This window comes from Aquibacillus salsiterrae (genome assembly GCF_028416595.1).
Taxonomy (GTDB): Bacteria; Bacillota; Bacilli; order Bacillales; family Amphibacillaceae; genus Aquibacillus_A; species Aquibacillus_A salsiterrae.
Genome location: NZ_JAMQKC010000004.1, coordinates 150,738 through 208,408, shown reverse-complemented (window position 1 = coordinate 208,408; position 57,671 = coordinate 150,738). Strand labels below are relative to the sequence as shown.

47 protein-coding genes (1 of these 47 only partly in view) are annotated in these 57,671 nt (G+C 40.6%); 39 read left to right on the top strand and 8 right to left on the bottom strand.

Annotation, left to right across the window (positions count from 1 at the left end; all coding sequences use genetic code 11):
- The 6 genes from NC799_RS07560 to lacZ form a co-directional block, all read left to right on the top strand.
- Window positions 1-736: the 3' portion of a Gfo/Idh/MocA family protein gene (locus NC799_RS07560; RefSeq protein ID WP_272445794.1), read on the top strand. It extends 425 nt beyond the left edge of the window; 736 of the gene's 1,161 nt are visible here — the last part of the coding sequence; its start codon lies off the left edge, out of view; the stop codon is at window positions 734-736.
- Window positions 737-799: 63 nt separating this feature from the next.
- The gene (locus NC799_RS07555; RefSeq protein ID WP_272445793.1) at window positions 800-1,675 is read left to right on the top strand and encodes a sugar phosphate isomerase/epimerase family protein; all 876 of its coding nucleotides are present in this window, start codon (window positions 800-802) and stop codon (window positions 1,673-1,675) included.
- A 43-nt stretch (window positions 1,676-1,718) separates the two neighbouring features.
- A complete protein-coding gene (locus NC799_RS07550) occupies window positions 1,719-2,864 on the top strand; it encodes a DUF2264 domain-containing protein (protein ID WP_272445792.1) in 1,146 nt (381 codons plus the stop codon).
- A 43-nt stretch (window positions 2,865-2,907) separates the two neighbouring features.
- Window positions 2,908-3,903 (top strand): hydroxyacid dehydrogenase, encoded by a 996-nt coding sequence (locus tag NC799_RS07545; RefSeq protein ID WP_272445791.1) that lies wholly within the window; start codon window positions 2,908-2,910, stop codon window positions 3,901-3,903.
- A gap of 398 nt (window positions 3,904-4,301) precedes the next feature.
- Complete coding sequence (locus tag NC799_RS07540; protein ID WP_272445790.1) at window positions 4,302-7,922, top strand: glycoside hydrolase family 30 protein; 3,621 nt, start codon at window positions 4,302-4,304, stop codon at window positions 7,920-7,922.
- A 932-nt stretch (window positions 7,923-8,854) separates the two neighbouring features.
- Window positions 8,855-11,983, top strand: a complete 3,129-nt coding sequence (gene lacZ, locus NC799_RS07535) for a beta-galactosidase, LacZ type (RefSeq protein WP_272445789.1) — start codon at window positions 8,855-8,857, stop codon at window positions 11,981-11,983.
- A gap of 319 nt (window positions 11,984-12,302) precedes the next feature.
- Here the strand turns inward: lacZ and NC799_RS07530 are convergent, their stop codons facing one another.
- Window positions 12,303-12,800, bottom strand: coding sequence for a hypothetical protein (locus NC799_RS07530; protein ID WP_272445788.1), 498 nt, complete (start codon window positions 12,798-12,800; stop codon window positions 12,303-12,305).
- A gap of 203 nt (window positions 12,801-13,003) precedes the next feature.
- Between NC799_RS07530 and NC799_RS07525 the strand changes: the two genes are divergently transcribed.
- The 3 genes from NC799_RS07525 to NC799_RS07515 all read left to right on the top strand — a co-directional run bounded on the left by NC799_RS07525 (window position 13,004) and on the right by NC799_RS07515 (window position 15,771).
- Entirely contained in the window at window positions 13,004-13,909 is a 906-nt protein-coding gene (locus NC799_RS07525; protein ID WP_272445787.1) for a COX15/CtaA family protein, read from the top strand.
- 125 nt (window positions 13,910-14,034) lie between these two features.
- Window positions 14,035-15,375 carry a peptidoglycan DD-metalloendopeptidase family protein gene (locus NC799_RS07520; RefSeq protein WP_272445786.1) on the top strand — a complete coding sequence of 447 codons (1,341 nt, stop codon included), beginning with the start codon at window positions 14,035-14,037 and terminating at the stop codon, window positions 15,373-15,375.
- A gap of 24 nt (window positions 15,376-15,399) precedes the next feature.
- Entirely contained in the window at window positions 15,400-15,771 is a 372-nt protein-coding gene (locus NC799_RS07515; protein ID WP_272445785.1) for a hypothetical protein, read from the top strand.
- A gap of 32 nt (window positions 15,772-15,803) precedes the next feature.
- On the opposite strand, the gene NC799_RS07510 is transcribed toward NC799_RS07515, so the two are convergent.
- Complete coding sequence (locus tag NC799_RS07510; RefSeq protein ID WP_272445784.1) at window positions 15,804-16,160, bottom strand: hypothetical protein; 357 nt, start codon at window positions 16,158-16,160, stop codon at window positions 15,804-15,806.
- A 222-nt stretch (window positions 16,161-16,382) separates the two neighbouring features.
- On the opposite strand from NC799_RS07510, the gene NC799_RS07505 reads away from it, so the two are divergent.
- The 5 genes from NC799_RS07505 (at window position 16,383) to NC799_RS07485 (ending at window position 24,376) form a co-directional block, all read left to right on the top strand.
- Window positions 16,383-18,752, top strand: coding sequence for a heavy metal translocating P-type ATPase (locus tag NC799_RS07505; RefSeq protein WP_272445782.1), 2,370 nt, complete (start codon window positions 16,383-16,385; stop codon window positions 18,750-18,752).
- Window positions 18,753-19,297: 545 nt separating this feature from the next.
- Complete coding sequence (locus NC799_RS07500) at window positions 19,298-19,909, top strand: copper resistance CopC family protein (protein WP_272445781.1); 612 nt, start codon at window positions 19,298-19,300, stop codon at window positions 19,907-19,909.
- A gap of 66 nt (window positions 19,910-19,975) precedes the next feature.
- Window positions 19,976-21,859, top strand: a complete 1,884-nt coding sequence (locus NC799_RS07495; RefSeq protein ID WP_272445780.1) for an LTA synthase family protein — start codon at window positions 19,976-19,978, stop codon at window positions 21,857-21,859.
- A 151-nt stretch (window positions 21,860-22,010) separates the two neighbouring features.
- Window positions 22,011-23,993: a heavy metal translocating P-type ATPase gene (locus tag NC799_RS07490; protein ID WP_272445778.1), complete on the top strand. Its 1,983-nt coding sequence runs from the start codon at window positions 22,011-22,013 to the stop codon at window positions 23,991-23,993.
- Window positions 23,994-24,151: 158 nt separating this feature from the next.
- Window positions 24,152-24,376 carry a hypothetical protein gene (locus NC799_RS07485; protein ID WP_272445777.1) on the top strand — a complete coding sequence of 75 codons (225 nt, stop codon included), beginning with the start codon at window positions 24,152-24,154 and terminating at the stop codon, window positions 24,374-24,376.
- Between the two features lie 668 nt (window positions 24,377-25,044).
- Here NC799_RS07485 and qoxD read toward each other — a convergent pair.
- From qoxD to NC799_RS07460, 5 genes are all read right to left on the bottom strand, one after another.
- On the bottom strand, window positions 25,045-25,326 hold the full coding sequence (gene qoxD, locus NC799_RS07480; protein WP_272445775.1) for a cytochrome aa3 quinol oxidase subunit IV: 282 nt from the start codon (window positions 25,324-25,326) through the stop codon (window positions 25,045-25,047).
- 2 nt (window positions 25,327-25,328) lie between these two features.
- Complete coding sequence (qoxC, locus tag NC799_RS07475) at window positions 25,329-25,925, bottom strand: cytochrome aa3 quinol oxidase subunit III (RefSeq protein WP_272445774.1); 597 nt, start codon at window positions 25,923-25,925, stop codon at window positions 25,329-25,331.
- Window positions 25,922-27,871 carry a cytochrome aa3 quinol oxidase subunit I gene (gene qoxB / locus NC799_RS07470; protein ID WP_272445773.1) on the bottom strand — a complete coding sequence of 650 codons (1,950 nt, stop codon included), beginning with the start codon at window positions 27,869-27,871 and terminating at the stop codon, window positions 25,922-25,924. The genes qoxC and qoxB overlap by 4 nt, the downstream gene beginning before the upstream one ends.
- A gap of 42 nt (window positions 27,872-27,913) precedes the next feature.
- Window positions 27,914-28,819, bottom strand: coding sequence for a cytochrome aa3 quinol oxidase subunit II (gene qoxA / locus NC799_RS07465; RefSeq protein WP_272445772.1), 906 nt, complete (start codon window positions 28,817-28,819; stop codon window positions 27,914-27,916).
- Window positions 28,820-29,203: 384 nt separating this feature from the next.
- Entirely contained in the window at window positions 29,204-29,944 is a 741-nt protein-coding gene (locus NC799_RS07460) for a ZIP family metal transporter (RefSeq protein ID WP_272445771.1), read from the bottom strand.
- Between the two features lie 171 nt (window positions 29,945-30,115).
- On the opposite strand from NC799_RS07460, the gene NC799_RS07455 reads away from it, so the two are divergent.
- The 16 genes from NC799_RS07455 (at window position 30,116) to wecB (ending at window position 45,785) form a co-directional block, all read left to right on the top strand.
- Window positions 30,116-31,078 carry a cation diffusion facilitator family transporter gene (locus NC799_RS07455; protein ID WP_272445770.1) on the top strand — a complete coding sequence of 321 codons (963 nt, stop codon included), beginning with the start codon at window positions 30,116-30,118 and terminating at the stop codon, window positions 31,076-31,078.
- Between the two features lie 939 nt (window positions 31,079-32,017).
- Window positions 32,018-32,887 carry a cation diffusion facilitator family transporter gene (locus NC799_RS07450; RefSeq protein WP_272445769.1) on the top strand — a complete coding sequence of 290 codons (870 nt, stop codon included), beginning with the start codon at window positions 32,018-32,020 and terminating at the stop codon, window positions 32,885-32,887.
- A gap of 90 nt (window positions 32,888-32,977) precedes the next feature.
- Window positions 32,978-34,306, top strand: a complete 1,329-nt coding sequence (locus tag NC799_RS07445) for an MATE family efflux transporter (RefSeq protein ID WP_272445768.1) — start codon at window positions 32,978-32,980, stop codon at window positions 34,304-34,306.
- A 210-nt stretch (window positions 34,307-34,516) separates the two neighbouring features.
- Window positions 34,517-34,918 (top strand): hypothetical protein, encoded by a 402-nt coding sequence (locus NC799_RS07440; RefSeq protein WP_272445767.1) that lies wholly within the window; start codon window positions 34,517-34,519, stop codon window positions 34,916-34,918.
- An 82-nt stretch (window positions 34,919-35,000) separates the two neighbouring features.
- Window positions 35,001-36,071: a peptide chain release factor 1 gene (gene prfA, locus NC799_RS07435; RefSeq protein WP_272445765.1), complete on the top strand. Its 1,071-nt coding sequence runs from the start codon at window positions 35,001-35,003 to the stop codon at window positions 36,069-36,071.
- A gap of 3 nt (window positions 36,072-36,074) precedes the next feature.
- Window positions 36,075-36,956 carry a peptide chain release factor N(5)-glutamine methyltransferase gene (prmC, locus tag NC799_RS07430; RefSeq protein ID WP_272445764.1) on the top strand — a complete coding sequence of 294 codons (882 nt, stop codon included), beginning with the start codon at window positions 36,075-36,077 and terminating at the stop codon, window positions 36,954-36,956.
- A gap of 170 nt (window positions 36,957-37,126) precedes the next feature.
- Window positions 37,127-37,783, top strand: coding sequence for a stage II sporulation protein R (gene spoIIR, locus NC799_RS07425; protein ID WP_272445762.1), 657 nt, complete (start codon window positions 37,127-37,129; stop codon window positions 37,781-37,783).
- Between the two features lie 65 nt (window positions 37,784-37,848).
- Window positions 37,849-38,298, top strand: a complete 450-nt coding sequence (locus NC799_RS07420; RefSeq protein ID WP_272445761.1) for a hypothetical protein — start codon at window positions 37,849-37,851, stop codon at window positions 38,296-38,298.
- Window positions 38,299-38,639: 341 nt separating this feature from the next.
- A complete protein-coding gene (locus NC799_RS07415; RefSeq protein WP_272445759.1) occupies window positions 38,640-39,680 on the top strand; it encodes an L-threonylcarbamoyladenylate synthase in 1,041 nt (346 codons plus the stop codon).
- A gap of 59 nt (window positions 39,681-39,739) precedes the next feature.
- Entirely contained in the window at window positions 39,740-40,294 is a 555-nt protein-coding gene (locus tag NC799_RS07410) for a manganese efflux pump MntP (protein ID WP_272445758.1), read from the top strand.
- A 307-nt stretch (window positions 40,295-40,601) separates the two neighbouring features.
- On the top strand, window positions 40,602-41,210 hold the full coding sequence (locus NC799_RS07405; RefSeq protein ID WP_272445756.1) for a low molecular weight protein arginine phosphatase: 609 nt from the start codon (window positions 40,602-40,604) through the stop codon (window positions 41,208-41,210).
- Window positions 41,211-41,382: 172 nt separating this feature from the next.
- A complete protein-coding gene (gene rpiB, locus NC799_RS07400; RefSeq protein ID WP_272445755.1) occupies window positions 41,383-41,826 on the top strand; it encodes a ribose 5-phosphate isomerase B in 444 nt (147 codons plus the stop codon).
- A gap of 46 nt (window positions 41,827-41,872) precedes the next feature.
- A complete protein-coding gene (locus NC799_RS07395) occupies window positions 41,873-42,415 on the top strand; it encodes a TIGR01440 family protein (RefSeq protein WP_272445874.1) in 543 nt (180 codons plus the stop codon).
- A gap of 36 nt (window positions 42,416-42,451) precedes the next feature.
- On the top strand, window positions 42,452-43,690 hold the full coding sequence (locus tag NC799_RS07390) for a serine hydroxymethyltransferase (RefSeq protein WP_272445754.1): 1,239 nt from the start codon (window positions 42,452-42,454) through the stop codon (window positions 43,688-43,690).
- Between the two features lie 259 nt (window positions 43,691-43,949).
- Window positions 43,950-44,579 (top strand): uracil phosphoribosyltransferase, encoded by a 630-nt coding sequence (upp, locus tag NC799_RS07385; RefSeq protein ID WP_272445753.1) that lies wholly within the window; start codon window positions 43,950-43,952, stop codon window positions 44,577-44,579.
- A gap of 96 nt (window positions 44,580-44,675) precedes the next feature.
- Entirely contained in the window at window positions 44,676-45,785 is a 1,110-nt protein-coding gene (gene wecB / locus NC799_RS07380; RefSeq protein ID WP_272445752.1) for a non-hydrolyzing UDP-N-acetylglucosamine 2-epimerase, read from the top strand.
- 748 nt (window positions 45,786-46,533) lie between these two features.
- On the opposite strand, the gene NC799_RS07375 is transcribed toward wecB, so the two are convergent.
- Window positions 46,534-47,436 (bottom strand): NERD domain-containing protein, encoded by a 903-nt coding sequence (locus NC799_RS07375; protein ID WP_272445751.1) that lies wholly within the window; start codon window positions 47,434-47,436, stop codon window positions 46,534-46,536.
- A 234-nt stretch (window positions 47,437-47,670) separates the two neighbouring features.
- On the opposite strand from NC799_RS07375, the gene NC799_RS07370 reads away from it, so the two are divergent.
- The 9 genes from NC799_RS07370 (at window position 47,671) to atpD (ending at window position 57,169) form a co-directional block, all read left to right on the top strand.
- The gene (locus NC799_RS07370) at window positions 47,671-49,881 is read left to right on the top strand and encodes a S8 family serine peptidase (RefSeq protein ID WP_272445749.1); all 2,211 of its coding nucleotides are present in this window, start codon (window positions 47,671-47,673) and stop codon (window positions 49,879-49,881) included.
- Window positions 49,882-50,418: 537 nt separating this feature from the next.
- On the top strand, window positions 50,419-50,787 hold the full coding sequence (locus NC799_RS07365) for an ATP synthase subunit I (RefSeq protein WP_272445748.1): 369 nt from the start codon (window positions 50,419-50,421) through the stop codon (window positions 50,785-50,787).
- Between the two features lie 24 nt (window positions 50,788-50,811).
- Entirely contained in the window at window positions 50,812-51,540 is a 729-nt protein-coding gene (gene atpB / locus NC799_RS07360) for a F0F1 ATP synthase subunit A (protein WP_272445747.1), read from the top strand.
- Window positions 51,541-51,669: 129 nt separating this feature from the next.
- A complete protein-coding gene (atpE, locus tag NC799_RS07355) occupies window positions 51,670-51,882 on the top strand; it encodes a F0F1 ATP synthase subunit C (protein ID WP_272445746.1) in 213 nt (70 codons plus the stop codon).
- Window positions 51,883-52,089: 207 nt separating this feature from the next.
- The gene (gene atpF, locus NC799_RS07350) at window positions 52,090-52,554 is read left to right on the top strand and encodes a F0F1 ATP synthase subunit B (protein WP_272445873.1); all 465 of its coding nucleotides are present in this window, start codon (window positions 52,090-52,092) and stop codon (window positions 52,552-52,554) included.
- Window positions 52,551-53,096 carry a F0F1 ATP synthase subunit delta gene (locus NC799_RS07345; RefSeq protein WP_272445745.1) on the top strand — a complete coding sequence of 182 codons (546 nt, stop codon included), beginning with the start codon at window positions 52,551-52,553 and terminating at the stop codon, window positions 53,094-53,096. Before atpF ends, NC799_RS07345 begins: the two co-directional genes overlap by 4 nt.
- Window positions 53,097-53,114: 18 nt before the next feature.
- Entirely contained in the window at window positions 53,115-54,623 is a 1,509-nt protein-coding gene (gene atpA / locus NC799_RS07340; RefSeq protein ID WP_272445744.1) for a F0F1 ATP synthase subunit alpha, read from the top strand.
- Between the two features lie 109 nt (window positions 54,624-54,732).
- Entirely contained in the window at window positions 54,733-55,596 is an 864-nt protein-coding gene (gene atpG, locus NC799_RS07335) for an ATP synthase F1 subunit gamma (RefSeq protein ID WP_272445742.1), read from the top strand.
- Window positions 55,597-55,774: 178 nt separating this feature from the next.
- On the top strand, window positions 55,775-57,169 hold the full coding sequence (atpD, locus tag NC799_RS07330; RefSeq protein ID WP_272445741.1) for a F0F1 ATP synthase subunit beta: 1,395 nt from the start codon (window positions 55,775-55,777) through the stop codon (window positions 57,167-57,169).
- The last annotated feature ends 502 nt before the right edge of the window (window positions 57,170-57,671 follow it).

Sequence of the window (57,671 nt, the reverse complement as noted above, 5' to 3'; positions counted from 1 at the left end):
AACTGGGGATCTTGGTGAAATACGGAGAATTAATTGGCTTATTACGAATTGGTACCGCTCTCAAAGTTATTATGATTCAGGTGGTTGGCGTGCAACGTGGGCAGGAGAAGGTGGCGGTGTGCTCATTAATCAAAGTCCACACCAATTAGATCTGTGGCAGTGGTTAACGGGCATGATGCCAACCAGAATGCGTGCCTTCTGTCACTTTGGAAAATATCGAGACATTGAAGTAGAGGATGATGTAACGGCCTATGCGGAGTATGAAAATGGTGCAACAGCTGTGTTTATCACAACTACCGGAGAAGCACCAGGAACAAACCGATTAGAAATATCCGGTGACCGGGGTAAAGTTGTAGTGGAAAATGGGGAATTAAATTTTTGGCGACTTCGTGTTCCGGAACCAGAGTTCAATCGTAATTTTAAAGGTGGCTTCGGAGCACCGGAATGCTGGAAAGTTGAAGTACCAATCGAGGGCAAGGAAACTGCCCATGCTGGAATTACGCAGAACTTTGTTGATGCAATATTGCATGGTACGCGACTATTGACTCCGGGTGAAGAAGGGATTAAAGGACTGACACTATCCAATGCAATGCAGCTTTCTACTTGGCTAGACGATTGGGTCGAGCTCCCGATTGATGAAGAGCTGTATTACAAGTACCTACAAGGAAAAATTGCTAATTCTACAGAAAAAAAAGAAGTGAAGAGCGTCTCATTAGATGTGGATGGAACGTATTGACTTTAGCTCGGAGTCGGAGAAGTTTGAATTTTAAAAACTAGATGTGAAAGGGTGGAAATGAAGATGAAATTTTCCTTATTTACTGTAATGACACCAGATACAACACCAGAACAAATTGTCAGTTATCTAAAAGAAACAGGCTATGATGGTGTAGAGTGGAGATTTAAAGCGACCCCAGATAAGTTAAGAAAAGAAGACCCAAGTTTTTGGGGGAATAACCTGTGCACAATTTCGCCTGATATAACGGACCAAGAAATAGATGATCTACTACTGACTACTAAAAATAACGGAATAGAGGTAGTCAGTGTTACGCCTTATTTAACTGCAGGAGACTTAGAAGCAGCGGAAAGGGTATTAGAAGTTGCTCAAAGATTTGGTGCATCAACTATCCGTGTCGGTGTGCCAAGATATGACCGAACAGAAAATTATAATGATTTATTTAAAGGTGCGGTTACTTATTTGAAAAAAGCGGAGCAATTATGTAAAAAATACAATGTCAAAGGGTTAGTGGAAACCCACCATGTAACAATAGCACCAAGTGCCAGCCTAGCTTATCGGTTAGTTAGTCATTGTAATCCAAACCATATCGGCGTTCTATATGATCCAGGTAATATGGTTCATGAAGGCTATGAAAATTATCGTATGGGATTGGAATTGTTAGGGGATTACCTTGCCCATGTTCATGTCAAAAATGCGTTTTGGCAAAAGAAAGAGGAGCATGCAGATGGAACTGTCGATTGGTCAGTAGAATGGGCACCGGTTGAAAAAGGGATTGTTGACTGGAAGCAAGTTTTTACGGACTTAAAAGCAGTTGGCTATGATGGCTATGTTGGTATGGAAGACTTTAGTCTTGCTTATGGAACAAAAGAGTCTATCAAACATAATATTGATACAGTAAAAGCGATACTAGCTGGACTCGGTGTAGGAGAAGGTGTCTAAATTTTTGGTGAAGTCATTTGAGTAAGAGGGTGGAAAACTAACCATGGCAAATAATAAAGAGCGAGATTATTGGCTTGATTCCATGTTAAAAATAGCGAATCCTATCCTGTTCCATTTAAAGGATAGATCCTTAAAAAAAGAAATGTCCATCGAGATGAGAGAGGGTACTAATCGTGAGCAATTTTCCCATCTGGAAGGATTGGCACGATTACTAGTTGGCGTGGCACCATGGCTTGAACAAGTGTGTGAAACTAGTGAGGAAGAAGCACTCCGAGTTAAGTATGCGGAATTAGCAAGAGAAGCAATCGATGCTGGAACTGACCCACAGTCACCGGATTATATGAACTTCTCCGATGATATTCAACCGATCGTGGATACCGCTTTCCTTGCACACGCGTTGTTAAGAGCCCCGATCGAATTATGGGAAAAGCTTGATGCTAGGGTGAAATGTAATGTGATAGTTGCGTTTAAATCTACGAGGACAAAAAAACCAGTCTTTTCTAATTGGTTGTTGTTCTCTGCAATTATTGAAGCTTTTTTATACAAGGCAGGAGAAGAAGATTGGGATCCGATGCGGATAGATTATGCTTTTAAGCAATTTGAACAATGGTATGTAGGTGATGGTGTTTACAGTGATGGTCCAGAATATCACCATGACTACTACAATAGTTTTGTCATTCATCCGATGCTTGTTGATTTAGTAGAAACTGTTGGACATGAGTACCGTGATTGGGAAGGGATAAAGGGATCGATTGTAAAAAGGTCACAGCGATTTGCGGCGATTCAGGAGCGAACGATTTCACCAGAGGGAACTTTTCCCCCTGTCGGTAGGTCGTTAGCTTATCGTTGTGGTGTATTTCAAAGTCTAGCTCAGCATGCACTTCGTGGAGATTTACCGAGTGGGCTTCCCCCGGCACAAGTGAGAAGTGCTTTAAGTGCTGTCATGAAGCGAACATTAGAAGCTCCTGGAACATTTACCGAATCAGGGTGGTTAACCATTGGATTTTGCGGACATCAGCCAGGAATTGGCGAAGTTTACATATCGACAGGTAGTGTTTATTTATGTGCTGCAGCCTTCCTACCTCTAGGCTTGCCAGCGTCAGACCCATTTTGGACTGATCCCCCAATGGAATGGACCGCAAAACGAGCTTGGTCAGGACAAGAAATCCCACTCGACCATGCGCATTAGTGGACCAGTTTCCTTGTCCCAGATTTAAAGAAAGGGTGAGATGATGGTAAAGGGTTTATATATCATGAATCAAGATCCATTTGAGTTAGTGTACCAAGAAGAAGTAAGAAAAGAGATTGATAGTTTAGTAGATATTTATGCACTACCACTGACGAATCAACAAGTGCTACAAGACTTATCAATCTTGGAAGATGTTGAAGTCATTTTCTCTGGTTGGGGAGGCCCTAGACTAGATGAACAATTCCTTAATGCTGCCCCTAATCTGAAAGCATTTTTTTACGCGGCAGGCTCGGTAAAGAATATTGCCACCGATGCATCTTGGGATAGAGGAATAACGATTACGAATGCGGTGCAAGCAAATGCTGTTCCCGTAGCAGAATTTACATTATCACAAATTTTATTTTGCTTAAAAAACGGCTGGTGCTTCACACGGGACGTTAGAAAAACAAAACAATTCCCCGCTAAGCCGTTTCATGTTCCCGGGGCTTTCGGGAGCACTGTCGGGGTTATTTCTTTAAGTACTGTTGGTCGGTTAGTCTGCGAAATGCTTAAGCCATTTGACATTAATGTTGTGGCTTATGATCCATTTGTTGAAAAAGAGGATGCTCGCAATTTAGGTGTTGAGCTATGTAGCTTAGATAAAATTTTTCAGCGAGCGAATATTGTATCCTTGCATGCACCATTACTGGAAGAGACAAAGGGAATGATTGGAAAAGAGCATCTGACTCAAATGCTGCCTAATGCGAGTTTTATCAATACCGCAAGAGGTGCAATTGTTAGAGAATCAGAGCTGATCGAGGTGTTACAGGAAAGACCAGATATAACGGCAGTTCTAGATGTAACATTCCCAGAACCACCCGAGAGAGGCTCGGCGTTGTACATACTTGATAATGTCGTGTTAACACCGCACTTAGCAGGAAGTGAAGGCAAGGAATGTGGAAGAATGGGTTACTATATGTTAGACGAATTGAAGCGGTACTTGAACGGAGAGCCGTTACAATGGGAAGTAAGTAGGGAAAAGTTTGAGATTTTGGCATAAGGAAAAAAGGGAGTTGTCACGAAGGTGATAGCTTCCTTTTTTACCCCGCATTAACTGTAAGTATCCCCCGCTGATTGAAGTTGCACTTTATGAAAAGTGGTAAGGTGAACCTTAACTCAGTATACAATCAGTTAAAAAAAGTGTAAAAAAAACAACAAATAAGGTAAATAAAAGGGCATAGAAAGATGATACAAATATGAAATAATGTAAGCGTTAACAATTAGTGGTTTAGTAACTACTTACCAGTTTTAAAATAGGAAGGAGTGAAGAAGTATTTATTTTGTGTAAATCATATTAGTAAAACATCAGACTAAAAATTTCAAAGAAAACACACCAGATATTATCACAAAGATACCTGCGCATTAAATAACTAAACATGGAAAGGAAGGTCATATTTCATGGCAAAAGGTAAAATAGGGATTAGGAAAGTTTTCAGTTTCGTTATAATTGTTCTTGCGTTATTTGTCGCAGCGGCTGTCATACAAGTAAACAAATCTAAAGCAGAAGAAATTACTAAGACAATTACCATTGATGGTAATGATGTAGATGAATATAACCGATTTAAAGGCTTTGGAGTTGTATCAGGGAATAACACATCCCGATTATTAATGGATTATAAAGAGGAAAATCCTAAGCAATACTGGAAAATCATGAATCAATTATTCAATAAGGAGACAGGAGCTGGACTAGCTCACGTAAAAGTAGAGTTAGGAGCGGATATTAATTCCTCATCGGGAACGGAGCCGGCAACAAAGCGTTATGCGGACGAACCAGCCAACGTTCTTCGTGGTGCTGGATTTCAATTCGCGGCTGACGCAAAATCAATTAATCCAGATATTACAACTGAAATCCTTCGTTGGGGTGAACCACGTTGGTCGTGGAATGGGGTAGACAATGGCAGTTACGAAAACCGCTATCAATGGTATAAGCAGACGATTGATGCTGTGTATGAAGAGTATGGATTTAAGTTAGATTATGTAGGTATTTCTCAAAATGAACGAGCCATAAATGGTAATGGAAGAGTTGATGTAGAATGGCTAAAATACTTTACTTCAAAAATCAAAGAAGAACCTAATTATGAAGAAGACTATCAACATATTAAAATAGTTGCAGCTGATGGCTATCGTGATACGTCATCAATTAGTCGTGTATTACTTGATAACCCAGATTTACGAGATGAAATTGATGTTATTAGTGCTCACTATGATTTAGATGGCTCCCCAGAGCTCGAAAAATTACAAGAAACATTAATATCAGAAGGTAAACAACCAAAAGAGGTATGGGTATCTGAAGGTATTGCACCAATGATTAATGCTCGTTACCGTGAGAATATGGAACCATCTTATAATGGTATTGGTGGAAATGCAGGGATAGTAGATGTGGTTTCGAGAATCATTTCTGTTTATTCATGGACAGGAACAAGTGAAACTCCTTTAAATGCTGTGTCCTTTGATTTCCAACCTTCTGTTGCAGCATTCTACCAGGGGGCGCAATATAATCCAAAACAATTAATCAGTGCATTTGACCCTTGGTCTGGCTTTTATGAAGTGGATGGTGGATTGCAAGGAGTTCGTCATTTCATGAATTTTGTGGGGCAAGATGATCGTTCTACTCCTGAAAATGAACGTTGGATGTATGTGAAAGGCGCTACTTTTAGTGATGGAAAAGAGGGAGACGGCGGTGTTAGCGTTAACACGGGTACACAAAGTTATATGACACTAAAAGACCCGGAGACAGACGACTATACAACTATTTTTACTAATAATACGAATCAAACACGTAAGTATACGATTAAAGCCCAAAACTTAAGTGGGAAAGAAAATACTGACGTTTTTGTTTGGGAAACTCGAGGCGCTGATGATGGACATAATTACGATGAAAATTGGTTCAAAAATGTTGAAGTTATTATTCCTGATAATGGTGAATATGGAGTCGAAGTCGGTCCTTATTCTATCGTTACGATTTCTACGTTGGATAAGGAATCAGAAGTGGAAGATTTTGAATATGAATCACAACCTGTTAATTTAAACAAAGACACAATTATGGAACTTCCATATACTGATGATTTTGAATACGATGAATATCCTTTAGATGAAAAAGGTAGAGATTATGTGGAACGGCGGGGTGGTACACCACGCTATACGACAGACCAAATCGGTGCTTTTGAAGTTGTAACAGAAGCAACCAAGCAGGCGTCTCCTGGCAGTGCGGATCGTGCTCCTTTAGATATTCCGAATGCAAAAGAACATGGCAACATGCTTCAACAGAAAATCACACCAGATATTATTGGCGCAGATTGGGCTGTTTGGGGTGGAAGTGATGGTTCAACAGCAGACGTAAATCCAAATACCATTCTTGGTGATTTCCGTTGGGTAAACTATAAAGTATCATACGACTTCTTACTTGATACGCATAATGATGAGGCGGAAGGACGAGAAAACTATGCCTTAATCGGGGTACGTCAAGTCAAATCGGCTTGGGCTGATTCTACTGCACCGTACAATGCCAAAATTTTTAAAGATGGCCGCTATGAAATTCTTGAGTTTGACGAAATAAAGCAAAGTGGAACGATTGAAGACTTTGACAACAAAGTTTGGCACAATTTTGCATTTGAAGCAAAAGAAAATGTATTTACGCTTTATATAGATGGAGAAGAAATTGCTTCTTACACAGATGAAAATACGTCTGTGATGGCTGGAAGAGTTGCAATTGGGTCTGGTTATTATGAAACACTTATTGATAACTTACGTGTTGATCCAATCGAAGGTTATTCTTATGAATCTGTTAAGTTTGATAATGCTCAAGGTCGGAAGTATGATTCACAAGAAGAAGCATACAACAATGATGACAAGTGGAATCCAATCGGCTATGTAGGTGAATGGGAATTCTTGCAATCAGGGTATGGACACTATAATCGTACACGTATGATTGCTGAAACAGATTATCCGGTTTGGAATGGGTACACTGTTACTCATAAGGATTCAACAAATGTAAAGGGAACACTAAACAAAGTTTATTATGACGGTGACTGGTCATCTAACAGTAGTAACAGTTGGGGAAATAATGGAGAAGCATTTGAAATTACATTTAAGGGCAATGCCATCAGATTATATGGTGAGGCTAATGCAAATAATGGTACAGCGGATATATATTTAGATGGTGAATTGGTTGGAGAAGCAAACTATCTAAATAATAGTAGTAAGGAACGCATGGTTTGGTCTACTGAAGGGTTAGTGGAAACAGAACATACGTTAAGAGTAGTCTCTAAAGATAGCTGGACTAGTTTCACGAAAGCAGAAATAGAGACGACGGACCCTGTACCTGTTGTCTCAGTTCAACAGTTAGCAGCAAATCAATTTATTAGAATAGCAAATGAGTCAGAAATAGGAACGGAAGAAAACACTGTTTATGCTTATCGAGAAAATGGAAACGTTTGGGGCGCAAATAGTACCAATGCCTGGGCAAGCTTTGATGACAATCCGTATATTTTAGTCAACTTTACTGGTACAGGAATTGATTATCTAGCTGGTACTGGAGAAGAAACAACATATAAAGTTGAACTTGATGGAGAATATGTTGGGGATTATGATGTAAATGATGATGGTATAAGGTATTCTGTTAGAAACCTTGAAGAAGGACCACATACGTTAAAGGTTTCTCTTGGTGACAATGAAAGATTAGAAACCTTTATGGATTACCGGGGAGTCAATATCTACAGTACGCCTGAACCTAGTGACAGCTATTTTATTTTTGATTTCAAAGGTTCCGGGTTTAACCTGTTCGGTGCAACTACCGATGCCTTAATCGACGTTTATATCGATGGTGAATTAGTAGAAGATGATTATCGTATTAATAGTACAGGGGATAGAGAGACGTCCTACTTTATTCGAGGCCTTCATGATAAGAAACATGCAGCAAAAATTTATATTCAAGCAGGAGATTTTGTTTTTGATGGTTTGGATATAATTAACGGTGAAAATAAATTCGAAGCAGGTAAGACTGAACTAAGCAGTCGATAGATGACAACGTGGAAAAGAACGATAAAGGCTACGTGGATAAAGCTAAAGAACGTTCCGTTAAGCACTACGGCATGCCAACCATGTATAAAGTAAAGAACCAGACCATCATGCATCATTGATATTTGTAGGTGTTGCCCGAACTATCATGGGGAAATTTTTAAGGGATTGATTCAAATAACAAACCATAGTAAAAAAGTAAAGTATCTAATTCTAGATACTTTACTTTTTTTTGTGAAAATAAAAAGGGCGAGTACGGACTTCAGATTACACCATTCCATAAAGTGTTGTATTTAAATGGAAGAACTTATGATTGAAGTCTAGAAACCATAGGCTCCCTCTGCATACTTAACACTCCTAACAATACTTGGTCTTAGTGTTGGCTTAATATCATCTAAAATTACTAAATCAACTTGTTTTTGGAAAAGATCTTCTAGATTTATTTTAAGTCCATATAGTTTTCAAACGACAAAGCTTTCTCTTCAAATTCTACGAGGAGATCAATATCGCTTGATTACGTTTGTTCTTCACGGGTATAAGAGCCAAATAATGCAATGCGCTTTACTCCGTATTTACCTCTCCAAACGTCTAAGTTTTTAGATAGTTCATTAAGAATTTTTTTTGCGATAACATATAATCACCGCCATTTTGAATTTATTTTATTGAATTATATAACATATTTGAAATTAAGAGACAAATTCATTGTCCAAGTGGATATGCACAAGATAATGGGGCGAGGGACTTGTGCAATAAATGCTTAACAATCCTTACGACAACCTTGCCATTTTCTTATATCCTCTACTTAAATATTATATTTATAGAACGGTTTCAACATTATAAAATAGAGTTAAATCTTATACGGAGACACATGCAGCTCATGTAAAAAGTCATGGGGTCTGTCTCTATTTATATAGTTTAAGAAAAGAGGGATTATCTTGTTAAAACAGTTAGCTAAATTCAACTACACACCACCAGCAAATGGCTATCCGGAATGGAATAATAATCCGGAAATTTTTCAACTAAATCGACGAGTGGCACATGCAACACTAATGCCTTATCAATCAGTCGAAGAGGCATTAGAAGGTAATCGAACCGCATCCCCCTATTACAAATCTTTAAACGGCCAGTGGAAGTTTGCTTTTGCTGAAAATCCGGACAAACGTATTTCGAATTTTTATCAACAAGCATTTGATACGAGTGGATGGGAGGAAATAAAGGTTCCTGCCCATTGGCAACTGCAAGGCTATGATTATCCTCAGTACACGAACGTTACTTATCCGTGGGAAGGAAATGAAGACATTCAAGCACCGTTTGCGCCAACCAAATACAACCCTGTTGGTCAATACGTAACATCGTTCACTGTACCTGAGGCGTGGAACGGTAATCCGGTCTATCTTCATTTTGAAGGAGTGGAATCGGCATTTTACGTTTGGGTAAATGGTGATTTGGTTGGTTACAGTGAAGATACATTCACACCAGCAGAATTTGATTTAACGCCGTACTTACAAGCGGGCGAAAATAAGCTTGCTGTCGAAGTGTATCGTTGGAGTGATGCAAGTTGGCTAGAGGACCAGGATTTTTGGCGGATGAGTGGTATTTTTAGGTCAGTTTATTTGTATTCCACACCAGAAGTTCATCTTAATGACTTTTTCGTAAAAACAATTCTAGACGAGGAGTACAAAGATGCGAGACTCGAACTAGAGGCTAATCTAACAAACTATTTTGAACAGGAAAAAGCGGTAAAACTCGAGGCGCAGCTTTATGACAAGCAAGGGGAAAAAGTACTTGCACAACCAATTGTTGAGCAAATCAATATAGGTAATAAGCCAGAATTTAAAGTAAGTACTTCGGTGATTGTTGAAAATCCATTGAAGTGGAGCGCTGAAAATCCTCATTTGTACACGTTAGTTCTTGAGTTGCAAGATGAGTTTGGACATACGTTGGAAGTGGAAAGCTGTCGGGTAGGGTTTCGTGCCTTCGAGCTTAAAGATGGCCTAATGAAAATAAATGGGGAGCGCATTGTTTTCAAAGGGGTGAACCGTCATGAGTTTGCCGCAGATAAAGGAAGAGCAGTGACTTACGAAGATATGATTCATGATATCAAGTTGATGAAGCAACATAATATTAATGCGGTTCGGACCTCACATTATCCGAACAATCCTATTTGGTATGACCTTTGTGATGCTTACGGGTTGTACGTGATTGATGAAACAAACTTAGAAACACACGGTTCCTGGCAGTATGGGCAAAAGGGTGAAGGGAATGCACTGCCTGGAAGTAAGCCGGAATGGACCGAAAACGTGCTTGATCGTTGTCATTCGATGTTTCAGCGCGATAAAAACCATCCATCAATTGTGATATGGTCGTTAGGTAATGAATCGTTTGGTGGCGGTAATTTCTTGAAAATGCATGACTTTTTTAAAGAAAATGACCCGACAAGGATTGTCCATTATGAAGGGATTTTCCATTACCGAGAAACCGAAGCAGCGTCTGATATCGAGAGCACGATGTACGTTAGCCCTGATGGGATTGAGCGGTATGCGCGTGAAGCTGAAAAGGTTGAAGGGTATCATAAGCCATACATTCTATGTGAATACAGTCATGCGATGGGCAATTCACTGGGTAACTTTTATAAATACACCGAGCTTTTTGACAAGTATCCCATTTTACAGGGTGGCTTTATTTGGGATTGGAAAGACCAGTCACTATCGACAGAAACCGAGGATGGCACAAAATTTTTGGCGTATGGTGGTGACTTTGGTGAATCACCGCATGATGGTAATTTTTCTGGAAATGGGTTAGTTTTTGGTGACGGGACTATTTCACCTAAAATTCATGAGGTGAAGCGTTGCTATCAAAATGTTGATTTTGTTGCGGTTGATTTACAAGCGAAAAAAATAGAAGTGAAAAATAAGTTTTTGTTTACTAATTTACAAGAATATCAATTAGAGTGGACGGTGACTAAAAATGGTACCCCGGTTCAGTCGGGTTCAAAGTCAATCAGTGTAGACCCCGGTAATTCTGCTCAAGTGAAATTAGATTATCCGTTGCCGACCATTTCGGATGGTGAATATATTCTGACAGTTGGGTTTGTGACAACAGAAGATAGTTTATGGGCAGAAAAAGGGCATGAGGTTGCGTTTGAGCAATTCGTTTTACCAGTAAAAGTAACTTCGCAACAAGTTGCATCAAGTGTTATGCAATTGACGGTGGAAAATAACGAAAATCTCTTAACGGTAGAAGGGGAGAATTTTGCGGTAAGCTTTCAGACCGAAACTGGAGATCTAGCAACCTATCAAATTTCTGGAGTAGAATTGCTCCGTAGTCCACTAGTACCAAACTTTTGGCGGGCAATGACCGATAATGATCGCGGTAACAAGTTAAACGAACGAAGTGCCACTTGGAGGGAAGCTTGTGATAATCGCGTCCTAACATCTTTCTTGTATAAACAATTAGCGGAAAGTGTTGTCGTTACTGTTAGTTACCGGTTGTCGACAACAAATCAGTCACATTGTGCTATTCAATACACAATTACAGGGGATGGCCGGGTTAAAGTTGACCAACAGCTCCTTCCTGGTAGCAACTTACCAGAGATTCCAGAGGTCGGGATGTTATTCACGATGAACCAGGCATTTGATACCGTTACTTGGTACGGAAAAGGACCACACGAGTCATATTGGGATAAACAAAAAGGGGCAAAACTTGGTTTATACGAGGGGAAAGTAGCCGATCAATACGTGCCCTATTTACGACCACAGGAATGCGGCAATAAAGTCGATGTCCGTTTTGCGATGATTACGAACGAGCAGGGCTATGGATTGAAAATTTCTGGACTTCCAACTGTCGAAGTGAATGCGTTGCCGTGGACACCGAAAGAGCTCGAGGCACATGATCATAGTTATAAGCTGCCTGCGCAAGACAAGACTGTCGTGCGCATCAATGAAAAGCAAATGGGCGTTGGTGGTGATGATAGTTGGGGTCAAAAGACGCATCCCGACTTCACCTTGTTTGCAAACAGAAACTATCAGCATTCCTTTATTATCGAAGGATTAAAAGGGAAATAATCAATTAAATCCTCGGCCGATTGTGTGCCGAGGATTTTTCTTATGCCTGCCTTAGTCTGACGAAGGCGCTTTCGCTTTTCTTATGTCTAGCTCCAGCGCCTAGCCCTTCGAGTCGTAAGTCAATCCTCTACATGGCAAAGACCGCCATTACGCGGCTTGTCTTACGTTTTTCAGGGCTAACCAAGGCGCTTTCGCTTTTCTATGTCTAGCTCCAGCGCCTAGCCCTTCGAGTCGTAAGTCAATCCTCTACATGGCAAAGACCGCCATTACGCGGCTTGTCTTACGCTTTTCAGGGCTAACCAAGGCGCTTTCGCTTTTCTTAATTAAACGTGAGGGAGTAGATGATTTCGGATAGGTTTGTTGCGCTTTTGATTAGTTTATCCTGTTCAACGACAGTGCTTGCCTTTACTCCTCCATACCCAACTGTTAGTTCGTACAGATTATCGGGCATTGCAATTACTTTTACAAATCCAGTTGGTTTCTCATTGAATTTTGTTAAAAGTAATGGGTTTTTGTCCTTTTCCTTCGCTTTTTGATAAATTTCATCGGTTTCCTTTAAGTCACGGTCATAAAACAATACAATTGTATTTTCGCCCGTCTTTAAGACGATGTTGTTTTTTGCAGTTTCAACTTCCTCTATGGTTGGTGGTAAATAATAGGATATTTCATCACGCGTAATAGTAGGTTCTATGTCACTGGGTTTTTCTGTTACAATCTGTTCAACTGCTTGGATCGTTTCTTCCTCTGAAGGTGAGGAACACGCCATGATTGTGATGGATGCAGTAATCACTAACACATACATAAGTAACTTGTACATTGTATCCCCCCTGCTCAGTGGAAATGAATTTTTCAAGTCAAATACTACTATCATTTGATAAAAAACTCATTTATTGGTAATGTTATATGGTCATTCATTCATATAATATACCTTTATAGCTATGTTGTAAAATGTCGATTCTTGCTCTATTATACTAGTCATCTAGTAAAAGATCGAACATTATAACAAGTGAGGAGAGACTCATGAGACACTATTTTGCCATAATAACAAGTTATCTGACAGTTCTTGCACTTATCATTGGAAACTTGGTTGTATTGACAAAGGCAGGAGATGCCTGTGGTACGGATTGGCCAACATGCAATGGGCAATTGATCCCTGATTTTAGCAATTACAAAATTGCGATTGAATATTCTCACCGTATCTTTACCGGCTCACTAGGCTTTGTTTTACTAGTTAATGCTGTGATCGCTTGGAAAAGAAAGTACGTTGGTGAAACGGAAGTCAAACTGTTTACGATTCTTTCCCTCCTCCTCCTTCTTGTCCAATCAGGCGTTGGTGGATTAAACGTATTACTCGGGACACCACCAGGGTTTACCACAATTGACGTAACTGTTAGCCTATTATTGCTTTCAAGCACCGTCATTTTGGCCGTTGTATTATCTCGGACAGAGGTAAATCGATTAGGGAATGACGAAAAGAGTAAAGTAGGTAGATATCAACAACTATTCAAGCCGCTGATGTTCGGTTTCTCTCTTTATTTTCTAGAGGTACTAATTGGAGCATTTTTTAAACATAGTGGTGCAAGTAAAATGGTCAACTTTATCACGACAGATGAAACGTTAATCAATTCTTTAACACTATCAGAAACACTATATTCAGTACATGGGATTGCTAACACGATCATTCTTGTTTCATCAGGCTATGGGTTATTTCTAGCATGGAAGCACGAAGTCTTAGTAAAACAAGCAGTTATCTTTTTTCTGTTCATTTTGTTAAATGGTGTCACAGGCTTTATGACGCAATTATCCGGACTGTATGAAATAGTTTCTTCCCTTCACATGATTGTTGTCATCTTAACCGTGTTCCAAGGTTCGTATTTGGTTGCAACCGCCTACTTTAGTCCTTATTTCGTAAAAAAAACAAGGTAAATTTTTACTTAAACATTAAGCTAAATTTACAAAAATGTTACATTAGTCCTAATTACAAGGACAATATGGTAGGATGATTTAGGATGATTAAGTAAAAACAAGCATAAAGTTGGTGATTTTCTAAGATGTATCGAACACAAGTAAAAAGAATACTAGTTAGCATGTTTGTTTTTTTAACCTTTGCAATAGGTGTGCATGCCGAACCCGAATCTGTTAATCTATCAACTATTTACCACGTCACCGTTAATGACAAACATATTGGTACAATAAGTGATAAAAAACTTGTTGAACAAACAATGGATGAGATAATAAGGAAGCAAAAAGAAACAGACCAACAGCTAGTTCCGTTAACAACGGTTGAATGGGAACCGGAAAAAACGTTCCGTGCAGAAACAGACGATAGCAATACATTAGCAATTCTATCTGATAATTTAGAAGTTGGTGTTGAAGCAGTTGAGCTAAGCTTTGGAAATGAACGATTATATGTTAGTTCCAACGATGATGCACAAGAGGTATTGGATTCTCTGAAAAATAAATACCGTCCATCTGAGCAAACATCGAAGGTTGATGTTCAGTTCTCAGTCAAACCTGAACTGACCGAGACAGCTGTGAAACCGTCAGAAGTGTTAACTGCCCAAGAAGCAATCAGGTATCTAACGAAAGGTACGCTAACAGATTCGTTTTATCAAGTAAAGGCTGGTGATGTGTTAGGGGAAATTGCAGCGAGCAACGACCTTTCCATCGATGAGCTTAAGCGAATCAATCCGGACCTTAACGAAGACAAGTTATTACAAGTAGGTCAAAAAATTAATGTGACAAAATACCGTCCATTGGTTGATGTAATCGTCAAAGAAGAAGTAACGGCCAGTGAAAAAATCCCTTTCAAAGTAGAAGTGGAAAAGAATAAAGAAATGTACAAAGGTCAAACCAAAATTAAGCAAAAGGGAATGAATGGAGAGAAGAAGGTAACAACTGTCGTTACTAAGCGAAATAATAACCTAGAAAGTGAAAAGGTTATCGACGAGGAAGTTATTAAAGAGCCGACCAAACAAGTTGTCGTCAAAGGAACAAAAGTAGTGCCGTATAGAGGAACTGGTGATTTCATATGGCCGACTGTTGGTGGTGTTGTCACTAGTCCGATGGGCCAAAGATGGGGTACCATTCACAAAGGTACAGATATTGCAGGCGTGTCCGATCGTACGATAAGAGCGGTTGATAATGGGACAGTTTCCTTTGCCGGATATAGCGGTAGCTACGGTAACAAAGTGGTCATTAATCATAACAATGGTTTCAAAACCGTATATGCCCACATGCAGTCGCTTAATGTCAGTGCTGGACAGACAGTTGCTAAAGGGACTAAAATAGGTGTAATGGGCACTACAGGAGATTCTACTGGCGTTCATTTGCATATTGAGCTTTACAAAAATGGGAAAGTGAAAGATCTGCAAGACTATGCAAGACAATAGTAGAAAAAAGAGGGGAACATACAATTGGTAAGAGAACAACCATTAACGATTAAGTATATAGTGGGCTTGATGTACATTTTGATATTTTTTCTTGCGAGTTTTATAACTAGTATGTGGTCGACAACATCATTCAAAGATATGGTCATTGTCACTGCTACTGTCACCATTTACTGGTATATCTCACTATTGATAACAAAGCCGTTTAAAAGTTTACATGATTTTCGTATTTTAAGTATAAAGACCGTCGTTAGTCTACTCGTTATTTTAGTTGTCATAATCATTCAGCAATTTATTTTCATTAATATTCCGTTTAGCAGTAGTTTCGTTTTTTTCGGAATTAGCTTAGTCCTGCTGCTGCTGTTTCATTGGATTGTGAATGTAGTGGTAACAAAGTGAAAAAAGCGCATCTTTAAAAAGATGCGCTTTTCTTATTTTCTCCTTATGCTTGAGCGTCTTTGGCCAAATGTGCGGTCGATTATGATGGCTAAAACAGCAATGGCAATCAAAATAATCATATCTCTAAGTATGTGTGAGTACGTCATTTGGTTACGAATGATATAAGATTTAATTTCTGGCCATGTATAAGTGTTGTAGTTGATGAAAGAGATGTCACTCTCATTCAATTTTTTGTCATTGGAAACAAGAATGTCATAGTTTACTAAGTAATCGTTATTATAAAAAGGGATATTCCCATAGGTGATACTAATGATTAATGGAATGATCAAAACCAGGATGAAGCAGATAATAAGCGGGTTTAATCTAACCTTTCTTCGCCTTCCCCTCACTACTGTCACCTCCATAGTTAATGTTATTCATATACTTTACTGAAATATTCATAAGAATTTAACGGACTTTAACTGGAAAGAGTTACCACCCAATTGTAGATAATTTTGGAATAGTTATTGCTTTCATTTATATATATGATAATATATTCATATAAACACAAAAGTTATTCTGTTTAATGAATTGTAAAACAATATAAATATTTAAAAGAAGGTGAAATGAACATGGGTGCTGCTCGAAAAATTAAGCAGGAGTATTTATTAGAAGGCCTTGATTGTGCTAATTGTGCCGCTAAAATTGAAAATGGCGTGTCTAAGGTCAAGGGTGTTGACAATTGTTCCGTTAACTTTGCTACTAAAACAATATCGTTTGATGTGGAGGAGCAACAACACAGCGAAGTATCCGGCAATGCGAAGAAAGTAATCACTAAACTTGAACCTGGCATTGATGTCAGGGATAAAAACCAAGCGAGTAAATCAAAGGTTTTTTTATTAGAAGGTTTAGACTGCGCCAATTGTGCAGCTAAGGTTGAGAAGCATGTTGGTAAAATGGATGGTGTAGCTAGTTCAAACGTTGACTTTGTCTCGAAAAAGTTAACAGTCGAATTAAATACTGCGGACGATTTGTCAGAAACGATCAAACAAACGGTCACTCGTCTAGAACCACACATTCATCCAAAAGAAATGGGTGCTAACCAAAGTCGTGGACACGATCATGACGATGGGCACGGACATGATCACAGCCACGAAGGTGGAATTAAGCCACTAATTACGAGATTAGTTATTGGTTCAATTATTTCGATTATTCCATTCTTAGGTGACTTTATACCAGGCGTAGAAATTGCGTTATTTGCCATTGGTTACCTAATTATAGGTGGGGACATCGTTTGGAGAGCTATTAGGAACATCTCAAGAGGCCAAGTGTTCGATGAGCACTTTTTAATGAGTATTGCAACGATTGGTGCCTTTTTGATTGGGGAATATCCTGAAGGTATTGCCGTCATGTTGTTCTTCCAAGTTGGTGAACTATTCCAAAGTATTGCGGTCAATCGTTCTCGTAATTCGATTAGTGAATTGATGGACATCCGACCTGATTATGCAAACTTGCAAGTCGATGGGGAAACGAAGACAGTAAGCCCTGAAGAGGTAAAGGTTGGCGATTATATTGTTGTTAAACCAGGGGAGAAGGTACCGTTAGACGGTAAGGTAGTCAAAGGGAATTCGTTAGTCGATACGTCTGCTCTAACAGGTGAATCACTCCCACGCGATGTCGAAGCGGGTAGTGACGTATTATCAGGCTTTATTAATAAAAATGGTGTGATAACAGTTGAAGTTACAAAGCCTTTCGCTGATTCGACTGTCAGTAAAATATTAGAACTTGTTCAAAATGCAAGTGGACGAAAAGCACCTACTGAAAAATTCATTACTAAGTTCGCTAGATATTATACACCTGTAGTAGTAATCATTGCGGCGTTAGTCGCTCTTATTCCACCACTTGTCGTTCCGGGTGCAACATTTTCTGAATGGATATATCGTGCATTAATCTTCTTAGTTATTTCTTGTCCTTGTGCATTAGTAGTTTCAATTCCACTTGGATTTTTTGGCGGAATTGGTGGTGCAGCGAAGCAAGGGATCCTTGTTAAAGGTGCAAACTATCTAGAAGCGTTGAATAGTGTGAAATACGCTGTTTTTGATAAAACAGGGACACTAACAAAAGGTGTTTTTCAAGTAACACATGTTGAGCCATCTAGTAATGTGACAAAAGACGAACTATTAGAATATGCAGCATATGCTGAAGTCCACTCCAATCACCCGATTGCAACGTCGATTTTAAACGCATATGAAAAACAAGTAAATGAAGCGCACGTTTTAAATTATAATGAGGTTTCTGGTCACGGTATAGAAGTAGAAGTAAATGGGAAACAAATCCTTGCTGGTAATAGTAAGTTAATGGTTAAAGAGAATATCGAGGATGTGACACCTAGTAAAGTAGGTACTGTTGTCCATGTAGCGGTTGACCACGTCTATGCCGGTCATATAATTATTTCCGATGAAATAAAAGACGATGCAATCAAAGCGATTAAGGAATTAAAAGCATTAGGTATTAAGAAAACAGTCATGCTAACGGGAGATTCCAAGGCTGTTGCTACAGAAGTAAGTGAAGCATTACAATTAGATGAATTTTATGCAGAGCTTCTACCACACGAAAAAGTCGAAATGATGGAAAAAATTGATGAACAAAAGTTAGCTGGTGAGAAGTCCATCTTTGTTGGTGATGGAATTAACGATACACCAGTACTTGCCAGAGCAGATATCGGGGTTGCAATGGGTGGATTAGGTTCAGATGCAGCCATTGAAGCCGCTGATGTTGTCATTATGACGGATGAGCCATCTCGTCTAGCTGATGGGATTAGAAAAGCACGATACACAAGAAAGATTGTTTGGCAAAATATATCCCTAGCACTAGGTATTAAAGCTATTGTTCTATTACTAGGTGTACTAGGCTTAGCAACGATGTGGGAAGCAATTATCTCAGATGTTGGGGTAACCTTGTTAGCCGTATTGAACTCAATGAGAGTTTTACGCAATAAATAGTTGTTTTGTTTTGCTAATATGCTAGATAAATAGGAACGAATACAGCCCCCGAATTAATTTTGGGGGCTGTCTCTATTAAAAGTTAACAAATCCTTAAGGTTAAGCAGGGAATCTTTGTGACAAAGATTTTCTGCTTAAGCTTGCCTTAGACTAACGCGCGACTTGCGCTTTTGTTACAAGGTAAGAAAGTGAGATGTCTAGCTCCGGCACAGAATCGAGGTTGAATTCGGACAGAAAAGAGTGAATCCGAGTAGATTGAGTCCGAATTGAGGGTGAATTCGGACAGAAAAGAGTGAATCCGAGTAGGTTGAGTCCGAATTGAGTGTGAATTCGGACAGAAAAGAGTGAATTCCCGCTTCACCAGCCATTACGAGGCTTGTCTTACGCTTTTCAGGGGTGGGCAAGGCGCGCCTTGCGTTTTTCTTATTTCATTAAGCAAAATTTTCCTGATTTAGGTAGATAGTTGAACTAATAATATAAAGGATTTAAAATGTAGAGAGCTAACATAATAGGATAAAACTTAGATACATAGTAGGGGGATAAACATGGTTAACGGAATTAAGCTTGTCGCAATTACTTTCATACTTTTCACCACATTTATGAGTACAGTTAATGCACATTCCGTATTAGAAGAGGCAAATCCAGCTGAAGGTGAAACAATGGAAGGTCCACTTTCAACGATTGAACTATCGTTTAATACGAAGCTTGAAAACGGCAGTACCATCTATTTAGTTAATGACGAATCGGAGGAAATAGAAGCCGCTTCGATAAATTTAGAGGATAACGTGTTAACAGGGGTTTTCGATGATTTAAAGTCGGGTAACTATACTGTTATGTGGAGAATTATCGGAACAGATGGTCATTTAATCGAAAATGATTACTCATTTACGATAAATAATGCTGATGAAGATAGATCTGAATTAGAAGGCGATGATCAAGTAATGCAATCGGATGCCAGTGATTCAACGGATGAAATAGATAACCAAGACCTAAGCCAGGGAGAAACAGAAAAAGAAACCCTGCCCGAACAGAAAACCAGTGCTGAAGAAAAGGACGAAGACACTGTAACCAGTTCCATACCAATTACAACAATTGCTATCGTAATTTTAGTTGGCTTACTGAGTTCATTACTATTCATATTAAAGAAGAAAAAATAAAAAATTTGTAATGAACATTTCGAAATTTTTAGTATAGTATTGCATAATAAGGAGGATTTTTTAAAAATGAATAGAAAACGAGATGGTCAGTCCTTGTTTGTCCTTGCATCCCTATTGTTTGGGATAAAAACATATATGATGTACCGGTTTATGTTTGGTTTACAACTAGATAATGGGTTGGAAGAAATATTATTGTTCATAAATCCACTTGTCTCTGCGTATCTAGTCTTTTCTTTAAGTGTCTTATTTGAAGCTAAAAAGCGTCAAATGGCACTGATTCGATATGCTACCATTATTGGAACGCTTATTCTTTACTTTAATCTTGTGTTTTATCGGTCCTTTACCGATTTTATTACCATCCCGCAGTTATTCCAGTTAAGCAATATGGGTGATTTGGGGTCAAGTATCTTGTCATTGATGAAGCCGTATGATTTGTTGTTAATCCTAGATGTTGGCCTCATTTGGTTTTTAAGCAGAAATGAAAAGATGGCAGTTAGCTTTAACAAGAAAGAAAAGACAACAGCGATTGCAGTTGCAATCATGCTCCTCTTTGGTAATTTAATTTTGGCTGAAATCGAACGACCGCAGCTATTTACTCGTGGATTTGACCGTCAATATATTATCAAAAATGTTGGCCTATTTAACTACCATATCTATGATGTAATCGTCAATTCGAAGGTAAGCTCACAGCGAGTGTTTGCTGATAAAAGTGAACTGAGCGACATTAAAGATTATGTCGAGACGATTCGAACGGATGAAAAAACAGACATGCTTGGTGCTGCTAAAGGTAAAAATGTCATTTTTATCTCATCGGAATCCATGCAAAACTTTGTCATTAATAGAGAGGTAAATGGACAAGAGATCACACCATTTTTAAATAGTTTAGTGGAAGATGAGGATACCTTTTATTTTGAAAACTTTTACCAACAAACGATGCAAGGAAGAACATCTGATTCAGAATTCCTAGTCGAAAATTCTCTCTATCCGCTGCCACGAGGCGCTGTTTTCTTTACCAATGGACAAAATAAATATAATGCCATGCCTCAATTATTAAAGGACCAGGGTTATTATACATCTGTATTCCATGCCAACAACAAAAGTTTTTGGAACAGAAATCAAATGTATGACAACATCGGCTATGATTATTTTTACGGACAAGATTCCTATCAAATCACCGAGCAAAATTCGGTTGGCTGGGGTCTAAAGGATAAAGCCTTTTTCAAGCAGTCGATCAAATATTTGCAATCGTTGGATCAACCGTTCTATACTAAATTTATTTCATTGACCAATCACTTCCCGTTTGAATTAGGAGAAGAAGACCGATCGATTGAGCCGTATGATTCTGGCTCAAAAACGTTAAATAATTATTTTCCAACCGTGCGCTATGCGGATGAGGCATTTGAGCAATTTTTCAACCAGTTAAAGGACGCTGGCTTGTACGAGGACTCGATTATTGTCATTATGGGTGACCACTATGGTATTAGTGAAAATCATTATAATGCATTAAGTGGCTATTTAGGTAAGGATGAAATTACACCGTACGATGATATAAATCTCCAACGTGTTCCGTTATTTATCCATATTCCAGGGAGTGGAAAAGGTAAAGTAATGTCTGAGGTTGCTGGACAAATTGACGTAAAACCAACACTGCTTAACTTGTTAGGTGTTGAAAATAGAAATGATATTTATTTTGGCAACGATTTGTTTGCAAAAGATCGCAAAGGATATGTAGCGCTTCGTAATGGTGATTTCGTCAGCGATGATTATATTTCCACAGCTGGTATTTGTTATGATAGAGAATCTGGTGAGCCATTAAGTGATGGTAGTGGCATTGGTGATTCACGAGAAAATCCGTGTCAGCCAATCCAAGAAAAAGTAAAAAAAGAACTAAGTTATTCTGACAGTATTATTTACGGAGATTTATTCCGTTTTACCAATTTTGAGGAATAACGATTAATGGGACCTATTTCAGTATGCAAACTATGCTGTTGAATAGGTCTTTTTTGTTTGTGAAGAATCGTGATAGAGCATGTAATAAAGCAAAAACCCGTTTCAAATTGCTCGGAAAAGGTTATTATATAGGTAAAGGAGGTCGAATTTTATGGCTAGTGAAAAAAATATCAACCAAGAAGAAGAGGACCATAGTGGTGGTATATTTGGACCGAATACAGAATTAATATTTTCGATACTGTCTGGGGCCTTGTTGGGGCTTGGATTTATTCTTAGTATAATAGATGGAATGCCAGATTGGCTTAGTTTCGCCCTATACATAGGAGCATACTTTTTTGGTGGTTACTATACGGCCAAAGAAGCAATTGTCACAGTGGCAAAAGGAGGATTTGAAATTGATTTCTTAATGCTACTTGCGGCGATTGGTGCTGCTGTGTTAGGAGAATGGGCGGAAGGTGCCCTGTTATTGTTCCTGTTCAGCTTAGGGCATGCTTTAGAACATTTTGCTATGAATAAAGCTCGTAAATCAATTGCCGCCCTATCTGATATGGCACCAAAGACGGCGATTATTCGTAAAGGAGATCAACAACAAGAGATTCCAGTTGAGGATTTAAAAATAGGTGACATTGTCATAGTAAAGCCAAACAGCAAAATCTCAGCAGATGGTGTTGTCGTAAAAGGGAATAGTAGTGTCAATCAGGCACCAATTACTGGGGAAAGTGTACCAGTCGATAAGCGACCAATTGACGACCCGACAATCGATTTTCAAAAGGAGAGCAATTTACCGTCGTCAGAAAATCGAGTTTTTTCTGGTACGATTAACGGTGCCAATGTGCTTGAGGTTAAAGTGATCAAGGAAGCTAAAGATTCTACCTTGTCGCGCCTAATTAAGCTCGTCAATGAAACGGAAGCACAAAAATCACCTACCCAGCTATTTACCGATAAATTCGAAAAATATTTTGTTCCGTCGGTACTAGTATTAGTCGTCTTGTTATTGTTTGCCTTTTTAGTCATTGATGAACAGTTTAGTGATAGTTTTTATCGAGCGATGGCTGTATTAGTTGCTGCAAGTCCGTGTGCGCTTGCTATATCGACGCCAAGTGCTGTGCTTAGTGGGGTGGCAAGAGCAGCCAGGGCTGGTGTACTCGTTAAAGGCGGTAGTCCACTCGAAGATTTAGGCGGACTGACAGCTCTTGCATTCGATAAAACAGGGACACTAACCAAAGGGGAACCAAAATTAACCGATGTAGTGCCGTATGGGAAAACGAATAATGAGGAATTACTAGCTGCAGCCTTTGCTGTTGAAAATTTAAGTGATCACCCATTAGCAAAAGCTGTCGTGACCGGTGCGAAAGAAAAACTAGGTGATCAGAAAGTGGAAGAAGCTCACACATTGGAATCGGTAACGGGCCGAGGTGTTAAAGCGAGTTGGCAAGGGGAAGAAGTAGTCATCGGTAACAAAGGACTATTTGAAGAGGAATTGTCCATTTCGCTACCTGAGGAGATCGTATCGACAGTTAATCAGTTGGAGCATGACGGGAACACAACGATGATTGTTCGAAAAGGTGATACCTTTTTAGGGACAATTGCACTGATGGATACACCTAGAGAAGAAGCAAAAAGTATCATCACGCGGTTGAAAGAAATCGGCATTAAGCGAATGATCATGCTTACTGGTGACAATCAACGGGTTGCTGACAGTGTTGCTAAGTCAATCGGGATAACTGATGCATGGGGTGGCTTGTTGCCAGAAGATAAGGTTGACGCAATCGACAAATTAAAGCAACAAGAAAGTAAAGTGGCGATGGTCGGTGATGGGGTTAATGATGCCCCAGCAATGACGAAGAGTACGGTTGGGATAGCAATGGGGGCTGCAGGTTCCGATGTGGCACTCGAAACGGCCGATATTGCTCTTATGAAAGACAATTTAAATGATTTACCGTTTGCAATCGCTCTAAGTAGGAAAAGTAAAAGTATTATTAAGCAAAATTTATGGTTTAGTTTAGGAGTCACTGCTGTACTTATTCCTGCAACTATCTTTAGTCTTGCTGGAATTGGTCTCGCCGTCCTCATTCATGAAGGCTCCACACTTATTGTTGTCTTTAACGCATTACGGTTATTAGCGTATAAATAAACATGAAACGAAAACCCTTTGAATCGAATAATTCAAAGGGTTTTTTGAAAAGCTATTAATAAAGCAACAACAAATTTGACTCAAATGTGACAATTGGGTGAATATAATTTGACAATTTTGTGAATGTGTAAGATAATATCAATAAAGAGGGTGATAAGATGGAAATTTTAAATGCCGTGAAATTAATTGGTGGAACGGTGCTAACGATTGGAATTGCTCTATTTATGGTTGGTATATTTGCAAACGGTTACAGTTTGATGATTGCACTAGGAACTGGTACAGTGATTGGAGCTGTTTTTATTTTCTTAATGGGTGTATTCTTAGTAGCATCCGAAGAAATGTTACGAAAAACTCATGAAGGTAATAAGAAAATTCTGTCCTAATAGTTACACAAAAAAGTTGATTAAATAAAGTGAAGGCAGAAACGTTACATCTCAACGTTTCTGCCTTCTTTTAATAGATAAGACAGTATAAAAAGATCCAAGATCTGTCTAGCTCCGGGCGCCTACCCGTAAGTCAACCCTCTACATGGCAAAGACCGCCATTACGAGGCTTGTCTTACGCTTTTCAGGGGTGGCAAAAGTGCATTCCTGGGTTTTGTAGGGGATCTTAGATTCAGGATACCTTTTTGACTACCGACCTACCCCTGCTAGCGTTGAAACGGTAGTCAAAGACCGCTATTAACGCCCGACCGAGCCGTTCCAGCGTTGAAACGGTAGTCAAAGACCGATATTAACGCCCGACCGAGCCGTTCCAGCGTTCAAACGGTAGTCAAAGACCGCTATTAACGCCCGACCGAGCCGTTCCAGCGTTGAAACGGTAGTCAAAGACCGCTATTAACGCCCGACCGAGCCGTTCCAGCGTTGAAACGGTAGTCAAAGACCGCTATTAACGCCCGACCGAGCCATTCCAGCGTTGAAACGGTAGTCAAAGACCGCTATTAACGCCCGACCGAGCCGTTCCAGCGTTGAAACGGTAGTCAATTGTGCTCCATTTCGTAGCCCGCCTCGAGGTCTTAGGCTGGACAAGGCGCGACTAGCGCTTTTCTTTTCTAGTAACCCCAAATCAATGTTAACAAGGAGCCGAAAATTGTAACTAAAGCGATAAATACGCCGTAATAGACGGTTGTATAAATCGACCATTTATCTTTAGATTCACCGGCGTGCATGAAGACTACGAGCTGGACACCGGCCTGGACAAATGCTGTCACTAGTAGAATGGTCATTGCTACTTGATAAGACATGTCAACAAAATAAACAGCAAGAGCAATAACGGTAAGAAGTAACGAAAAGAAATAGCCCATTACTTGTTTTGCAGGGAATAATTCTCTCACGATTATATCATTCCTTTCAAGTAGACGAAGCTAAAGATGAATATCCAAACTACATCTAGAAAATGCCAGTATAACGAAAATATAAACGACTTATTCGCTGTTTCAGGTGTTAATCCGCGTGTAATTAACTGATAAATAATAAAGCTTCCCCAAAATAAACCAAAAGTAACGTGGGCCCCGTGTGTACCTAGCAGTGTGAAAAGGGCTGATGAAAACCCACTCGTTTGAAGGGTCAATCCTTCGTCAATATATTGGGTAAATTCATATATCTCTACCCCGACAAATCCTAGGCCAAGTAGTAAGGTAACGATGAAGAAATTAATCGTCGCCGTTTTACGGCCAAGTCGCATCGCGTGCACGCCAAGTCCAATCGTAAAACTACTTGTCAGTAGCAGGAATGTTTGGATCATGAGCGTATCAATGACAAATACCTCACCGTCTGATGGACCGGACCCAGTGCCGTTTCGTAACAGAAAATAACTTGCGAAAAGCGTTGCGAAAAGCGCAATTTCAGCACCTAAGAAAATCCAAAATCCTAAGATGTTTAATCTATTTTGCTCGGTACTATATTCGAGAGGCTGTGAGTGATCTACTTTCACTTTTTAGCACCTCCTAATTTTTCCTCTGTTTTTGTAATTTCTTCAACAGAAATGTGGTGTCCATGGTCTTGCTCCAAGGAACGGTGGGCCATGCAGGAGAAAATCCCAATAGCTGCAATAATTGCTACTACCCACATACTAAATACTAAAGCAAATCCTAGGAGGAAGAAGAAACAACACATAATAAACGGAACACCACTATTATTTGGCATGTGAATTTCTTTATAGTTCCCTTTAAATAACTTGTGACCTTTTTTCTTTGCGTCCCAGAACGCTTCTAATGACTGTACTTCCGGTGTAATAGCAAAGTTATAATCAGGCACAGGACTATGTGTTGCCCATTCTAATGACCGTGCATTCCATGGATCTGAGCTAATATCCCTTGATGCATAACGCGTACTATAATAGATATTGTAAACAATTAAGATGAACCCGATAGCAAGCATCGATGCACCGATAAATGAAATCATGTTCCATATTCCAAAGCCAGTTGACTCAGAATAGGTGTACATTCGGCGTGCCTGTCCATCTAAACCGGAAATAAACATCGGGAAGAAGGCAAGACAGACACCAACCGCAATCGCCCAAAACGATGCTTTTCCTAATTTCTCATTTAACATAAAACCAAACATTTTTGGCCACCAATAGAATAAACCAGCAATCATCGCAAAGACAACGCCCGGAATAATCACTAAGTGGAAGTGTGCAACTAAGAACATCGTATTATGGTATTGATAATCGGCGCTAGCCATTGCGAGCATTACTCCCGTTACACCACCAATGGTGAAAATAGGAATGAACCCAACCGAATAGAGCATCGCAGTTGTAAATTCAATTTTTCCTTTCCAAAGGGTTAGTAACCAGTTAAATATTTTAACCCCAGTTGGCACGGCAATCGCCATTGTCGAAATGGAAAAAATGCTATTGACGAGTGCGCCTTGTCCCATCGTAAAGAAATGGTGAACCCAGACAAGGAAAGAAAGAGCTGAGATCGCAACAATCGAGATGACCATCGACTTATAACCATACAAGTTACGTCTCGCAAAGGTTGGGATAATCTCACTGTAAATACCAAAGGCCGGTAAAATAAGAATATATACTTCCGGATGGCCCCAAACCCAGAAGAAGTTGGCCCAAAGCATATCCATTCCACCATTATCGATAGAAAAGAAGTGGGTACCGAATAAACGGTCCATTGTCCCCATGGCAAGCGCAACGGTGAGGACAGGGAAAGCAAAAACGATAATCAGATTCGTAATTAGCGCTGACCAAGTAAACATTGGCATTTTCATTAATGTCATACCAGGTGCACGCATTTTTAAAATAGTAACAATAAAGTTAATCCCGGTAATTAATGTACCAAGACCAGCAATTTGAATCGATAGCATGTAATAATTAGTTCCGACAGAAGGACTAAACTCATTTCCTGCTAGTGGGAAATAAGACGTCCAGCCTGAGTCTGGTGAACCACCGATAACGAATGAAATGTTAAATAGCATTGCTCCCATAAAATATAGCCAAAAGCTAAGTGCATTTAAACGTGGGAATGCAACGTCACGTGCACCAATTTGTAGTGGAGTGACAAAGTTCATTAAAGCCATAACAAACGCCATTGCCATAAACAAAATCATAACAACGCCGTGAGTGGTGAACACCTCATTGTATTCTTGTGCATTTAAAAAAGTGTTATCTGGTATAGCGGTTTGAGCACGCATCATTAATGCATCAACACCGCCACGGAATAGCATTAATAAAGCAGAGATTAAATACATAATACCTATTCGTTTATGGTCAACCGTTGTTAACCATTCACGCCACAGGTAGCCCCACTTTTTGAAATAGGTAATACCGACAAGGATTGCAAGCATTGTTAATCCAATGGCAACCATTGAAGCATAGATGGTAAAAGTAGGATTTGGCACGGCAAATCTATCAAAGAATTCCATGTTGTTGTGACTCCTTTCTGAATGAAATGTATGAATCGTTAATCAATTTTCCATTGAATCTTCCATGGAATCGTTCATCTCTTGTTCTGTATTTTCCGTCCCATCCGATTCTTTTGCCCCATGATGTGTCGTTGGTGGTGGGGAAAATTCTAAATGTGTTCCGGTATATGTTTCTTGGCCTAAGCGACCTGGTTCTAGAAGCTGATTAAACTTATCTTCAGTCAAAGGTTCAGCTGTTGCTTGGATCTCTTCTATCCATGTTTGATAGTCAGCGGGTGGTAATGCTGTCACATTAAACGTTTGTTCAGCAAACCCTTCCCCTGTGAAACTAGCATTACGTCCCATATATTCCCCTGGTTCTGTTGCAGCGAGATTTAGCGTATTAACCATGTTAGCCATTGCGTACTTTTGCCCGGCAAGTTGCGGAACCCAGAAGCTTGCAATTGGCCCATAAGCATATAGTTTAAATTCGATTGGCCGGTCAGTTGGGATGAAAACATAGTTAACAGTCTCAATGTTTTCTTCAGGATAACTAAAATGCCATTTCCAGTTGGAGGAGGCGGCATAAATAACTAATGGCTCATCGTTTTCATATCCTTTTGGTTTACCTTCCACCTCATAGGTGCTCTTCACGGTAATTACCGAAAGAAAAATTACGATAATAATTGGAATACCAACACAAATTATCTCGACCCATTTATTTCCTTTAATGTAGGGTGGCTCGTAATCATCCGCTTGATTTCTTGCGCGATATTTCACAAGCATAACGATCAAAAGAATAAAAACAACGATAACAATAATTAACATCGTCCAAATCGATGTCATAATAACATCTGCTGTTGTTTCAGCCTGAGGTCCTTTCGGGTCCAGAACGGTTAATGATTGGCATCCAGTCAAAAATATAAGGAAAGCAAATATAGAACTAAATAAAATAAGTTTTTTCGTCACAGAGTATAGCTCCTTTCTCTAGCTGTATAGGTGTAATTTTTATCACAGAAACAATCTCTAAAATATAGTACTAGTCAAATCAATAAATAACAAGATAAATAAAATTATGTCACATATTGTTCATCTAATAGTTACGGATTTATGACAATTAGCATTTGGTGAATTTTTTATAGTTTACACGAAAGATTGCTTTATTATTAAAAATAGCCAAGAAAACCGAAGACCTCGAGGCGGGACAGGCGACAGATCTTGGATTTTTTTAAACATTAAAAAAGTCCGAGCTAACTGTTAGCTCGGACAACGCTGTTCTAGAAAGATTAAGTAAGTATCGGGATTAGGAGATGTTTACTGATCCTTGCCGGGTGAGGTCAGCAAAAACGACTATTAATGAATTTGGACAAATTCTACATACATGACAATCGTAAATAAACCTAAGCCAACATATTGAAAGAATTGAACTGGCCTTAGTTTTGAATACGATTTTAATAGTAGCTCTAGCACACTTACATAGCCGAGTGTTCCAATCGAGATGCCAATAAAGGTTGCTCGAACGTGACTGTCTTGGAAAAATGGTTGCTGTCCAAGTACTAACGCAAGAAAAAAGAAAATGATTAATAGAAAGGAGAAAGATGTAAAAGAGATCGTCGAATAAAGCACACTACCTGCACTAACTAAAGACAGGAATAGGGCAAGCCCTTCAGGAATTTGATGGATAATAAACGAAAAGACTAATTCATTCGACAGCTTTGAATAAATCGAATTGGAACTAATCGCAATTCCAGATGGGAGGTTGTGAATGGCAACAGCAATGACTAAAAAAATCGTACTGTAAGAAATTGCTTTATGCTTTGGTTGTCTTTCCTTGATTGCATCTGTAAACAAGTGAATTTGATGCATTAAAACAATACCAATTAATACACTTATGGCAACCCCAATCCAATCAAAGGAGCGAGACGATTCCGGAATAATCTCAAATAGGATTAAGCCAAGTAAAAGCGAGCCCGCATAAACATAAATTTTATTTACTTGCCGAATCAGTTTATTAATTACTGCGCCAAGTAACCCTCCGAAAATAAGTCCAGTGAATGCTAGTAGACTTATGTAAACCATCGTTTCTAATTCCATTCATACCACTCCTTTAGGTTGTTTAGTTCAGTACGGATTTCTGAGTCTCTTTGACAAAGCATATCATCAGATAGTTGATTTTATGATTGTTGTCCACATTAAATTGTACTTGCCAATGGTAATATATATGATAATATATTCATATAATATTTTTTGTTAGGAGGGATTGCTTTGGGACACGGACACGATCATGGCCATGATCATACCCATGGCGCTAATAAAAAGGCATTATTAATTAGTTTTATCATCACAACCGTGTATATGATTGTAGAAGTAATTGGTGGGTTCATCACGAACAGCCTTGCTTTACTTTCAGATGCTGGGCACATGTTAAGTGATTCAGTATCCTTAGGGATTGGTCTTGCGGCATTTATTTTAGGTGAGAAAGTTGCCAACTACAGTAAAACTTATGGATATAAACGCTTTGAAATACTTGCAGCGATGTTAAATGGGGCAACCTTAATTTTAATAGCGCTCTATATTTTTTACGAAGCGTATCAACGGTTTACTGATCCGCCAGAAGTTGCTTCCTTTGGTATGTTAATTGTTGGTACGATCGGGCTTTTTGTCAATATTTTGGTAGCGTGGATTCTTTTGCGCCAAGGTGATACCAATGAAAACCTAAATTTACGAGCGGCATTTTTACATGTCATCGGCGATATGCTCGGCTCGGTTGGGGCAATCATTGCGGCTCTATTGATTATGTTCTTTGGCTGGGGCTGGGCAGATCCACTTGCAAGTGTGATTGTTGCTGTACTCGTCTTGATTAGTGGCTTTAGAGTAACGAAAGATTCGATTCACGTATTGATGGAGGGTGCACCACGAAACATTGATATGGAGGATATCATTGATACGTTAAAAAATATCCCTGGAATTAAAGGTATCCATGATTTGCACGTATGGAGTATTACAAGTGGACAGCATGCATTATCATGCCATGCTGTTGTAGGAGAAAACCTAACGTTTACCGAAAATCAAAAGTTACTTCGGGCTGTTGAGTATGAATTAGGACATAAAGGAATTAACCATGTTACCGTCCAGCTTGAAAGCAGTGACCACCCACATGAAGATTCCGTCATGTGCCAGGTGAAAGAACAAGAAGGACACAATCACAATCACCATCATCATCATTAAGGGAAAGCTTAGGGGCGGTTCACTTTGACTTTTTTAGTCGGGGTGAGCCGTCTTTTATTTTTGAAAGGCGAAAATCCTGCCTTAGGTGGTGTAGGGGTTAGCCAGAACCTTTTAATGGGGCGTGACTGGCGTTTTTGTTCAAAAGCTGTTTTCGTATAGTTTGTTGCTTTTGACTGCGCATTAGATGGATAATGCGCACTAACCTCTGAAAAAAGATCCAGTGTTAATCAACCGCTCCGGAAATACACTTCGCGCACCTTAGGTGGCTGATGAGCCTCCTCGAGCTGAAGCTCTGCGTGGTCTCACCGATGCCATTCCTCCAGCAGGAGTCTGCGTGTATTTTCTACGCTTTATTAGTGTTTATATTCTCTTTTGTAAAATCCCGTGCGTTCGCGCAGATAATGGGTGCCCATTATCAACAGAATTGAGGGCAAATTAACAAAAAGTGTCGATGATGCACCTGATTATCAACAGAATTGAGTTCAAATTAATAAAATCTGTCGATGAGGCACCTGATTATCGACAGAATTGAGTGCAAATTAATAAAATCTGTCGATGAGGCACCTGATTATCGACAGAATTGAGTGCAGATTAACAAAAAGTGTCGATGATGCACCTGATTATCAACAAAATTGAGTGCAAATTAACAAAAAGTGTCGATGATGCTCACCGCCCACCCGATTGTCTAACCTTCAGCACCTAGCCCCTCGGGGTCATAAGACAAGCCGTGACGTGGCCAGCGACCGCCACGTCACGGCTTGTCTTATGCCTGCCTTAGTCTTACAAGGCGCGACTTGCGCTTTTCTTATAAGTTTCCCTTGTTCAATTTTTTTGCCTGTCTATTGTTTATGTTTGAAGTGGGCAAAAAGGTTGCTATAGACCCAACCACCCCTCATCTGGTACTATATTTTTACTGTTTAAAAATGGAGGGGAAAGTAGTTGGAAGAGCAAAAGTATCGCAACCTTAAATTAGGAGAACGTGGAGCAATAATTAGTATTACTGCTTACGTCATTCTTTCTATTTTCAAGCTAGTAATTGGTTACTTGACTAACTCAGCAGCACTCCAAGCGGATGGTTTAAATAACACGACAGACATTATTGCATCGATAGCCGTGCTAATTGGGCTAAGGCTGTCGCAGAAACCACCTGACCATAATCATGGTTATGGACATTGGAAAAGCGAAACCATTGCATCGATGGTAGCCTCATTTATTATGATGGCTGTAGGGCTGCAGGTGTTAATCGAAGGTTTTGTGACAATCTTTGAAGGAAGAAGTGATACACCTGATAGTACGGCTGCCTACGTAGGGATTTTTGCCGCAGTGGTCATGTACTTTGTCTATCTTTATAACAAACGGTTAGCCGAAAAGATAAATAGTAAAGCAGTGATGGCGGCAGCTAAGGACAACATTTCTGATGCGTGGGTTAGTATCGGTACGACAGTAGGAATTTTGGGATCGCAATTTGGTATGCCTTGGCTTGATACGGTTACCGCTATTCTAGTAGGTTTCTTAATTTGTAAAACAGCCTGGGACATTTTCAGTCAAGCATCGCACGAACTATCTGACGGTTTTGATATAGAGAAAATCCGGCTTTATCGCCAGGTAATTATGGCATTAGAAGGGGTTGTTGACATTAAAGAAATAAAGGGTAGAAACTACGGGAATAACGAAATCATTGATGTAGTTATTCAAGTTAACTCTTCCTTGAATATAAACGAAGCCCATGATATTGCGACGAAAGTAGAAACCGTTATGGTCAATGATTATCAGGTATATGATGTTCACGTTCATGTGGAGCCAAACTAATAAACATGTCTTATTCTGCATCAGAGAGATTGACTCAGATGAAGGTGAACAATCTTGTTCGTTAAATCAAATTCGAAATGATGTGGTCTCATGAAATTTCCTTATCAAGCTAAACGGGTTTATACGATTGCGCTACCAGCAATTGGAGAATCCTATTTACAAAGTTTACTCGGTATTGTTGATTCTTTCTTTATTGCACAGTTAGGCTTGTTAGCGATTAACGCTGTAGGTGTAACAAACATATACAGCATGACGTACATTGGTGTGTTTACGGCTTTATCTGCAACGATTTCTGTTTATTTATCACGAGCTTATGGTGCAAAGGACACGGACAGGAGTAAATCAGTCGTGTTTCATGGCCTACTGATTTCGATACTAGTAGGTTTATTGTTTTCCGTTGTGTCTGTTATTTTTGCTGACCCGCTTTTAAATTTAGTCGGTGCTAATACAGAATTGAAGGCCGAGGCAAACCTTTATTTTAAAATTGTCCTTGGTTTAATGCCTTTTGTTGCTTTATTTACTGCTCAATCTGCTACGTTTCGGGCGATAGGGGATACACGAACACCTCTTCGCGTTGGTATCGAAATGAATGTTGTTCATGTTGTGCTTGACTATTTGTTAATTTTCGGAATTGGCTCAATCGAGGGATTAGGACTTACTGGTGCTGCAGTTGCGATGATTTTGGCAAGAATTTATGGATTTGTTCGTCTTTCCATCAAAGCCCAGCGCATTCCGGCTATCGCGATAGGTCGAGATAACTTTCATTTAAGAAAAGTATTAGCGGTGAGCATGACAAAATTTGCCGTTCCAGCAACACTCGAACGGCTAGCGATGCGCTTAGGGCAAGTTATCTACTTTGGGTTGATTGTAAGAATGGGAACGGAAGCCTATGCAGCCCACAATATTGCCGGTACCTTAACCACGTTAGCCTATACGATAGGTGGAGGGTTTGCGATTGCTGCAAATACACTGATTGGTCAGGCAATTGGTGAACAAGATATAAATGAGGTAAAGGAATACAGGAAATGGAGTTATTTGCAAGCGGCTCTTTCGATGACAGTCGTCACTGTGTTGTTAGCCGTCTTTAGCCCGTTCATTGGACAATTATTTACGAGTGATCAGACGGTTATTAAGTTACTAACGATTATTTTAGCTATTGATATGTTCAGTCAGCCTTTTCTAGCATCTGTTTTAGTCGATACATCTGCCGTTCAAGCTGGCGGAAACAGTACATTTCCAATGATCGTAACGATGATTGGTATTTGGGTAATAAGAACGCTTGGAGTATATATATTTGCTTGGAAATTAGGCTTTGGGATTCCTGCAGTCTGGATATCGATTGCGGCTGACAACGCACTAAGGGCAGGATTATTTGTCTGGTACCGGAAAAAACAAACAGTTATTAAAGAGTTGGCCTAGAGAGTAGGAGTCAAGGGGATAGTTCACACGGCACATTTTAGGCCGAAGTGACCATCTCTTTTTTTGTAAATTATAACGTAGGTGAGGTGAATTTTTTCAGCCAGAACAGCTGCCAGAAAGAATCATAAGAGTACGCAGTTATATAGTGTTAAACATGGATAAAACGGTAATACTTAGAATAGCCATGTTTAATAGGAGGCACGATACTTCATGAAATACATAGCTGCGATTATGATTGTTGCTCTTAGTGTATTAGCTCTTGATGTTTTTTCAAAGGAGACCGAACAGCCAACCGCCCCGCTCGGTGTCGAACAAATAGACACAACTGATCAGGAAATCAAGCTAATCAATCAACCAAAGCCACGTCGGTTTGACCAATTAGGACAATCAACTGGTGATGTGGAAACAGATAAGCAGGTCATATTAGAAGCGGCTAACCGGGTCCCGAGTGTAAAGGCTACATCTGTTGAAATTAAAGGGTTAACAGCAACAATCACTGCCGAAATTACCGAACCAATGAATGCCGAGGAAGCACAAGCATGGGAAGACAATATTAAATCAGCCATTGAAGGTGCCATTCAAAAATATGAAATCAACGTCATCATTAAATAATTAATTCCTGTCGACGAAGCATTTTGACTGGAATATTCTCCTATACTATAATTAGACTGTTAAGGAGAAAGAGGTGGAGTACGTGCTCGATAGATTAGAAACGTTAGAAACTCGTTATGAAAAATTAAATGAATTGTTAAGTGATCCAGAAGTAATTAATGATACAAAGAAACTACGAGAGTATTCAAAAGAACAATCAGACCTGCAAGACGTCGTGCAAGCATACAGAGAGTATAAAGATGTAACATCAGAGTTAACAGATGCCAAAGAAATGCTTGAGGATAACTTAGACGATGACATGTACGACATGGTGAAAGCAGAAATTAGTGAACTGTCTAAATCGAAAGAAGAATTAGAAGCAAAACTTAAGGTTCTCTTATTACCAAAAGACCCGAACGATGATAAAAACGTTATTATGGAAATCCGTGGCGCTGCAGGTGGCGATGAGGCTGCTTTATTTGCTGGTGACCTTTTTAGAATGTATTCGCGCTTTGCAGAGACGCAAGGCTGGAAGATTGATGTGATGGATTCTAGTTCAACAGGTGTAGGTGGCTATAAAGAGATTATCTTTATGATCAATGGCCAAGGCGCTTATTCCAAACTAAAATTTGAAAATGGCGCCCATCGTGTTCAGCGTGTTCCAGAAACAGAATCCGGTGGTCGAATCCATACGTCGACGGCAACGGTTGTTGTTATGCCAGAAGCGGAAGAAGTAGAAGTGGATATTCATGAAAAAGATATCCGGGTTGATACGTTTGCATCAAGTGGTCCTGGTGGGCAAAGTGTTAATACGACGATGTCTGCTGTCCGTTTGACGCACGTTCCAACTGGAATTGTTGTTTCGATGCAGGATGAAAAGTCACAAATTAAGAATAAAGAAAAAGCAATGAAGATTTTGCGTGCTCGGATTTACGATAAGTTTCAACAAGAAGCCCGAGCAGAACACGATCAAGCAAGAAAGTCTGCAGTTGGTACTGGTGACCGTTCGGAGCGGATCAGGACCTATAATTTCCCGCAAAACCGTGTCACTGACCACCGGATCGGTCTAACGATTCAAAAGCTTGATCAAATATTACAAGGGAAGTTTGATGAGATCGTTGATGCACTACTAATGGAAGAACAAGCAAATAAATTAGAGCAAATTGGTGAATAAGCTATGGACACAATGAAAATTCACGAAGCCCTCCGCTGGGCTTCTCTTTTTTTACAAAAGCATAACCGGGAAGAGCGGGTTGGAGAAATTTTACTACTACACCATCTTGGGATGTCTAAAGTTGAGTTTCTTAGCTCGTTACGTGAGCAGGTGCCACAGGTAAAGCTAAAGGCGTTTTGTGCAGATGTCAGGCGTCATGCGGAAACGGGGGTACCTGTCCAGCATTTAACCGGCGTCGAATCGTTTTATGGTCGAACGTTTCACGTCAATGGTGATGTGCTTATACCGAGGCCAGAAACGGAAGAACTAATTGTTGGTGTACTCGAGTATGTGGAGAAAATCGATTGGCATGGCCAAAAGACGCACCAATTGGTAGATGTTGGGACAGGTAGTGGCATTATTGCAATTACGTTAAAGCTTGAAAGACAAGCAAGTTTGGACGTTTCAGCATGCGATATTTCAGATGACGCCCTAGCTGTTGCAACGGCTAACGCGCTTGCCCTTGGTGCACAGGTAGATTTTTTACAAGGGAATTTCCTAAAGCCATTACTAGATAAAGGAAAAAAGGTTGATATCATTGCCTCAAATCCACCTTATATCCCGTATGCGGAAAAAGCAACCCTTAGTGATACCGTGAAAAATTATGACCCGGCACTCGCTTTATATGCAGAAGATGATGGGTTAGCCGCATATAAAAAAATTATCGCCCAGGCTGTTGATGTTCTGCGTGTCCCTGGTTTAATTGCCTTTGAAATCGGGCACGAGCAGGGCAATGCGGTAAGGGAGATAATCCTCCAGTCGTTTCCACACAGTAACGTTGAGGTTAGGAAAGATATCAATGGGAAGGACCGGATGGTTTTTGCGGTAATAGATAGTAGAAAATGACTAAGGTTGCACCAAACCTGCAAAAATAAAAAAAATATCACGCAAAACCCCCGCCAAATCAACCATTCAACCGAATAATGTAAAAAAATTTAAAAAAATAATAGATTACAAGTTTAAAAGATAGATTCCTGTCCATACTGTGAGTAACAGTAATTAAGGGGGCAGGAATCATGAAGAAAAATATTGTTGCATTTATCGTATTTCTTATTATTTTTGCAAGCATACCAGCGAAAGGATTTAGCGCAGGTGCTGCTGATCAAGACAATAATTTAGATTCAAACATCGAAACAGGTCAGGAATTTCAAGTTATCCCAGATGAAGCGATTCGTCTCCGCATTCTAGCAAATAGTGATAGTGATGATGACCAGACGTTGAAGCGTCAAGTTCGTGACGAAGTGAATAAGGAAATTACCAAATGGGTAAAAGAAATTGACAATATCGAGGAAGCAAGACAAATAATAGAAGAAAGAATAAGTGATGTTGAAGTAATTGTAGGAGAAGTTTTGAAGGAAAAAGGCATTGATCAAAGTTATCAAGTAGAGTATGGCAAAAACATTAAGTTCCCAACGAAAGTGTATGACACGTACGTTTATCCAGCCGGGGAATATGAGGCGATTCTAATAACACTAGGTGATGGTAAAGGTGCAAATTGGTGGTGTGTCTTATTCCCGCCACTCTGTTTCTTAGACTTTTCTAACGGTACAACCGTTGCCGATGATGACAAGCAAGAAGGGCAAGAGGCCAACGAAACGAAGGAAGTTGCTAATCAAGCGGACGACGAAAAAGAAGTTAAGTTTAAGTTTTTCTTTATGAAATGGTTTAGCTAATCTATCATATATTACTCTTTCTCTCATAAACTAGTATAAAACTAGTAGATGGAGGAGAGATTAGGATGAATTTTGTAGCAACGGAAACACTAAATTTGACGGCACTCGAAACCTTTTTTGAAAAGCAATGGGAAACAATCGAGGACAAAGCAACATTACATCAAGATGGATTTTTTGTTGAAGAAGATGGGGAATATAAGGCGTATTTTTCCTTATCGCCTGTCGATAATGGTGGCTACTGGCTAAAGAGCTTATACATGAAAGAAGGCGCACCAACAACATATCCACTGGCAATCATTGAATCATCAATTGCACTAGCACGTGAGAAAGGCGGCAAGGAGTTGTATGTGTTCAGTCATCAGTCAGCCTTAAACTCCTTGCTATCGTTACTGCAATTTAAACAACAAGAAGAACCATCCTTCGCCGGCGATAGTATCTATGCGAACGGAACTTGGTGGAAAGTAATACTCCATCAATCAACCCATCAATCAACAAAAGTTGTGGATAACCAATGATTTCATTCACATTTGTGGATAAATCTTGTGAACAACTTGTACACAGCCTGTGAATAACCTGTGGATGAACGTGGAAATGATGTGAATAAATATAGAAAAGCGCAGGCGCCTGATCAGACCTTTCTACTAAAAAGAATCTTTATTATTTGATACCTTTCCGCTAATGTGCTAAACATAAAGAGAGTAGGTGAAACTCTTTGCTATAGAAAGCAAAGAGTTTTTGCCGTTGCAATACATAGAATAAAGTTGTGGATTACTCTGTCAACTGGGGATAAAATATCGATAATGGATGATAGAATGAGTAGAAAATATAGGTTTTGGAAAGCAAAAGGAGAGCAACAATGGAAACGAAATGGTGGAAAATAGATGAGAATCAACTAGATAAGAAGGAAGCGGCATTAAACCAAGCAGCAAATCTGTTACATAACGAAGAAGTCGTCGCCTTTCCTACCGAGACAGTTTACGGGCTTGGTGCTGACGCAACGAAGGAAGCTGCCGTAGCCAAAATATTTGTGGCGAAAGGGCGACAAAAGGATAATCCACTGATCGTTCACGTCGCATCGATCGAGCAAATCAATGATTACGTGACCGAAATTCCAGAGGTGGCAAAGCGGCTGCTTGCCGCATTTGCACCTGGGCCAATCACGGTAATTTTACCAAGTAACGGTACGATTGCAGCAAATGTGACAGCAGGGTTATCCACCGTTGCATTCCGAATCCCAGACCATCCTGTTGCAAAACAGTTACTAACAGTCAGTCAACTACCGCTAGCAGCTCCAAGTGCGAATAAGTCAGGAAAGCCTAGTCCGACAAAGGCCGAACACGTTATCCACGACTTAGACGGGAAAATTGCAGGCGTGGTCGACGGAGGGGCGACAGGGGTCGGCCTCGAATCAACCGTGGTCGATTGTACATCAGAGCTTCCCGTTATCCTAAGGCCTGGTGGAATTACGCTTGAGCAGTTACGAACAGTTGTGGATAACATCATCGTCGACCAAGCGTTAGTCAAGCAAGTCGATCAACCGAAAGCGCCGGGGATGAAATACAATCATTACGAACCGGATGCACCACTATGGCTTGTCGCTGGAGATACTACCTTTTTTCAAGCACAAATTAATCAGCTTGAACAAGCAGGGCAAAAGGTCGGGGTCATGTGTAGCACAGAGTTATCCACACAACTAACAGCTCGTCTCCTTATTCCGTGTGGATCAAAAGAAATGCTTGCAGAAGTTGCTGTTAACCTGTACGACACGCTTCGTTTTTTTAACAAGGAAAAAGTCGACGTTATTCTCTGTGAGATGTTTCCGGAGGTCGGTGTTGGCCAAGCGATTATGAACCGGTTAGAAAAAGCTGCAACCAAAGTTGTTCATCAACAAAATTAACATAAACCGCCAATCCCAAACATATAGTGGAGTAGCATGTCCAGAGAGGGGATGGCGGGATGCCTGTGGTAAACCTAGGGGAGATTATTTCCTTATTTTTTGTGGCAACAGCCTTAGGGATGGATGCATTTTCTGTTGGTTTGGGGATGGGAATGCAAGCGTTAAGGCTTAAAAGAATTTTTTTCGTTGGGGTGACGGTTGGTATGTTCCATATTGCCATGCCGTTTATTGGCATTTTACTTGGTCAGTTTATCTCGACGAAATTAGAAGGATTTGCTGTAGTGGCTGGGGGGCTATTGTTGTTTGGTCTCGGTGCGTACATGCTACTAAATTCTTTTAATCAAGACGATGAGCCTGCAATAAGCCCAGTTGGCTTCGGACTAATAGCATTTGCACTTAGCGTTAGTTTAGATAGTTTTTCAGTAGGACTAAGTCTAGGTATGTCCGGAGTGAAAATCTTTTTGGCTCTCGTATTGTTTGGCGTTGTTAGTATGGTGTTAACGTGGGCTGGTCTTTTACTTGGGCGTAAAGCGAAGGGGCTGCTCGGTATATATAGTGAGCTATTAGGTGGGAGTATTTTGTGTGCATTTGGTTTAAATATCCTGTTTGGTTGAAAAGGGTACGAGCTCAGAAATGCGATAAGAAAAGCGCCCTGCGCTAGACAGCTTTTAGATCTTTTATACTCTTATCTTTTAAAAAATAGAGGGACTGTCATTTACTAAGTCAAATTAGTAAATAGGCAATCCCTCTATTTTGTCGATAAATGTCTGTTATGGTATAGTTTTTTTAAAGCGTAAGTAAATTTCTTGGTTGATTGATCATTCGTGTAATCTCAATAAACAAGGTTCCGTTCGGGTTATTTTTGGAATAGTATATAGAGTTAAACGTGAATAGAAATGGCAAAAGATGGGGGTATAAACGATGAAAGTATTGTTTGTTTGTACGGGAAACACGTGCAGAAGTCCGATGGCGGAAGCTTTACTGAGCAAAATCTCATCTTGTGATGTTAAGTCAGCAGGGATTTATGCAGGATATGGGACTCCTGTTTCACAAGGGACCGCCGAAGTTTTACGCGACTTGGGAATTTCACTGAACCATCAGTCAAAACCGGTTACCCCAGAGTTACTTGATTGGGCAGATTTAATTTTAACGATGACAACACAGCACAAGCAGGCGTTGGCACTACAGTTTCCGACGGTCCACGATAAATTGTTTACCTTAAAAGAATATGTTCTTCAAGATAATGATGAAACTTGGGAACAATTAAAAGAGGCCTATTTTCAGCTAGAGCAAAAGCGGGCAGCATTTATTGCAGAACGTGGCAGGGAACTTAGCCCAGGTGAAATGGACCGGGCGTTATATGATTATTTACAAAAAGAATTAGCGGAAATTCAAGTGCTAGAAGCAAAACTACCGAACTATGACATATCTGACCCATTTGGTGGCAACAAAGCAACTTACCAAAAAACTTTGGCAGAAATGGAAAAGTATATTGAACTACTAGCAAAAAAGATAGACAATAGAGAGTGACAACAAATTCGGTGGACTGTTTCGTGACCCGCGTGGCGAAAGAGCTTCTCTTGCCTTTTGTCCCGGGAGTCCTTTAGAGTAGGTATGCCCGATGTAAGTTTGTTAGGATCGATGCCTATTTACTCTTAAAATTGCATAAAATTTTTATCTTTTAAAAAAGGAGTTGTATGAGATGAAAGTAATTCTTGCATCAGATCACGGTGGAGTAGAGCTTCGCAAGGAAATTGGTGAACTATTAAAAGAAATGGATATTGAATTTGAAGATATTGGCTGTGACTGTGAGGGGTCTGTTGATTATCCTGACTATGGTATTCCTGCTGCTGAGCGAGTGGCGAGTGGGGAATTCGATAAAGGTATTTTAATTTGTGGAACTGGAATTGGTATGTCGATTGCAGCGAATAAAGTCAAAGGCATTCGCTGTGCACTTGTCCATGATGTTTTTAGTGCAAAAGCGACTCGTCAACACAATGACTCCAATGTAATTGCAATGGGTGCGCGCGTCATTGGTCCTGGTCTTGCTTTAGAGATTGTCAAAACATGGTTAACAACCGAATTTGAAGCGGGTCGTCACGCAAAGAGAATTGGCAAATTGGCAGATTACGAAAATAACGGATAACGGGATTTTGGAAAGGAAGGTTTATGTGGAGCAGCTAAAGCAACAAATGAAAGCAATCGTCGATGAATGGATAGCATCAGGTTATCTTACGCAAGACACATTATTTGTGATTGGTTGTTCTACGAGTGAAGTTGCAGGAGAACACATTGGCACATCCGGTAGCGAAAAGATCGCAGCAGAAATCTATATGGAACTCACTCGTTTAAAGCAAGAAACAGGTGCAAAGCTGGCATTTCAATGCTGTGAACATTTAAATCGTGCATTAGTGGTAGAACAAGAGACGATGAGGAAGTATAATGGAGAACAGGTGAGTGTGATCCCGGTACAAAAGGCAGGTGGCTCCATGGCCGCTTATGCCTATAAACAGATGGACAAGCCAGTAGTCATCGAAGAAATTCGAGCTGACGCCGGAATGGATATCGGTGAAACGATGATTGGGATGCATTTGAAGCGTGTCGCTGTACCGCTTAGATTGAAAGAAAGATATGTTGGACGTGCTCGTGTCACTGCGGCTAGAACCCGTCCAAAGCTTATCGGTGGTGAAAGAGCTGTCTATCCACATGTTGAAAGTAGCAACAACTGCGACTAGTTAACCGTAAAAAAAGAATGATGAGGGGGCAATACGATGTTAGAAAACGTAAAACAATTTGATGCAGAATTATTTGAAGCAATGGAAAAGGAAAGAAAACGTCAAAATGACAAAATTGAGCTTATCGCCTCAGAGAACTTTGTTTCTCAAGCGGTTATGGAAGCACAAGGCTCTGTGTTAACGAACAAGTATGCAGAAGGTTATCCAGGTCGCCGTTATTATGGAGGCTGTGAATATGTCGATATCGTTGAAAATTTAGCTCGTGACCGTGCTAAGCAGCTATTTGGTGCTGAGCATGTCAATGTTCAACCACACTCTGGTGCACAAGCGAACATGGCTGTTTATTTTACTATCCTAGAAACTGGTGACACAGTGCTTGGAATGAATTTAAGTCATGGTGGCCACTTAACCCATGGTAGTCCAGTCAACTTTAGCGGAAAGCACTATAACTTTGTGGAGTACGGTGTCGACAAAGATACAGAGCAGATTGATTATGATGCCTTATTGGAAAAAGCAAAAGAAGTGAAGCCAAAGCTAATTGTTGCTGGTGCTAGTGCGTATCCACGTCAAATCGACTTCAAGCGATTCCGTGAAATCGCAGACGAGGTCGGTGCGTACTTGATGGTTGATATGGCCCACATTGCAGGGTTAGTTGCTACTGGACTTCACCCAGACCCAGTCCCACATTCCCATTTTGTAACGACGACAACACACAAAACATTACGTGGGCCTCGTGGTGGGATGATTTTGTGTAAAGAAGAATTTGCGAAACAAATTGATAAATCTGTGTTCCCTGGAATCCAAGGTGGTCCTTTAATGCATGTTATTGCAGCAAAGGCGGTAGCATTTAAAGAAGCACTACAAGACGATTTCAAAACATATGGTGAAAATATTATCGCAAATGCAAAGCGCTTTGGTGAATCGCTTCAGGCAGAAGGAATTCGGACCGTCTCTGGTGGAACAGATAATCATTTATTGTTATTAGACGTTCGTGGCTTAGGGTTAACCGGTAAAGATGCGGAAAAGGCATTAGATGATATCGGTATTACGACTAATAAAAATGCGATTCCGTTTGATCCGGAAAGCCCATTCGTTACAAGTGGTGTCCGTGTCGGTACCGCTGCTGTCACATCACGCGGCTTTGGTGTTGCAGAAATGGAAGAAGTAGCCTCGATTATCGCGTTCACGTTGAAAAATCATACAGATGAAGCGAAACTGAAGGAAGCTTCCGCACGTGTCGAAGCGTTAACGAATAAATTCCCGCTATATCAATAAGATGATAGGCATCCCTTGCTGTTTGATGTGCAGTGAGGGATGTTTTTTGGTGTTGAACAAGTGGCGGGGAAAGGAAGTTGATGTTAAGCGTTCGGGATACAGGATAGAAATGAATAGAGAATAAGCAAATCATGCTTTACCCACCTATTTTTTTTAGTTCACGCTTGAAAGCCATTCGTTTTTTCGCTACACTTTTAAAGATGCAGAAAATAGGTCAAAATAAAAGAAGTTATTATCTAACAATAGGAGTGATCGAACGATGGCTAATGTTTATGTATTGGATCATCCATTAATTCAACATAAGTTAACGTACATACGTAATAAAGATACAGGTACAAAGGAATTCAGAGAGTTAGTTGATGAAGTTGCAGCATTAATGGCATTTGAAATTACGCGTGACATGCCGCTTGAGGAAATCGAAATTGAAACACCAGTGACAACAGCTAAAACAAAGATTTTAAGTGGGAAAAAAATCGGCTTAATTCCGATTTTACGTGCTGGTTTAGGGATGGTTGATGGTATTCTCCGTTTAATTCCTGCCGCAAAAGTTGGACATGTTGGTTTATACCGTGACCCGGAGACACTAAAACCAGTGGAGTACTACATCAAGCTTCCATCCGATATTAACGAGCGTGAATTGATTGTCATTGACCCGATGCTTGCTACTGGTGGTTCAGCGAACGATGCGATCCACTCATTGAAAAAGCGTGGGGCAAATAATATTAAATTAATGTGCCTGATTGCTGCACCAGAAGGGGTCGAGCTCGTAAAGAAGGAGCATCCGGATGTTGATATTTATTTAGCGGCACTCGATGAAAAGTTAAATGATCATGGATACATTGTGCCAGGTCTTGGTGATGCCGGAGATCGCCTATTTGGAACAAAGTAGAAACTATTATTGCTCGTGTGACTGGCTAAAGGATTTAAAAGTCGTCCTCAGCCCGGGAACAAACATACTTTTTAAAAAACGATGGAGTGAATAGCGATGGGTAAAATAAAAGTGATGACGATATTTGGTACGAGACCAGAGGCAATCAAGATGGCTCCGCTCGTGTTAGAGTTGAAAAAGCGAACAGACCAGTTTGAGCCAATCGTTACTGTGACTGCCCAGCATCGTGAAATGCTTGATCAGGTATTAGATATATTCGGAATAACGCCTGATTATGATTTAAACATAATGAAGTCGCGGCAGACGCTTGCTGAGATTACAACGAGAGCGTTAGAGGGACTTGATCAGGTAATGAAGGAAACGAAGCCTGATATCGTGCTCGTTCATGGGGACACGACAACGACATTTGCTGCATCACTTGCGGCTTATTATAATCAAATTGCGGTTGGTCATGTTGAGGCAGGGCTTAGGACGTGGAATAAATATTCGCCGTATCCTGAAGAGATGAACCGGCAATTGACTGGTGTGATGGCTGATTTGCATTTTTCACCGACGGAGCAATCGAAGCAAAATCTGTTGAAGGAAAACAAGTCTTTGGAACATATTTATGTTACTGGCAACACGGCAATTGATGCGTTAAAAACAACAGTGAGTGACGACTATTCGAGTCCTATTCTCGACAGTCTCGGGGACAAGCGGTTGGTGCTAATGACGGCCCATCGTCGGGAAAATTTAGGGCAAAATATGGAGCAAATGTTTCGGGCGATCAAGCGTATTGTGTTGGCGCATGATGATGTGAAGGTCATTTATCCTGTTCACTTGAACCCGGTTGTGCAGGAAACAGCTAATCAAATTTTAGGTAATGATGAACGGATTCAGTTAATCGAGCCACTAAGTGTCGTTGATTTTCATAATTTTGCTGCACGGGCCCATTTAATTTTAACGGACTCAGGCGGTGTGCAGGAGGAGGCTCCATCGCTAGGTGTCCCCGTCCTTGTGTTGCGTGACACGACAGAGCGCCCAGAAGGAATCGAGGCAGGCACGCTTAAGCTTGCTGGCACAGACGAAGATACTATTTTTAATTTAGCGAACGAACTGCTGTCGAGTGTCGCCGCTCATGAAAAAATGGCGAAAGCATCGAACCCTTATGGCGACGGACAAGCTTCAGCAAGAATTTGTGACGCAATTGTCGAGTTTTTTAATTAGTTGCGTGAGCGCTGCCTGCGGGTGGCGCTTTTTTTCTTTTTTGCTTTGTGGATGGTGAAGGAGCGATGAATGAATCCCGAGAGCCGGTTATGAGGCCTGGAACGGTAGTCAAAGGAAGTGAATGGCCCCCGAGAGCCGGTTGAGAGGCCTGGACCGGTAGTCAAAGGAAGTGAATGGCCCCCGAGAGCCGGTTATGAGGCCTGGAACGGTAGTCAAAGGAAGTGAATGGCCCCCGAGAGCCGGTTATGAGGCCTGGACCGGTAGTCAAAGGAAGTGAATGGCCCCCGAGAGCCGGTTATGAGGCCTGGACCGGTAGTCAAAGGAAGTGAATGAATCCCGAGAGCCGGTTGAGAGGCCTGGACCGGTAGTCGAAGGAAGTGAATGGCCCCCGAGAGCCGGTTATGAGGCCTGGACCGGTAGTCAAAGGAAGTGAATGAATCCCGAGAGCCGGTTGAGAGGCCTGGACCGGTAGTCAAAGGAAGTGAATGAATCCCGAGAGCCGGTTGAGAGGCCTGGACCGGTAGTCAAAGGAAGTGAATGAATCCCGAGAGCCGGTTATGAGGCCTGGAACTGTAGTCAAAGGAAGTGAATGGCCCCCGAGAGCCGGTTATGAGGCCTGGACCGGTAGTCAAAGGAAGTGAATGGCCCCCGAGAGCCGGTTATGAGGCCTGGACCGGTAGTCAAAGGAAGTGAATGGCCCCCGAGAGCCGGTTATGAGGCCTGGAACGGTAGTCAAAGGAAGTGAATATTATTTAATCACATAATTTGATGATTTACCGTGGCCGATGTAGGTATAGTTTTTGGCAAGCACCCTCTGGATTGTTTTAATAGAAACTTGATTATCACACCATGCATTTATAGCGCGCGTAGTTATCTTTTCGTTTGGGAAAAGCGTTGAGAATTCGTTTATAGTTCTAAGAATGGTATGATCAACTGATTCTTCTATGTTACAAGAATTACATAGTATGTTTCTATGCTTCAATGAAGTAACGATACTTCCACAATTCATACAGCATAGCCCCTTCGCCAACTCATCAAAACTATACTTTGGTAATCGTCTATACGGGTTTTCATTCACATGAAGTGAAACTAACTGCTTGGCTAATTTATCGCTCAGTTTACCAGTTTGGACAGACATGCGGTCAAGTACACGATTAATTTGAGCAGGAAAAATAATAGCTGCATGTTGTGGTGCATGATAAAGAAGAAATTCAGGATTAACAAAGATGAGGTGGTAATTAATTGCGAAACTGAAGCCCAAGTCATGCAATAATCTTCTGAACAATGATTCACTCCTATTAATCTGCAGTAGGGGGTTGCTAATCTCTGTTCGATTCCCGGTGAGCCATCGATTGTTTTCGTAAATAAAATCCCCTTCAAAATTTTTAATTTCAAAAAGATGGATAGTGTCAGAAGCGATGAAGAGAGAATCTATTTGGACCAAGCTGTTATTCACGTCAAGTAATAGATCATTAATGATGTGATACTTATTAACTAAAGGTTCAAACAATTGGTCGAATCGGCACTCCCCTTTATATCCCTTTTTTTGATTAAAAAAAGTACTAGCATCTTTTTCGCTAAGCGACATCCTAGTATTCAAGCTTTCTAACAGAATTAATTCGAGTGGTATTGTGCGAGCTTTTAGTAACATTACTCTTCATCCTTTTTAAAAATAATATACACAGCTCAAAAGGATAAAGTAAACGAATGAAAATCGAATAATTGTTAAGTGTAAAACAGTGGAAAATAGATTTTTCGCTAGCTAAAGCATAAAAATAGCCCCTCTAGATAAGCGGTTCTTCAAATTTTCCCACAATTTTGGATTTTACATAAATAAACCAATAAGCCGCCATACTACGGACAAAATGAGGAGGAGAGAAGATAGATGAAATTCCGGTTATGCATCGTCATCCCACTACTAATGGCAAGCCTTCTTCCCCCTAATCAAATCCATGCCAGAGACAAAGAGCAAGCGATTATCTTAGAGGTTGAGGGAGACCCTCAAGTTCGTAAACAATATATAGAAGATTATTATCCATTCATTGACGTTGTCGAAGTATATGATACGTTGCTGAACGGACTGGCATTAAAAGGGTCGGCGAAGAATCTGGTTGACATGGGTGCGCTAGACTTTGTCAAACAATCGTATCCAGTCCGTACATATGAGGCAAACGTTAGTCCATCTTCCTTAAAATCATTTAATGAAAATGAAGTAAACAAAAGCGTCCCTTTTTTAAAAGGAGATATGACCCAGGAAATAAAGACTAGACGGACTGGTGCAGATGTCAAAGTCGGCGTAATTGATACAGGCATCGATTATACCCACCCAGATTTAAAAAATAGCTTTAAAGGCGGCTACGATTTGGTTGACTTAGATGATGATCCAATGGAAACGCAACCTGACCAAGGGATGCCGACGCTGCACGGAACACATGTATCAGGCATTATAGCTGGTAATGGAAACATGCAAGGAGTTGCGAAAGAAGCAGATCTCTATGGCTACCGGGCGCTTGGACCTGGTGGTAGAGGGACGTCAATCCAAGTGATTGCTGCGATCGAAAAGGCAGTGAAAGACGGCATGGATATCATCAATATGTCGCTCGGTAATACAATCAATGGTCCTGATTGGCCAACAAGTATTGCGGTAAGTCGTGCGATTGAGCTTGGTACGTCAGTCGTCATCGCAAATGGAAATGCAGGGCCCGCCAATTGGACAGTTGGTTCGCCAGCAACAGCACCGACAGCGATTTCGGTTGGTGCATCGACCCCGCCACTCAAAACACCGTATCTCTATGACTCTTTCGCAGGTAAAGTCATGGAACTTGCACCTTTCATGGGCGCAAAACCGTGGGCATTTGAACGGAAGTACCCGATTGTTTACGCAGGACTAGGTACGGAAGAAATCCCGAACGTCCGTGGGAAAATTGTAGTGATGAAGCGCGGCGTCATTCCATTTGCGGAAAAAGCGAGAGCAGCAGAGGCAGCTGGTGCAGAAGGTGTGATTATTTTTAACAATGAAAAAGGTTTAGTTCAAGGCTCTGTTGCTGATGATAAAGGTGAAATTGGCATTCCAGTTGCATCGATTTCCGAGGCGGACGGAAAATGGCTCGTTGAACAAGCGGAAAAAGGTACGTACTGGATTAACACCAACTATCAACAAACCCAAGATGACATTGCGTCATTTAGCTCTCGCGGCCCTGTTACTGCCAACTGGGACATTAAACCGGAAATTGTTGCGCCAGGTGCAGCGATCAATAGTACTGTCCCGGGCGGCTATATGGAATTGCAAGGGACAAGTATGGCAGCACCGCACGTTGCGGGAGGACTAGCATTAGTGAAGCAAGCCCATCCAGACTGGACACCTGCAAAGCTAAAAGGTGCTTTGCTGACGACCGCTCTTCCACTAAAAAATGGGGATGAGTATTATGAACCAATTGAGCAAGGCATGGGACGGATGCGGATTGAAAAAGCAATTGATACACCAGTGATTATCTACAACTCGCTTTTGTCGTTCGGTAAAATAACGAACCTATCTGAAACGAAAACAGTAACGATGACGGTTGAAAATGTCTCAAATAAGACACAATCGTTTCGGTTTGACATTCCGAAAAAACAAGCCGGACTAAGCTTTCAGCTGCCACAAGCGTTTACGGTTGGACCGAATGAAAAAAAGCAAATTCCAATCACACTGAAAGTAAATGATGCCTTTCTTAATGAGGGGATCCATCAAGGTTGGCTGACCTTAGCGGGCGACAATGATACCTATCAATTACCATATATGTTTATTAATCAAGAAGCTGATTATCCGAAAGTAATGGGTGTTGAATTTGCCCTGAAGCTGTTCTCAGACGATGAGTATCGCTATCGTCTCTATCTTCCGGAAAAAGTAGAGCAAGTAACTGTCGATCTTTATGATCCAAACCAAATGTCGTTTGACCGGACACTGCTTGAATTAGACGAACCGGGACAAGGGGTGATTGAAGGAGCTTTAGCAAAACGCGAAATAGGCAAAAGAGGCTTATATTTAGCGAATGTACGCGTAACAACAAATGAAGGCGATTCGTTTGACTACCAGATGGAATTGACGATTCAATAAAGAAAAGCGCAGGGCGCCTGGAGCTAGACAGCTCTTGGATCTTTTTCTTATCGTTTAAAAGAAGCGTCTGCCTGATTTGGGCAGACGCTTTCCGTGCTGCGTGGGAGATTTAAATGTAATAGCACATAAACAGAAGATGGACATAAAACACGATTTTTTTCTAGATTAAATGAATCAATAAAACAAATTTCCACAATTTTTACCAAGCGTGTTCACAAAAATGTCGAATTTAACACAATTTTTTTAGTTTAAACAAAGCTAAGGGTGGAGTCAGACAAGCGCTTTATATATAATAAAACATGCTAGAGAAAGGTTAAATCGATTGGAATTTATTGAAAATAAGTTTCACCTTCAAACCGATTGACATTGACCAACCGCTATTGTATGCTAATCAAGTGTGGAATGATAGGGGTTTCAGTGTGATCACCTATTTTCTACAAAACCACTTTTTATCGTGCTAGTTCTTCTGTTAAAACTCGGGAGCCGGTACATATGGAACGATCCATTTAGTCAGAAAATATACGGGAGACAAGTAATATGGAAGCTTATGACAATATGATAACCCGTCAGAGAAAATGGATGTTCTATCTTCTTGCGTTATTAGTACTTGGAGCGGGAATTACACCGTATCCTCGTATTTTCCTCGGACTCCTCCTTGGAGCTGTGTTGAGCTTTTACAACCTTTGGCTTATGCAAAGGAAAATCAAGCAATTTGGACAAGCAGCTGCTACCAATCAACCTGTGCGGGGGATTGGGACATTTACACGTATGGCATCTGCTGCCCTAGCCGTATTAATCGCCCTTCGGTTTGAGGATTATTTCCATGTAATTGCTGTTCTCATTGGATTAATGACAGCTTACCTTGTCATTATGATAGATTATCTACTATCTAAATCTAGAAACTAGAGTTGGGAAGAGAGGTGAAGAAAAATGGAAGAAGAAGTAAAACCCTTAGCTCTTGATGTGTTTGGGATACCATGGTTGGACTTTAATCTGTCAAATGTATTGATGATTGCAGTTTCATCAACAATCGTGTTCATTTTAGGGGTTGCCGCATCAAGAAGTCTTCAAATGAAACCAACTGGATTACAAAACTTTATGGAATGGGTAGTTGATTTCGTAAAGGGGATAATCGGAGATACGATGGACTGGAAGACAGGTAAAGTATTTTTGCCATTGGGTCTAACGTTGATTACGTATATTTTTGTGAGCAATATGTTAGGTGTTGCTTTTATGTACGTAGGCCCTGAACACAGTTTATGGTGGAAATCACCGACATCAGATCCTGGTATTACTTTAACGTTGTCTGCAATGGTTATCGTACTTACTCATTATTATGGAATTAAAGTTAAAGGTGCTAAGGAATATAGCAAAGACTACTTTCGCCCTTTACCGTTCTTATTCCCAATAAAGTTACTAGAGGAATTCTCCAACACGTTGACACTAGGTCTTCGTCTGTTTGGTAACATTTATGCAGGGGAAGTTTTACTAACAATGCTTGCTGGGTTAACTGCATCAGGTGTGCTTGGATTCCTGGGTGGTGCAATCCCGATGCTTGCATGGCAAGGGTTTAGTGTGTTTGTAGGTGCAATCCAAGCATTTATCTTTACTATGTTAACAATGGTGTACATGTCTCACAAAGTGAGCAGTGACCATTAATTAATAGGAAACTTCTGTTAGCCTGAGGTTTCGCCCCGCTCTTAGGGTGTCAGACAACTAAGTTTCAAGATGACATTTTTAAGCGGAAAAACAAACTAATTTATATATATTTTGAGGAGGATTTTTATTATGGGAGCTTTAGCAGCTGCAATAGCAGTAGGATTAGCGGCACTTGGTGCTGGTATTGGTAACGGATTGATTGTAAGTCGTACAGTAGAAGGTATTGCGCGTCAACCAGAATTACGTAGTGCACTTCAAACGACAATGTTTATCGGTGTAGGTCTAGTTGAGGCGATGCCGATTATCGCGGTAGTTATCGCATTAATCGTTATGGGTGGCTAAGTAACAGAGCTAAGTGTTAAATGGCGAAGTTCAATTTTTTGAACTTTCGCCATTGCTTTATGCAATTTTGAACTTAAACGTTTTCGATATACAGGTTAGATGTTATATAAACGGTTATTTTACCTGAAAGGAGTGAGCACTGTGCTACCATTTGTCGGTACATTTACGATTTATGCTGGTGTTTTGGGTGGTCTATTACCAGGAGATATGTTAACGCAATTGTTCTTCTTCGTCGTTTTATTGTTCCTTTTACGTAAATACGCTTGGGGACCTTTAATGAACGTCATGAAGGAACGTGAAGACCACATTGCAAACGAAATAGATATTGCTGAAAAAAATCGTGAGCAGGCGGAAAAAGCATCTAAAGAAGCCGCTGATGAATTAAAGAAAACTCGTCAAGAAGCGCAACACTTGATTGATGAAGCGAAAAAGGCGGGACAAAAGCAGGAACAAGATATTATTGCAGCAGCACGCGAGGCATCAGAGCGTATTAAACAAGCTGCTCAAGAAGAAATCCAGCAAGAAAAAGAGAAGGCGATCAAAGCTCTACAAGATCAAGTGGCGACACTTTCTGTACAGATTGCAACGAAAGTAATTGAGAAAGAAATTAATGCACAAGATCAAGAGAAGTTGATCAACGAGTACATTAAAGAGGTAGGAGAAGAGCGATGAGTACAGTAACGGTATCAAAACGCTACGCCGAAGCTCTTTTTCAACTAGCACAAGAAAAATCAATCGTCGAGCAATTAGAAGCTGAGCTTCAAATTGTTAAAGAAGTTTTTGAAAATAATGAAGCATTTAATAAATTCCTAGAGCATCCACGAGTGAGTACAGATAAGAAAAAACAACTAATTGATAAAGCATTTGACGGATTTGTTAAAGAAATAATCAATACATTGAAAATTCTTGTTGACCGACACAACGAAGACGCTATCCCTCAGATAGTTGACCACTTTGCAACACTCGTGAATGAATCAAAGGGAATCGCAGAAGCAACAGTCTACTCTGTACGTGAACTTTCAGATAACGAGAAAAAAGAGTTAGTCGAAGTGTTCAAGCAGAAGTTGAACCTTAACAACCTAAACGTCACAAATGTTGTCGAACCTAGTATTTTAGGTGGAGTTCGAGTGAAGATAGGCAATACTATTTATGATGGAACGTTGAAAGGTCGACTTGCACGTATCGAACGGAATATAGTTTCTGCAAATAAATGATGATAGGGGTGAAATGGCATGAGCATTAAAGCTGAAGAGATCAGTGCGCTGATAAAACAGCAAATCGAAAATTATGATGCTGACATCGAAGTGAATGATGTTGGTACTGTTATAGAAATTGGTGACGGTATTGCCCGTGCTCATGGTCTAGACAACGTAATGTCTGGCGAGCTTTTAGAATTTTCTAATGGCGTTATGGGAATGGCGCAAAACCTTGAAGAGAGTAACGTAGGTATTGTAATCCTCGGCCCTTATACGGACATCCGCGAAGGCGATGAAGTTCGTCGTACTGGCCGTATTATGGAAGTGCCTGTTGGTGAGGAACTACTAGGACGCGTTGTTAACCCACTTGGACAACCTATCGATGGGAAAGGTCCAATCGAAACAACGAAAGCTCGTCCAATCGAATCACCAGCACCAGGTGTTATGGATCGTAAATCTGTTCATGAACCACTTCAAACTGGGATCAAAGCGATTGACGCACTAGTTCCAATTGGTCGTGGACAACGTGAATTAATCATTGGTGACCGTCAAACAGGTAAAACAACTGTTGCAATTGATGCTATTTTAAATCAAGCGGACCAAGATATGATTTGTATCTATGTAGCGATTGGCCAAAAAGAATCAACCGTTCGTGGTACAGTTGAAACGCTTCGTCGTTACGGTGCGTTAGACTACACAATCGTTGTATCAGCAGGTGCATCAGACCCAGCTCCGTTATTATACCTAGCTCCATATACTGGAGTATCAATGGGTGAAGAGTTCATGTACAACGGTAAGCACGTACTAGTAGTATATGATGACTTATCAAAACAAGCAGCAGCATATCGTGAGCTATCTCTACTATTAAAACGCCCACCAGGTCGTGAAGCATTCCCAGGGGATGTATTCTACCTACACTCTCGTTTACTCGAGCGTGCGGCAAAGCTTAGTGATGCAAAGGGTGGCGGTTCTTTAACAGCACTTCCATTCGTTGAAACACAAGCTGGGGATATCTCTGCCTATATTCCAACAAACGTAATCTCCATCACAGATGGACAAATTTTCTTACAGTCAGACCTATTCTTCTCAGGTGTAAGACCTGCGATTAACCCTGGTCTTTCCGTATCACGTGTTGGTGGCTCTGCCCAAATCAAAGCGATGAAAAAAGTTGCTGGTACACTACGTCTAGACCTTGCATCTTATCGTGAATTGGAATCATTCGCACAGTTCGGTTCAGACTTAGATAAAGCGACACAAGCAAAACTTAACCGTGGTGCTCGTACGGTTGAAGTATTAAAGCAAGGCTTGCACAAGCCACTTGTTGTAGAAAAGCAAGTAATGATTATTTATGCACTTGTTAATGGATATTTAGACGATATTCCTGTAGCAGACATTACACGCTTCGAAGCTGAATTCCACGCTTTTATGGATAGCAACAAAGCAGATCTATTGAAATCGATCCGTGAAACAGGAAATCTTGCAGAAGCATCTGATATGAACAGTGCGGTAGAAGAGTTTAAGAAAACATTTGTTATTTCTGAATAAGAAATAGTAATGGTTGGTCCGGTGTGAAGAGGCTATATGAGACTCTTCACGCTAGACTACTTAGAGCCCATCTATCGTAAACCTTTTTAGGAAAGGGCGGTGAACATACGTGGCGTCATTAAGAGACATAAAAACACGAATTAATTCCACTCAAAAAACGAAACAAATTACAAAGGCGATGCAAATGGTTTCTGCGTCAAAGCTAAACCGCGCCGAACAAAACGCAAAGTCTTTCGTACCATACAGTGAGAAAATTCAAGAAGTTGTTGCAGGTATCGCAGGCAGTGGCGAGGTAGTCGACCACCCGATGCTACAAGCAAGAGAAGTGAAGAAAACAGCATACTTCGTAATTACTTCTGACCGTGGACTTGCTGGTGCTTATAACAGTAGTATCCTCCGTACCGTGTATCGCACGATTCAACAGCGGCACAAATCAGAGGATGAATATACCGTTATTGCATTAGGTAGAGTTGGTCGTGACTTTTTCAAAAAGCGCGGAATTTCAGTGTCTAACGAAGTAACAGGCTTGGCTGACCAACCTAATTTTGCTGATATTAAAGACCTTACTTCTGAAACAGTTCAGCTATATATTGATGAAGAGATTGATGAATTAATTCTTTTCTATAGTCATTTTATAAGTGCTATATCTCAAGAAGTAACACAGAAAAAACTGTTACCACTTACCGATATCGGACAAGGTAAGAAAAAGAATTCGAGCACCTATGAATATGAGCCTGGCCAAGAAGAAATTCTTAACGTGTTATTACCACAGTATGCGGAAAGCTTAATATATGGTGCCATTTTAGACAGTAAAGCAAGTGAACACGCTTCACGTATGACAGCAATGCAAAGTGCTACGGATAATGCAACAGACTTGATCAGTGATCTATCTTTGCAGTATAACCGTGCTCGTCAAGCAGCAATCACGCAAGAAATCACGGAAATCGTTGGTGGAGCAGCTGCACAAAAATAAATAAAAAAAGCGGAGGCACCTTGGTTACCCCGACATGCTTAAGTTGACCATCAATGTGGTGTTTTCCACAAACAGGATTGACTTAATACCATGAGGGGGAGGCGCTGGAGCTAGATACCGGAGTACAAATCATTTGTACAGTCTGATAGTTGAAGATAGTAAGTTAGGAGGGAAAATTATGAGCAAGGGATTTGTTACACAAATCATGGGACCTGTTGTCGATGTAAAATTCGAGAGCGGACAACTCCCTGAAGTATACAACGCACTTCGAGTGGAATCGAACGATGGCGATAATCTTGTATTAGAAGTTGCCCTTCACCTTGGTGATGATTCTGTTCGTACAATCGCGATGTCATCCACGGAGGGTGTACAACGTGGTGCGAAAGTAGCTGATACAGGTGCTCCAATTTCTGTACCTGTAGGTGACATTACATTAGGTCGTGTATTTAACGTACTAGGTGAAAAAATCGACCTTGACGAAGAAATTTCTGGAGACGTTCGTCGTGATCCAATTCACCGTCAATCTCCTGCATTTGAAAACTTAGCAACAGAAACGGAAATTTTAGAAACTGGTATTAAGGTTGTTGACTTACTAGCTCCTTATATTAAGGGTGGTAAAATCGGTCTATTCGGTGGTGCCGGTGTAGGTAAAACAGTACTTATCCAGGAATTAATCAACAACATCGCACAAGAACACGGTGGTATTTCCGTATTCGCAGGTGTTGGTGAGCGTACACGTGAAGGTAACGACTTGTACTTTGAAATGAAGGACTCAGGCGTTATTTCAAAAACTGCGATGGTATTCGGTCAGATGAACGAGCCTCCAGGTGCACGTATGCGTGTAGCGTTAACTGGTCTTACAATGGCGGAGTACTTCCGTGATGAACAAGGCGCAGACGTATTATTATTCATCGATAACATTTTCCGTTTCACGCAAGCAGGTTCTGAGGTATCTGCCTTACTTGGCCGTATGCCATCTGCCGTAGGTTACCAACCAACGCTTGCAACGGAAATGGGTCAATTACAAGAACGTATTACTTCAACAACAAAAGGTTCAGTAACTTCAATTCAGGCTATCTATGTACCTGCCGATGACTATACTGACCCAGCACCAGCAACAACATTCGCTCACTTAGATGCAACAACGAACTTGGATCGTAAGCTTTCTGAGCAAGGTATCTACCCTGCCGTGGATCCATTAGCATCAACATCTCGTGCACTTGACCCTGAAATTGTTGGTGAAGAGCACTACAACGTAGCACGTGAAGTACAACAAACACTTCAACGGTACAAAGAGTTACAAGATATCATTGCTATCCTAGGTATGGATGAGCTTTCTGATGAAGACAAATTAACGGTTGCACGTGCACGCCGTATCCAGTTCTTCTTATCGCAAAACTTCCACGTAGCCGAGCAGTTTACTGGCCAACCTGGTTCTTACGTTCCAGTCCAAGAAACAGTTAAAGGCTTCCGTGAAATTCTTGACGGTAAATACGATGACCTTCCAGAAGATGCGTTCCGTCTAGTTGGACGCATTGAAGAAGTAGTAGAAAAAGCTAAGCAAATGGCATAATAAGGAAGCGTAGCGGGCTTGGTAGACGCGAAACGCATAAGTAGAGCACCGCAAGTGACCTGGTCTTGGTCACTGAAGGTGAACTGCTTATGACGCGAGCGCCTGGCCCGCGAAGCTGGACTGAATTTAGATGCGGAGACGACCGGTTAGGGGCGACTGGATAAGCAAGGTCCGCGTAAAGGCTGTGAACTATCAGCCTTGAAGAGGGAATTGCTTATCCACGATCCCCTGGGAGTCGAAGCTCGATTGAGATAGGAAGCGTAGGAGCCTTGATCAGCGCCGACAAGCACAAGACAGTTTACGTAGTGGCTTGCTCTATAGCCACGAAGTAAAATGACTTGTGACCTCGAGGGGCTAGGCTCCGAAGCTGGACTGAGATAGGAAGCGTAGGAGCCTTGATCAGCGCCGACAAGCACAAGACAGTTTACGTAGTGGCTTGCTCTATAGCCACGAAGTAAAATGACTTGTGACCTCGAGGGGCTAGGCTCCGAAGCTGGACTGA

Coding starts and splice junctions, on each gene's coding strand:
- NC799_RS07555 (WP_272445793.1), top strand. CDS start 800: ATGAAATTTTCCTTATTTACTGTAATGACACCAGATACAACACCAGAA.
- NC799_RS07550 (WP_272445792.1), top strand. CDS start 1,719: ATGGCAAATAATAAAGAGCGAGATTATTGGCTTGATTCCATGTTAAAA.
- NC799_RS07545 (WP_272445791.1), top strand. CDS start 2,908: ATGGTAAAGGGTTTATATATCATGAATCAAGATCCATTTGAGTTAGTG.
- NC799_RS07540 (WP_272445790.1), top strand. CDS start 4,302: ATGGCAAAAGGTAAAATAGGGATTAGGAAAGTTTTCAGTTTCGTTATA.
- NC799_RS07530 (WP_272445788.1), bottom strand. CDS start 12,800: ATGTACAAGTTACTTATGTATGTGTTAGTGATTACTGCATCCATCACA.
- NC799_RS07525 (WP_272445787.1), top strand. CDS start 13,004: ATGAGACACTATTTTGCCATAATAACAAGTTATCTGACAGTTCTTGCA.
- NC799_RS07520 (WP_272445786.1), top strand. CDS start 14,035: ATGTATCGAACACAAGTAAAAAGAATACTAGTTAGCATGTTTGTTTTT.
- NC799_RS07505 (WP_272445782.1), top strand. CDS start 16,383: ATGGGTGCTGCTCGAAAAATTAAGCAGGAGTATTTATTAGAAGGCCTT.
- NC799_RS07500 (WP_272445781.1), top strand. CDS start 19,298: ATGGTTAACGGAATTAAGCTTGTCGCAATTACTTTCATACTTTTCACC.
- NC799_RS07495 (WP_272445780.1), top strand. CDS start 19,976: ATGAATAGAAAACGAGATGGTCAGTCCTTGTTTGTCCTTGCATCCCTA.
- NC799_RS07490 (WP_272445778.1), top strand. CDS start 22,011: ATGGCTAGTGAAAAAAATATCAACCAAGAAGAAGAGGACCATAGTGGT.
- NC799_RS07485 (WP_272445777.1), top strand. CDS start 24,152: ATGGAAATTTTAAATGCCGTGAAATTAATTGGTGGAACGGTGCTAACG.
- qoxB (WP_272445773.1), bottom strand. CDS start 27,871: ATGGAATTCTTTGATAGATTTGCCGTGCCAAATCCTACTTTTACCATC.
- NC799_RS07460 (WP_272445771.1), bottom strand. CDS start 29,944: ATGGAATTAGAAACGATGGTTTACATAAGTCTACTAGCATTCACTGGA.
- NC799_RS07445 (WP_272445768.1), top strand. CDS start 32,978: ATGAAATTTCCTTATCAAGCTAAACGGGTTTATACGATTGCGCTACCA.
- NC799_RS07440 (WP_272445767.1), top strand. CDS start 34,517: ATGAAATACATAGCTGCGATTATGATTGTTGCTCTTAGTGTATTAGCT.
- prmC (WP_272445764.1), top strand. CDS start 36,075: ATGGACACAATGAAAATTCACGAAGCCCTCCGCTGGGCTTCTCTTTTT.
- spoIIR (WP_272445762.1), top strand. CDS start 37,127: ATGAAGAAAAATATTGTTGCATTTATCGTATTTCTTATTATTTTTGCA.
- NC799_RS07420 (WP_272445761.1), top strand. CDS start 37,849: ATGAATTTTGTAGCAACGGAAACACTAAATTTGACGGCACTCGAAACC.
- NC799_RS07415 (WP_272445759.1), top strand. CDS start 38,640: ATGGAAACGAAATGGTGGAAAATAGATGAGAATCAACTAGATAAGAAG.
- NC799_RS07410 (WP_272445758.1), top strand. CDS start 39,740: ATGCCTGTGGTAAACCTAGGGGAGATTATTTCCTTATTTTTTGTGGCA.
- NC799_RS07405 (WP_272445756.1), top strand. CDS start 40,602: ATGAAAGTATTGTTTGTTTGTACGGGAAACACGTGCAGAAGTCCGATG.
- rpiB (WP_272445755.1), top strand. CDS start 41,383: ATGAAAGTAATTCTTGCATCAGATCACGGTGGAGTAGAGCTTCGCAAG.
- NC799_RS07395 (WP_272445874.1), top strand. CDS start 41,873: ATGAAAGCAATCGTCGATGAATGGATAGCATCAGGTTATCTTACGCAA.
- NC799_RS07390 (WP_272445754.1), top strand. CDS start 42,452: ATGTTAGAAAACGTAAAACAATTTGATGCAGAATTATTTGAAGCAATG.
- upp (WP_272445753.1), top strand. CDS start 43,950: ATGGCTAATGTTTATGTATTGGATCATCCATTAATTCAACATAAGTTA.
- wecB (WP_272445752.1), top strand. CDS start 44,676: ATGGGTAAAATAAAAGTGATGACGATATTTGGTACGAGACCAGAGGCA.
- NC799_RS07375 (WP_272445751.1), bottom strand. CDS start 47,436: ATGTTACTAAAAGCTCGCACAATACCACTCGAATTAATTCTGTTAGAA.
- NC799_RS07370 (WP_272445749.1), top strand. CDS start 47,671: ATGAAATTCCGGTTATGCATCGTCATCCCACTACTAATGGCAAGCCTT.
- NC799_RS07365 (WP_272445748.1), top strand. CDS start 50,419: ATGGAAGCTTATGACAATATGATAACCCGTCAGAGAAAATGGATGTTC.
- atpB (WP_272445747.1), top strand. CDS start 50,812: ATGGAAGAAGAAGTAAAACCCTTAGCTCTTGATGTGTTTGGGATACCA.
- atpE (WP_272445746.1), top strand. CDS start 51,670: ATGGGAGCTTTAGCAGCTGCAATAGCAGTAGGATTAGCGGCACTTGGT.
- atpF (WP_272445873.1), top strand. CDS start 52,090: ATGTTAACGCAATTGTTCTTCTTCGTCGTTTTATTGTTCCTTTTACGT.
- NC799_RS07345 (WP_272445745.1), top strand. CDS start 52,551: ATGAGTACAGTAACGGTATCAAAACGCTACGCCGAAGCTCTTTTTCAA.
- atpA (WP_272445744.1), top strand. CDS start 53,115: ATGAGCATTAAAGCTGAAGAGATCAGTGCGCTGATAAAACAGCAAATC.
- atpD (WP_272445741.1), top strand. CDS start 55,775: ATGAGCAAGGGATTTGTTACACAAATCATGGGACCTGTTGTCGATGTA.